Genomic DNA, 55,837 nt, shown 5'->3' on the forward strand with positions numbered 1-55,837 from the left:
TTCCACCATCAGCACCGCCGCCAGCGCGCCGATGAAGCCGCACACCGAGCCCACCGAAAGATCGATGTGCCCCGCCACGATCACCAGCAGCATGCCCAGCGCCATGATGACAACGTAGCTGTTCTGCAGCAGCAGGTTGGTGAGGTTGAGCGGCCGCAGCAGCGTGCCGTCGGTCAGCACCTGGAACAGCACCATGATCGCGACCAGCGAGATCAGCATGCCGTATTCGCGCAGGTTGTTCTTCAGGAAGCCGGCATGCAGCCTGGCCGCCCCTTCCTGCACCGGCACCGCCGGCTTCATCGCGTTGACTTCAGGCTGCGACATGAACGGAACTCCCTGAACTCACGATGGCATGCATGATGCGTTCCTGCGAAGCCTCGGCCGCGGTGAACTCGGCCACGAAGCGGCCCTCGTTCATCACGTAGATGCGGTCGCACATGCCGAGCAGTTCCGGCAGTTCAGAAGAAATCATGAGAATGCCTTTGCCCTCGCTCGCGAGCTGGTCGATGATGGTGTAGATCTCGTACTTGGCGCCCACGTCGATGCCGCGCGTGGGTTCGTCCAGAATCAGCAACTCGGGTTTGGTGAAGAGCCACTTGCTCAAAACTACCTTCTGCTGGTTGCCGCCCGACAGGTTGACCACCAGTTGCTCCACGCCCGAGCAGCGGATGTTGAGTGCCTTGCGGTATTCGTTGGCCACCTTGAATTCGCGGCCGGTGTCTATCACCGACGAATCGGCCACCGCCTCCAGGTTGGCCAGGGTGATGTTCCTGCGGATGTCTTCCTCCAGAACCAGCCCCAGTCCCTTGCGGTCTTCGGTGACGTAGGCGATGCCGTGGTCGATGGCCTTGCGCACCGTGCTCACGTCCACCGGCTTGCCGTGCATGAACACGGAGCCGCTGATGCGCTGGCCGTAGGACTTGCCGAACACGCTCATGGCCAGCTCGGTGCGGCCCGCGCCCATGAGGCCCGCAATGCCGACGATCTCGCCCTGGCGCACGTTCAGGCTCACGCCCTTGATCTGTTCGCGGTCGGCGTGCAGCGCATGGTGCACGCGCCAGTCGCGCACCTCGAACACGGTCTTGCCGATCTTCGGCGCGCGCTGCGGATAGCGGTGCGCCATGTCGCGCCCGACCATGCCGCGGATGATGCGGTCTTCGCTGATAGGCTGCGCGCGGCAGTCCATGGTCTCGACGGTCGCGCCGTCCCGCAGCACGGTGATCGAGTCCGCCACCTTGGCGATCTCGTTGAGCTTGTGCGAGATCAGGATCGACGCAATGCCCTGGCGCTTGAGCTCCAGCAGCAGCATCAGCAGCGCGTCGCTGTCCCGCTCGTTGAGGCTGGCGGTGGGCTCGTCGAGGATCAGCAGCTTCACTTCCTTGGCCAGCGCCTTGGCAATTTCCACCAGCTGCTGCTTGCCCACGCCCAGGTCGGTGACCAGCGTGGTCGGCGGCTCCTGCAAGCCCACCTTGGCGAGCAGCTCGCGCGTCTTCGCATAGGCGGCGAACCAGTCGATCACGCCGCCGCGCGTGATCTCGTTGCCCAGGAAGATGTTCTCGGCAATCGACAGCAGGGGCACCAGCGCCAGCTCCTGGTGGATGATGATGATGCCGAGCTTTTCGCTGTCGGCAATGCCCCGGAAGCGGCGCACCTCGCCCTCGAAGCGGATCTCGCCCTCGTAGGAGTCGCACGGGTAGACGCCGCTCAGCACCTTCATGAGCGTCGACTTGCCCGCGCCGTTCTCTCCCACCACGGCGTGGATCTCCCCGGCGCGCACGCCGAGGTTGACATTGCTCAGCGCCTTCACGCCGGGAAACGTCTTGGTGATGCCGCGCATCTCGAGGATGGCGCCGGCATCGGCGAGGCTGCCTTCGATGCTCACTTGATCTGGCTTTCCTTGTAGTAGCCGCTGTCGACCAGCACCTGCTTCCAGTTCGACGCATCCACGCTTACCGGCTTGAGCAGGTAGGAGGGCACGACCTTGATGCCGTTGTTGTAGGTCTTGGTGTCGTTCACCTCGGGCGTCTTGCCCGAGAGCATCGCGTCCACCATCGACACCGTCACCTTGGCCAACTCGCGCGTGTCCTTGAAAACGGTCGAGGTCTGCTCCTTGCGCAGGATCGACTTGATGGAAGGCACCTCGGCGTCCTGCCCCGACACGATGGGCATCGGCTGCGAGCCAGAGCCGTAGCCCACGCCCTTGAGCGACGACAGGATGCCGATGGAGAGGCCGTCGTAAGGCGACAGCACCGCATCCACCCGGTCCTTGGTGTAGTAGGCCGACAGCAGGTTGTCCATGCGCGCCTGCGCCACCGCGCCGTCCCAGCGCAGCGTGCCGACCTTGTCCATGCCCATCTGCTTGCTGCGCACCACCAGCTTGCCGCTCTTGATGTACGGGTCGAGCACCGACATCGCGCCGTTGTAGAAGAAGAAGGCGTTGTTGTCGTCGGGCGAACCGCCGAACAGCTCGATGTTGAACGGCCCCTTGCCGCTCTTCAGGCCCAGCGCCGCCTCGATCGACTGCGCCTGCAGCACGCCGACCTGGAAGTTGTCGAAGGTGGCGTAGTAGTCGACGTTCTTCGAGCCCTTGATGAGCCGGTCGTACGCGATCACCTTCACGCCCTTGTCGGCGGCCTTCTGCAGCACGTCGGACAGCGTGGTGCCGTCGATGGCCGCGATGACCAGCACCTTCGAGCCCTTGGTCACCATGTTCTCGATCTGCGCGAGCTGGTTGGGAATGTCGTCGTCGGCGTACTGCAGGTCGGTCTTGTAGCCCTTGTCCTTGAAGTACTTGACCATGTTGGCGCCGTCGGCGATCCAGCGCGCCGACGACTTGGTGGGCATCGAGATCGCGATCAGGCCCTTGTCCTGCGCGCTGGCCAGCGGCGAGAAGCCGACGATGGCGAACGCGATGCCCGCGAGCGTGGCCTTGAGGAAGTTGCGTTTCATGTCGGGGCTTCCTCAGTACTTGCGGTTGGGAAACTCTTTGGCGGCAACTTCCATGGGGAAGATGCTCTCCACGGTCACGATGCGCTTGGGCAGCGTCTTGCCGTCCTTGATGTCCTTCACCGCCTGCATGAGCTGCGGGCCGAGCAGCGGGCTGCACTCCACCGACACGTTGAGCTTGCCGGCGATCATGGCCTCGAAGGCGCCCTTCACCCCGTCGATGGAGATGATGACGATGTCCTTCGCGGGCTTCAGGCCTGCCTCTTCGATGGCCTGGATGGCACCGATGGCCATGTCGTCGTTGTGCGCGAACAGCACATTGATCTTCTTGCCGTCGGCCTTCAGGAAGGCTTCCATCACCTCCTTGCCCTTGGCGCGTGTGAAGTCGCCGGTCTGCGAGCGGATGATCTTGAACTTCGGGTCGGCCTTGATGATTTCCTCGAAGCCCTTCTTGCGGTCGATGGCCGGGGCCGAGCCCACGGTGCCCTGCAGCTCGACGATGTTCACGTCGCCCTTCTGGTCCTTCATCTTCTCGACCAGCCAGCGGCCGGCCTTGCGGCCTTCCTCGACGAAGTCGGAACCCATGAAGGTCACGTAGAGCGAGTCGTCCTTGGTGTTGACGGAGCGGTCGGTCAGCACCACCGGAATCTTCGCGGCCTTGGCCTCGCGCAGCACGGTTTCCCAGCCCGACTCCACCACCGGCGAGAAGGCGATCACGTCGACCTTCTGCGCAATGTAGGAGCGGATGGCCTTGATCTGGTTCTCCTGCTTCTGCTGCGCATCGGAGAACTTCAGCTCGATGCCGGCGTCCTTGGCGGACGACTTGATCGACTCGGTGTTGGCGGTACGCCATTCGCTTTCGGCGCCCACCTGCGCGAAGCCCAGCACGAGCTTCTTCTGTGCGAAGACGGACACGGGCAGCATGCTGCCCAGGGCTGCGGCGGCGAGCGCGGTGTTGAGGGTGCGGCGATTCATGGTCATGGGATGTCTCCTTCTTGATGTCGCGAGGACTTGCAGTTGGCTGTTGGTAGTGATGAACGAAACCCCGTCAGGTCAGGCCAGCATGTAGCCGGTCTTCACCGTCGTGTAGAACTCCGCGGCGTGGCGCCCTTGTTCGCGCGGCCCGTAGCCCGACCCCTTGCGGCCGCCGAAGGGCACGTGGAAGTCCACCCCCGCGGTCGGCAGATTGACCATCGTCATGCCGACCACGGCATGGCGCCTGAAATGCATGGCGTGCTTCAGCGAATTGGTGCAGATGCCCGCGCACAGGCCGAAGGGCGTGTCGTTGCACAGCGCCAGGGCCTCGTCGTAGTCGTCGGCGCGCAGCACGCAGGCCAGCGGGCCGAAGACTTCCTCGCGCGCGATGCGGTGCGAAGGCTTCGCCAGGAACAGCGCGGGGCTCATGTAGTGGCCGCGGGTGGCGCGCTCCAGCGCCTCGCCGCCCCAGACGTGCTCGGCGCCTTCTTCGCGCGCGATGCCGACCCACGCGAGGTTCTGCGCCAGGCGCTCCTCGTCGGCCACCGGGCCGATGTCGATGCCGCGTTCCAGCGCATGGCCGATCTTCAGCGCCTTGAGCCGCTGCCGCAGCTTTGCCACGAAGGCGTCGTGTACTGCCGCTTCGACGATGAGCCGGCTAGACGCGGTGCAGCGCTGGCCGGCGGAAAAATACGCCCCCTGCACCGCGCAGTCGACGGCGCGGTCCAGGTCGGCGTCGGCCAGCACCACCAGCGCGTTCTTGCCGCCGGTCTCCAGCTGCACCTTCGCGCGCCTCGCGGCGGCGGCCTGCAGAATGCGTTCGCCGTTGGCCGCCGAGCCCGTGAAGCTCAGCGCATCGACCAGCGCGCTGTCGACCAGCGCCTGCCCCACTTCGCGGCCGCTGCCCATCACAAGGTTGAAGGCGCCGGCCGGCAGGGCGGCGCGGCTGATGATCTCGGCCAGCACCCAGCCGCAGGCCGGCACCAGCTCAGCCGGCTTGAACACCACGCTGTTGCCGTGGGCCAGGGCGGGCGCGATCTTCCACGCGGGAATGACGAAGGGCGAGTTCCACGGCGTGATGAGCCCGACCACGCCCACCGGCTCGCGCGTGACGTCGACCTGCACGCCCGCGCGCACCGAGGCCACGTTCTCCCCGCCACCGCCGCCTGCGCCGCTACGGATGGCCTCACCCGCGAAGAACTTGAAGATCTGGCCGGCGCGGGCCACTTCGGCCACGGCCTCGGGCAGCGTCTTGCCTTCCTCGCGCGCCAGCAGCAGGCCCAGGTCGTCCTTGCGCGCCAGCAGCTCGGCGCCGATACGGTCGAGCACATCGGCGCGCCGCTGCGGCGTGCTGTGGCTCCAGTGCGGAAAGGCTTCGGTGGCAGCGCGGATGGCGGCTTCGGCCTGGCGACGGTCGGCGCGTGCGTACTCGGCCACCACTTCGCTGGTGTCCGAGGGATTGGCGCTCACACCGGTGGTCGCGCTGGTTTCCCAACGGCCATTGATGTACTGCCGCACGTTCAGATGAATCTCGCCGTGAATCACCGTGGCGTCGACCTTGTCTCTGTTGTTCTTGAAGTGAGGGCAGTCTAAGAACAGAATCGATATCGATCCAATCGTTTTTTACGCAAAATGCATATCAATCGCTGGATTCTGGAAAACCCGATCAGTCCTTGGTCTTAAGAAAAATGACGAACTACAACCACTGGTTCATCCGCGCCCGGCTCAAGACGCGGCAACTGCTGCTGCTCGTGGCCCTGGCCGAGGAAGGCAACATCCACCGCGCGGCGCAGGTGCTCAACATGACACAGCCGGCCGCCTCCAAGCTGCTGAAAGACCTGGAAGACGTGCTGGAGGTGCCGCTGTTCGACCGCCTGCCGCGCGGCATGCGCCCGACCTGGTACGGCGAGACCATGATCCGCCACGCCCGCGTCGCGCTCGCGAGCCTGAACCAGGCGCACGACGAACTCACCGCACTCAAGGCCGGGCGATTCGGCCAGGTGAGCGTGGGCGCCATCACCGCGCCGGGGCTCACGCTGCTGCCGCCGGCCGTGGCCATGGTCAAGCGCGAGCAGCCCGACCTGCGCGTGTCGCTGGAGATAGAGACCAGCCCGGTGCTGATCGAGCGGCTCGAGCAGGGCAAGCTCGACATCCTGGTGGCGCGCCTGTTTGCCGAGCACGACAAGTCGCAGCTGCGCTACGAGGCTTTGAGCGAAGAGCCGGTGTGTGCGCTGGTGCGGCCGGGCCATCCGCTGCTGGGCGTGAGCAGTCTCACGCTGCGCGACGTGGTGAGCGCCGGCTGGATCGTGCCGCCCGCTGGCAGCGTGCTGCGCCACCGCTTCGAGCTGATGTTCCAGGAAGAAGGCCTGGCACCGCCGACCAACACCATCGAGAGCCCTGCCCTGCTCTTCATCACGCGCATGCTGCAGCAGAGCGACATGGTGGCCGTGCTGGCCACCGACGTGGCACGCTACTACGCATCGCACGGCATCGTGTCGCTGCTGCCGCTGAATATGCCCTGCCACATGGACGCCTTCGGCATCATCACGCGCACCGACCGGCTGCTGTCGCCGGCGGCCAGGGTGATGATGAAGGCGCTGAAGACGGCCAGCGCCAGCGTCTACGGGCGCAAGCTGGAGATGGAGATCGACTGACCGGATTCATTCGAGGAATGCCGCGGAACCGGCTTTGCCGGGCCGCAGGCATTGCCCCTGGGCGAGGGGGTTGGCGAAGCGACACGAAGTGCGCAAAGCCTGGGGGAGTACCTGATTAGGTCCAGCCGGCGTCCACTGTGAATTCCTGAGCCGTACACATCTTCGCGTCGTCGGATGCCAGGAACAGCACCATGCGCGCGATGTCTTCCGGCATCAGCTTGTCGGGCAGGCACTGGTTGCGGTGCAAGGCCTTCTCGCCTTCTTCGTCGAGCCACAGTTTCACCTGCCGCTCGGTCATCACCCAGCCGGGCGACACCGTGTTGATGCGGATGCGGTCGCGGCCCAGATCCACCGCCAGCCCGCGCGTCAGGCCGTTCACCGACGACTTGGCAATCGCATAGCAGGGGTAGCCCGAGCCCTTGGTCTGCCAGCCCGTGGAGCCCAGGTTCACCACCGAGCCGAAGCCCAGCCGCTTCATGCCCGGTACCACCGACTGGATGGCGAACAGCGCCGGCCGCTCGTTGATGGCCATGCGGTTGTCGTAGTAGTCGGGCGTGACCGACTCGAGCGTGTGGCGGTCGTCGCTCGCCACGTTGTTGACCAGCACCGCGAAGTCGCCGAGTTCGCCCGCCGCATCGGCAATGGCCTGCTGCAGCGCGGCGATGTCGCGCACGTCGCACGTGCGCCACCACGGCGCCGCATGGCCGGCCGCCACGATCTGCCGCGCGAGTTCCGCGCTGGCGCTCTCGGCGATGTCGACGAAAGCCACGCGCGCGCCCTGCGCCGCGAATGCCGAGACGATGGCCGCGCCGATGCCGCTGCCGCCGCCGGTGACGAACACCGTGCGGTCCTTCAGGCTCGGATGAATGGAAAGCTGTGGGGAATTCAAGAAAAGGTCTCCAGAAGCCCGGCAAGTGACATTGCAATATGCATATCAATCGATGCCAGTATTTTTAATTTCAGTTATCAATATGCCTTGATACGATCCGCCGCGTCAAGAAGACATGACACCGAGCAACGGAAACAACAAATGAACAAGCACGAGACAAACACCTCTTCTTCTTCCCCCGCACCGGTCGTCGAAGGCGCGCCCGAATGCATCTGGCCCGCCGGCGCCAACCTCGGCGAAGGCACGCTGTGGTCGCAGCGCGAGCAGGCGCTCTACTGGATCGACATCCTCACGCCGCGGCTGTTTCGCCTGGACCCCGCCACCGGCGCGCAACGCACCTGGAGCTTCGACGAGGAGATCACCGCCATCGCCGAGCGCGCCTCGGCGCCGGGCCTCTTCATCACGCTGCGGCGTGGTTTCGCGTTGTTCGACACCACCGTGCCCGGCGACGAGGCGAAGCCGCGCTACCTGCACCAGCCCGAGACCGAGCGCACCGGCAACCGCTTCAACGACGGCAAGTGCGACGCCCGCGGCCGCTTCTGGGCCGGCAGCATGGACTTCGACTGCAAGGCCCCCACCGGCGCGCTCTACCGCTACGACGCCGACGGCCGCTGCACCCGCCACGACGACGGCTTCGAAGTGACCAACGGACCGACCTGGTCGGGCGACGGCCGCACCATGTACTTCAACAACACGGTGCTCAACAAGCTCTACGCCTACGACTTCGACATGGAAGCCGGCACCGTGTCGAACCGCCGCGAATGGCACCGCTTCCCCAAGCCCGACGGCCTGCCGGACGGCATGACCACCGACGCCGCCGGGCGCCTGTGGATCGCGCACTGGGGCGGCTCCTGCGTCACCTGCCACGACCCGGTGAGCGCGGCGGAGCTGTGCCGCATCGCCATACCCGCGAGCCACGTGACCGACTGCGCCTTCGGCGACGCCGACCTGCGCACGCTCTACATCACGACCGCGCGCAACAGCCTCACGCCCGAGCAGCAGGCCGCCGAACCGCTGGCCGGAGGCCTCTTCAAGGTGCGCATCGGCAGCCCCGGCGTGCCGGCGGCGCTGTTCGCGGGCTGAACTTCGCTGCTTCAGCCGATGCCGAACCGGTGCTCGGTCGCACTGCGGAACACCTCGGAAGGTCGCAGCACTGTTGAGGGAAAGTCCGGCCGGTTCGGCGAATCGGGAAAGTGCTGCGTTTCCAGGCACAGGCCGTCGCCCTGCCGCAGGCTCGCGCCGCCGCTGCCCAGCAGGCTGCCGTCGAGGAAGTTGCCCGAATAGAACTGCACGCCGGGTTCGCTGGTGTGCACTTCCATCACGCGGCCCGACGCCTCGTGCGCGAGCCGCGCCGCCAGGGCCAGCCCCTGGTGCGCGGGGCCCCGGTCGAGCACCCAGTTGTGGTCGTAGCCGTGCGCGAGCAGCAGCTGCTCGTGGCCCTGGCGGATGCGCTCGCCGATGAGCGTGCCATCGCGAAAGTCGAAGGGCGTGCCGGCCACGTCGGCCAGGCCGGTCGGGATCAGCGTGGCGTCGACCGGGCAAAAGCGGCTCGCGGGCAGCATCAGCCGGTGGTCCATGACCGAGCCTTCACCCGAAAGATTGAAGTAGTCGTGATGGCTCAGGTTCAGCACCGTGGGCCGGTCGGCCAGCGCGCTGTAGTCGATGCGCCAGGTGTTCGCCGTCGTGCTCAGGGTGTAGCGCACCGTGGCGCGCAGTTCGCCGGGGTAGCCTTCTTCGCCGTCGGGGCTGGTGTAGCGCAGCTCGATGGCGATGTCGCCGCCGGCTTCTTGCGCCGTCAGCGGCACGATGTCCCAGAAGCGCGTGCCGAAGCCCTTCGCGCCGCCATGCAGCGAATTGGGGCCGTCGTTCAGCACGAGTTGGTGAGCCACGCCGTCGAGCGTGAAGCGCCCCGCCGCGATGCGGTTCGCGAAGCGGCCGACGATGGTGCCGAAGTGCGGATGCGGCTTCAGGTATTCCTCCAGCGACGGCAGCCCCAGCACGATGTTCGCGGCCTGCCCGTGCCGGTCGGGCACGCGCAGCGCGGTGACGATGCCGCCGAGGTTGATGGCGCTCAGGCTCAGGCCCCGGCCGTTGTCGAGCGTGTACTCGGTCACGGCGCGGCCGTCGGGCATGCGGCCGTAGGCGCGCGAGGTGATGGATTGGCTCATGGGTGTGCGTTCTGCAGGCTAGGGAAACAGCGCCTCGCGCGCGCACAGCGAGGCGGTGCGCAGGCCGATGCGGTCCGTGAGGTCGTGATATTCGGGCGGCTCGGCCGCGTGCGTGCGGATCTCCACGCGGTGCCCGGCCTTGCCCACCGCGTCGGCAAAGCGCTGCTGCAGCGCGAAGGGTGTGTTGTGGTCGTCGCGGTTGCCGATCAGCACGATGCGCCGCGACGGGTCGCGCGCGATGCCGCCCACGTAGTCGAGCGGGTCGTAGAACTGCGCGCTGCCGGTGGTGTCGGTGCGCCCGCCGTTCGAGCGGCCCAGCAGCGTCGCGCGCTCCAGCAGCCCGTAGGCGCCCGATGTCAGCACCGCGCAGGCCACGCGCGTGCGCCCCAGCGTGAGCAGCGCTGCTCCCGCGGTAGCCCCGCCGCTGTGGCCGAGGATGACGATGCGCTGCAGCTTGTGGCGCTGCATGAGCGCATCGAGCGCGGCGTCCAGCACATGGAACTCCACCAGCTCGCGGCGCTTGCGGTGATCGCCCGACGAGCCGTAGGTGCCCGGCCGCGCGACGAAGACCCATGGCACGCCGGCGCGGTCGCGGCTGCGCTGTGCGTCGAGCGTGCGCAGCGGCTCGGTGTTGCCGGGAATGCGCGTGGGCGCCTGGTCCATCACGCTGTCGCGGTCGCCCGAGAACTGCACGATGGCGATGCGCGCGCCGTCGATGTCGTCGCTCGCGAAGTAGCGGATGCAGGCCGGCCCCTCGGCCGGTTGCACCCACAGGTAGCCGGCACGGTCGGGGCAGCTCGCGCGATCGGCGGGCTGGTTCCAGTGCAGCACCTCGTCGTTGCTGGCGGCAAAGGGGCGCGGCACGTCCGGGCCGGTGCGCTGCGCGCAGGCGGCCTGCGCCAGCGCGCAAAGCACAAGGGCGCAACGGGCATGCCGCCGCAGGAAGCCGAGCATGCTCATAGCTTGCGCAGCAGCACGGGCACCTCGCCGAAGTCGGAGCCGACGCGGTCGCCTTTCACCAGCACCAGGTCGCCATCGCGCAGGAAACCGCCGAGGTAGCCCGCGAGCTGCGCCGCGTCGTCGAAGTGCGGGCCGAGCAGTTCGGCCGGCACTTCCTCGCGCAGCCAGCGCATCTCGTCGCCGTGCGTCACCACATGCGCGATGCCCGACTGCAGCAGCGGCGCGGCCAGGCTGCGGTGCATGGCCTCGGCGTCCTTGTCGAGGTTGATGATGCGGCCCAGCACGCCGATCTTGCGCACGACAGGGCCCTGCGCCGCGCGCTGGAAGCCGCGCACGAACTCCATGGCGTTGCGCATCGACATGACCTCGGCGTTCCAGCTGTCGTCGATCAGCGTGGCCTGCACGCCGGCCTGCGTGCGCAGCGGATGCACCTGCATCACCGAGGCCGGCAGGCGCACATGCGGCATGCGCGCGCAGGCGGCTTCGGCGTCGAAGCCCATGGCCACCAGGGCCGCGAAGGCCAGCGCCGAATTGCGCACCAGCCCCGCGCTGTGCAGCGGGAACGAATACGCCACCGTGCGCCCCGCCATCGCGATGCGCACGCGGCAGCCGCCGCCGGGCTCGGGCTGCGTGTCGACGATGCGGATGTTGGCGTCGGGCCCCGGGCCCACCACCCAGATCGCGCCGGCCGTTCGCGCCGCCGCCTGCACAACCTGCTGCAGGCAGGCGATGTGGTCGGGCACGATGGCCACGCCGCCGGGTTCCAGCCCCAGGAAGATGCGCGACTTGTATTCGGCCGTGAGTTCCAGCGTGGAGGCCTGCCGGGTCTGCGACAAGCCGATCTCGGTGATGACGGCCACGTGCGGCCGCGCCACCAGCGATATGGGGCCGCGCTCCATCCAAAGGCTGCTCTGCGCCATTTCGAGGATGCACACGTCTGCGTCGGCCGCGAGGTTGGCCAGCATGGCCGGCACGCCGACGCGCGAGTTGTAGTTGTCGATGGTGGTGTGCACGCGCGCGCGTTCCGGCAGCAGGTCGCGCAGCATGGCGATGGTGGAGGACTTGCCCACCGTGCCGGTCACGCCCACCAGCAGGCCCTTGTAGCGCGCCCGCGCGGCGGCGCCCAGCGCGAGCATCGCGGCAATCGGGTCGTCCACCCGCAGCAGCGGAAAGGCCGCGTCGAGCCCCTTGACTTCGTGCGCGACCACGGCGCCGGCCAGCGCTTGCTGCAGGCCGGGCAGTTCGAGGTGGCGGTCCCAGTTGTCGGCGCGCGGCTTGCTGTAGCTCTCGTGCACTGCGAGCGTGCGGTAGTCGGAAGCCACGAAGAGCGACGGCCCCGGCAGCATCGACATGTGGATGGGCCCGCGCACCACCGAGTTCACGAACCAGCCCGGCGGCGGCTCGACCAGCCAGCGGCCCCCGGTGATCTGCTGCAGTTGCGCGGCGGTCCACACCGGCGCGGGCTCGTTGCCCTCGCCCGGGCGGTCGACAGCAAGCACGGGTGCGGGGCGCTCGGGCAGCGGCGCCGGGAGTTCCGGCACGCGCAGGCCGCACCACACAGGCAGGCGCCGTGCACGCGAGAGTTCTGGCGGCAGATCGGGCAGGCTGCCGCGTATGCGCACCTCGATTTGCAGCACGTCGCTTTCGAGCAGGCCGGGGCGCGGCGGGCGCAGACCGTAGCGGTCGCGGTAGATGCGCCCGGGCTCCCAGCGGCTGGTGGGCCACATCCAGTCGCAGGGATCGTGGTCCATGCCCTCGCCCCACGGCGGCATCGTGCGGCTGCGCATCGGCAGCGCGCGGAACTGCAGCCGCAGGTCGGCCGCCACGGGCTCGTCGGCGCACCAGAAAGATTCGACCCACAGCATGCGCCGCCCGGCGATCTGCCGGGGCGCGATGCGCAGCCCCAGCAGGCGCAGCGGGCCGAACTGCAGCGGCGTGATGCGCGCATCGAAGGGCACCGCGTCGACCATCCACTCGGGGCGCGGCGTGCGTACCGGGCCGACGACCGGCGTGGGCCGCGAAGGCGGCGCCTTGGCTGCGGCCGGGTCGGCCTGGAACACCGGGCGCTCCGGCGGCGACAGCCGCAAGGCGCAACGCCCGCCCTGCACCACCGCCACCTCCGTGCCGAGCGCGCGGCATTGCGCGGCGAAGCGCGCGCCGAGCGCTTCGGCCTCCTCGCCCGCCAGCTGCCGCGAGAAGCCGTAGCCGACGCCGACCGGCGTGAACACCACCGCCTCCACGCCGCGCAGGCCCAGCGCCAGCGTGAACACGCCGGAGTCGCCGAAGTCGTTGCGGATGGAGTCGAACAGCAGGTCGCCCGCGTCATGCAGGATCGGCCGGCCGCGATAGACCTCGATGCCCTGCAACACATGCGCCGAGGTGCCGAGCACCGCATCCGCACCCGCATCGACGATGGCATGGCCGACGGCGATCTCGGCCGCCGAAGGCTCGGTCTCCAGGTTGGCGCCCCAGTGCACCGCCACCAGCACCACGTCGGCCTCGCGGCGCGCGGCTTCGATGCGCGGTGCGAGTTCGGCGCTCCATGCGGCGGGGTCGTCGAGCGGCAGCCAGGCCGCGCCCGCGCGCTCGGCGGTGGCCGCAAAGCGCGGCTGCGTGGCGTCGAGCGAGAACAGCGCCACGCGCACGCCGCCCGCGCGGCGGAAGGCGGGGCGCAACGCGGCCTCCAGCGTGCGCCCGGTACCGGCGTAGGCGATGCCGGCGGCATCGAGGTGCGCCTGCTGCTCCAGCAGCGCCTCGGCGCCGTAGTCGCCGCTGTGGTTGTTGGCGGTGGCGACCATGCCGATGCCGGCCTCGGTCAGCACGGCGAGCATCTCGGGCCGTGCGCGGTAGTAGTACGGCCCCGCTTCGCCCTTGTCCACGCCCTGCTCGCCGGTGGTCGCGACCACGCATTCGAGGTTGACGATGCGCAGGTCGGCATCGCGCAGCGCGGCGATGTCGCCGAGCATCCTGCGCGCGCCGCCCAGTTCCTGCATGCGGAAGTGCTGGCGCCGCCCCAGGTTCACGTCGCCGCCCCATGCGACGGTGCCGGTGCCTGCGCGCCGCCCTTGCTGTTGGCCCTCGCTCGCCTTCAGCATGCGGTGGTAGGCCACGTAGCCCGACAGGTAGTGCTCCACGTCGTCGATGCGCACGCGGAAGCTGTGGTGCTTGATGAAGAACGAACCCGCGATGCGCTCGGGGTTGCGGAAGAACATCGCCAGCTCGGGCCAGAAGTGGCCGTTGGCAAGGTAGCGCGCGCGCCAGGCCAGCGCGCGGTCGAACTTGTCGCGGTCGAGCTCGGCCAGCAGGGGCCGCAGCGCGGGGTCGGCTTCCAGCCGCAGCACCATGTCGCGCGCGGCCATCATCAGCTCGAGCAGCGTGGGGAAGGTGGTGATGCGCTCGAGCACGAAGTCCAGGTAGCCCGCCACGTTGCGCAGGCCGAACTGGTAGTAGCGCGTCTCGGGCCTGTAGCGGGTGAGTTCGTTGACGCAGTAGCTCAACCAGTGGTCGTGCGCGCGCCAGTGCTCGGCCGTAATGAAGTGCTCGAAGGCTTTCTCGACCACCGCGAGCCAGCGCGCGTCGCGCGTGAGGCCGTACAGCCGCATCAGGCCGAAGGCGGCTTCGCCGTCGTAGTAGATGACTCGGAACTTGTCTTTCACGTCGAGCGCGGGCGCATTCAGCACGTGCACGAAGCTGCCGGTCTCCGCGTCCTGCATGTGGCGGATGCCGAGCGCAAGCTGCTCCAGCAGCGGCAGGAACTGCCGGTCGCCCATGAGCTCGGTGTACTTGACCAGCGCGAGCAGGCACACGGCGCTGCCGCCGAGCTTGATCTCGTTGCCGATGTCCAGCAGGTAGGCGGCGCGCGTGCCGTCGGGCAGCACGGCGGGGCGGATCAGCGTGCCCGCGAGGAAGCCGATCGAGCGGTCGATGGATGCCTTGAGCACGTCGCTGCGCGTGAGCTCCCAGGCCTCGAGCATGGCGTAGGTCGAGCTTGCGTGGCGCAGCGTGTTGTAGGTGGGAATGAGGCGGTCGAAGCAGGGAAACCAGCCGTAGTCGAACTCGCCCGTGGGCTTGACCTGGGCGGCGAGGTAGGTGCTGGCGTCTTCAATGAGGGTGCGTATCTGCGGCGCGTTCCAGTCGGAGAGGGTGCGAAAGCCTGCTGCCTGCCCTTCGGCGGTGATGGGCCATGCGCCCTTGGCGTCGACGTACACGGCGCGGGTGGTGAAGCACCAGACGGGCGCCTCGTCGTCTGACGGAAAGTCGATCTCGCGGCCGAAGCGGCGTTTGCTGAGCAGGTGCAGGTTGCCGGGGTTGGGCTCGGCGTGGTCGACGTCGCCGTTGTAGAGCACCGCGCCGCCGTGCATTTCCTGCGCGAGCAGGGCCAGCTCGAAGCGTGCGTCGAAGGCGATGCCTTCGTTGAAGTAGTTGCGCTTGGTTTGCGCCAACTTCGCCTTGAGCTCGCGCCAGCGCATGGGGGTGACTTTGTCGACGAGTTCGGCGCGCAGGCGTTGCGGCGGCTGTTCGCCGCGGCCGGCCTGCACTGCGATGGCTTCGGCGGCGGCTTGCCATGCGGCCTCGACGTCGGCGCCACGGCCGGATGCCACGCGGGCGCGGCTGCTGCCTTCGCCTGTGGCGAAGAACACGACGCATCCGGCCTCGGGGGTGGCGGGGTTCGTTACGGGCAGCATGCCCGCCGGGTCCGCCAGGGCTCGCCTGGCTCGGGTCAACAAATCGACTAGGGGGTTCGGATCGATGGTCATGCAGCGGCGAATGATGACAGGGCGTCGAGCGGCTTGCCATCCCGTCAATCCATGGGATTGCTTGTTGGTTGCCGGAGTCGCACTTCGTTCAGGGCATGTGCACAGGCCACCGGGTGCGCCGCTGAGCTTTTTACGAACGGCGAGCGTCGATGAACCAAAAATAGTCGGCAACATGGACATTGAAATGGCGCAGACTGCTCTGCCCTATGCGACCAGGATCGGTCGCGTTCTTTGAAAGAAAGGAAGCATGTCATGGTCACAGTCGCGTTGTTCGTTCGCCTGGAAGCGAAGCCCGGGAAAGAGAAAGACGTCGAGAGTTTTCTCAAGGGTGGTCTTCCTCTCGTCATGGAAGAGCCAGCCACTACCGCCTGGTTCGGCATTCGCCTTGGGCCGTCGACCTTTGGAATCTTCGATGCCTTTCCGGATGACGCAGGCCGCCAGGCGCATCTGTCGGGCAAGGTTGCGGCGGCCTTGATGGCACAGGCGGGGGAGTTGTTCTCCGAGCCGCCGTCCATTCAAAGTGTCGACGTGCTTGCGGCAAAGCTACCCGGCTAGGCAACCCATCAGGGCGCGCCAGCCGCTAGCCGCCGGTCTCAGGCGCCGCGCGTCGCGCCTTCTCGTTCAGCTGAAACAGTTGCCCCGCCTTGCGAGCCATATCAGCCGCGAGCCAAAGCAGGTTGTCCAGTTGCCGAGGCCCTTCGCCGCTGCGCCAGTCGATGCCTTCGCCGTGGCATACCCACAGGAGCGCTTCGAGTTGAGAGAGTGTGTTTTCGAGAAGCTCCGCCGGGCCCTGGGCGTTGTCTTCGGAAGCTACCGGCGTGCGAGGCCGGGCTATAGTCTTGGTAGCCATTTTTGTGCGGTTCCTTCCAAGGTGGTTGCACGAACCTGGTTAGACGGTCGGGGTGCTCGATACACCCCGGCCGTCGCCTTTTGATACCTCGCATCTGCATCGCTGCTTTCGCACCGACGACCTGCCGCGAGGCAAGCAGCCTTCGAACATCTGGGTGGTGGGTGTGTTGCGCCTTCCTTCCCCCTTGGTGGGGTCTCGAGTGACAGGGGCATTCACTCTAGAGAAGAACCCGCCAAAATAGCCGCGCCATGCGGCACGAAGTCCCGACTACCGCCAACAAATGCAGCTTCCGCAGCAGCACTGAACGCTCACGCTGGCGGGGTGCCTTGCGCAGCGAAATAGAGGAGGAGGCCGAAGGCCGGGGGACATTCGCGGAGCAAGGTACCCCGTCGGCGTGAGCACGCCCTGAAGACATCCCACACACAAGCCTTCGATACCGCATCGAGCAGCAAGGCTTCTGCCTCGTCGGCCGTGCGAATCGCCCTCGAGCCGCAGAATTGCCGCTCCTGTGGAGCCGCACCGTCATGAGTCAACCAACATTCCCGCCCCGCCTGTTCGAGCCCCTGAAGCTCGGCCAACTCGACATAGACAACCGCATCGTCATCGCGCCGATGTGCCAGTACTCCGCCACGGAAGGCACGCCGGGCGACTGGCACCTTATCCACCTCGGCCACCTGGCGCTCTCTGGCGCGGGGCTGCTGATCATCGAGGCGACGGCTGTGGAGGTCCAAGGGCGCATCTCGCCCGGTGACCTCGGCCTTTATTCCGATGCCAATGAAGAAGGCCTGGCGCGGGTGCTGCATGCCACGCGCGCGTATTCGCCCATCAAGATCGCCATGCAACTGGGGCACGCGGGGCGCAAGGCGTCGAGCCGCGCGCCGTGGGAAGGCGGCAAGCAGATCCGCCCCGGCGAGCCCGGCGGATGGAAGGCTTATGCGCCCTCGCCCGTGCCGCATTCGCCCACCGAAGACCCGCCCATCGCGCTCGACGCTGCCGGCCTGCGGCGCGTGCGCGACGCCTTCGTGGCGGCGGCACGGCGCGCGGCGCGGCTGGGCATCGACGGCATCGAGATCCACGCGGCGCACGGCTACCTGCTGCACCAGTTCCTGTCGCCCATTGCCAACCATCGCGACGACGAATACGGCGGCAGCCTCGAGAACCGCATGCGCTTTCCGCTCGAGGTGTTCGACGCGGTGCGCGAAGCCTTTCCGGCCGAGCGGCCGGTGTGGGTGCGCGTGTCGGCCAGCGACTGGGTGCCCGGCGGCTGGGACCTCGACGGCACGGTCGCGTTCTCGCAGGCGCTGAAGGCACGCAGCTGCGCGGCCATCCATGTGTCGAGCGGCGGCGTGTCGCCGCAGCAGGCCATCACGCTGGGCGCGGGCTACCAGGTGCCGTTCGCGGCACGCATCAAGGCCGAGGTCGGGCTGCCGACCATCGCCGTCGGGCTCATCACCGAGCCGGCCCATGCCGAGGCCATCATTGCCGACGGGCAGGCCGATGCGGTGTCGCTGGCCCGCGCGATGCTGTACGACCCGCGCTGGCCGTGGCACGCGGCGGCCGAACTGGGCGCGCAGGTGAAGGCGCCGCACCAGTACTGGCGCTCGCAGCCGCGCGAGTTCAAGGACCTGTTCGAGAACGCGGCTTTCGGCGCGCGCTAGACGCCGGCCAGTTCCAAGTAGAAGAAGGTGGTGGCGCACGGCTCGCCCTGCGGCAGCAGCGCGAAGCCGGGAACGCTGCCCACCCTCGTCCACCCGGTGCGGGCGTAGAGGCGTTCGGCCTCGGGGCTGGAGGTGTCGAGCACCAGCAGCGTCTTGCCGCGCTCGCGTGCCTGCTGCTCGGCCGCCCGCATCAGCAGCTCGCCGATGCCCCGGCACCGCGCCCTGCGGTGCACCAGCATCTTGGAAACCTCTCCGCGATGCGGCTGGTTCTCGGGCTGCGCCAGCACCACCTGCACGGTGCCGACGATGCCTTCGGCGTCCTCGGCGACCAGCAAGTCGCGCTCGCCGGCGGCCACGCCCGCGGCCACGTTGCGCCAGAAAGCCTGCGCGCGCCCGGGCGTGAGCGGATGCATGAAGCTGACCGACGCGCCGCCGTCGACGCAATCGATCAGCAGGTCGGCCAGCGCCTGCAGCTGGCCATCGCCCACCGTCGAAAGAAGTCGGATGCGGGGCGCTTCGAAATTCGTCATGTCGTTCATCTCCACGAAAAAGGCAGGGTTGCGATCACCACGGCGTAGCGGGTGGTCTCGCGCGAGGGGTTGTAGTAGCTCATGGGGCGGTCGAGCACCATCGCCAGGCAGTCGCCGGTGGCGAGCCGGTGGTTTTCATCGCCCAGCGTGAGTTCGATGACGCCGTCGAGCACCCACACCTGCTGGTGGATGAGCGGCTCGCGCGCCGCGGTTTCGTAGGCCACGCGCGCCTTGGGCGGAAACAGCACCTCGACGATCTGTATGGGCGAGGCGAAGCCGCTGGGCGACACATTGCGCCGCACGTAGCCGGAGTGCGGGTCGCGCCACTGCAACTGGCCAGCCAGCCGCGATACCGGGTCGGCGGCGGGCGCGGGCGCCTCGAACAACGAGGCCAGCGACACGCCGAGACCGGTCGCGAGTTTTTCGAGCAGCACGGCGGTGGGACTGCTTTCGCCGCGCTCGATCAGCGAGATCATGGAACGGCTGACGCCGCAGTGCGTGGCCAGCGCGTCGAGCGACAGGCCGCGCTGCGCGCGCAGGTCGCGCACGCGCTGCGCGATGCGGTCGTTCAGCCCGGAGAGGGTTTCTTCTTTTTCCTTCATATTGGATGAAATATCCATCATGAGGGAATTTACGTCAAGCCTCCCGGCAGTTCGCCCTCACCGGGAAGGGCCGATCAATGCGGCGCGCGCGGCCTCCGAGGGAAAGACGCAGGCCACGTCGTGCGCGCAGCCCGGCACGACCACAACTTGGCGCTGCTTGCCGGGCGCGAGCACCGCGCGGTCGTACTGCGCATAGGCGAGGCCACGCTGCAGGCGGAACGAGCCTTGCGCGAGCGCCGCGCAGGACCGGTCGAGAACGCGATAGGCCGTGCCCTTGGCGTCGTTGCTGTCGAGCGCGCCTTCAAGGTAGCTGATGTCGGCTTCCGCATACTGCCGGCGCGCCTGCTCCGCGCTGCGCCCAAGGTGCGCGGGCAGGTCGTCGGTGCCGTACTTCCAGCGGTTCATCTCGGGGCATGCGGTGGCATCGGGCACCGCGAATCCCGCGACCGACGTGCCGTCGGTTGCGAACTGCGGGCGCACCGGGTCGAAATAGAGCCACGTGCTCGGGTCGGCAACCACGTAGCGGACGGCCACCTTGCCCAACGTGCCCGCTGTGCCGCCGATCTGCGCGAAGGCGGCATAGCGCTGCACGAACTGCCCGCCCGCCGAGAAGCCGGCGATGGTGATGGTGCGCAAGCCCGGCCAGCGCTGCACCAACTCGGCCACGAGAGCGTCCATGACCGCGAACGAGCCGATGCGGCTGCCCGATGCCGAACGACCGCCTTCGAGCCAGGAGCCGCAGGTCCACAACAGGTCGCCGGACTGCGGTGCGGGCAGGCCCGGCGTGTTGCAGCGGCCTGCCGCGGCTTTGTCGGCGGGCACCTGGAAGAGCGGCGCGATCACCAGCGTGTCGCCCAGCGTGCCGGCGTTGCGGACGGTGCGCAGCGTTGCCTCGAAGGTCTTGTTGGCATCGCGCGAATGGCCGTGCATGGCGATGAGCGCCTTCGTCGGCCCGGCTGCGGTGGCAGTTGCGGCCGTCGCGGCCGGGGCATCGGGATCGAGCGAGGCGTAGTAGTGCAGTGCACCTGCGGCACCGGCCGGCGTGAAGCTGCGCAGGCAGTCCGCAGCCGCCGAAAACGTGCAGACGGAGAAGTCGGCTGCTGCCGCATATGCCGGCCAGCACGCCGGCAGGCACACGGCCGCGAGGAAAAGAAAGAGCCTTCTGTAGCTGGGCATGTTCGCGAGACTGCAAGGATGGAGCGCGGATTCTCTGCCTGCCGCCATCTGCGAACCTGACTGCCTCTGGCCGACCCAACCTAGCGATTTACTCTGCCAAAGCACAATTCTTCGAACACAAATTCGGCAATGAGGCGCAGATCATCCAACATATCTCCAGCATGAGCCGCACATGAGCACCACCACCGACTCCGACCCCCTGCCCTCCTCGTTCGCGGCATTCGCCGACGCGCTGCCGCCCGGGCCTTCGCCGCTGCGCGAGCAGATCACCGCGGCATGGCGCCGCGCCGAACCCGAGGCGCTGCCGCCGCTCCTCGAACAGGCCCGACTGCCGCGCGGGCAGGCCGAAGAGGCGCATGCGCTGGCGCATCGCATCGCGCAGCAACTGCGCTCGCGCAAGAACGCGAGCGGCCGCGCCGGCCTCGTGCAGGGGCTGCTGCAGGAATACGCGCTGTCGTCCCAGGAAGGCGTGGCGCTCATGTGCCTGGCCGAAGCGCTGCTGCGCATTCCCGATGCCGAAACGCGCAACGCGCTGATCCGCGACAAGATCGCCCACGGCCAGTGGCAGACGCATGCGGGCCGCAGCCCGTCGGTGTTCGTCAACGCCGCCACCTGGGGCCTGCTGCTGACCGGCAAGCTGGTGGCCACGCACAGCGAGACCGGCCTGTCGGCCGTGCTCACGCGCCTGATCGGCAAGGGCGGCGAGCCGTTGATCCGCAAGGGCGTGGACATGGCGATGCGCATGATGGGCGAGCAGTTCGTCACCGGAGAAACCATCGGGCAGGCGCTGGGCAATGCGCGCGAGCTGGAGGCGCAGGGCTTTCGCTATTCGTACGACATGCTCGGCGAGGCCGCGCTCACCATGGAAGACGCCAGGCGCTACAAGCTGGCGTATGAAGAGGCGATTCACGCGATCGGCAAGGCCTCGAATGCGCGCGGCGTGTATGAAGGCCCGGGCATCTCGATCAAGCTGTCGGCGCTGCACCCGCGCTACAGCCGCGCGCAGCACGCGCGCGTGATGGCCGAGCTGTACCCGGTGCTGCGCGAACTGACGCTGCTGGCGCAGCGCTACGACATCGGCCTGAACATCGACGCCGAGGAAGCCGACCGGCTGGAGCTGTCGCTCGACCTGCTGGAGCGCCTGTGCTTCGAGCCGGCGCTCGCGGGCTGGAACGGCATCGGCTTCGTGATCCAGGCGTACCAGAAGCGCTGCCCCTTCGTGATCGACTACGTGATCGACCTCGCGCGCCGCAGCCGCCACCGGCTGATGGTGCGGCTGGTGAAGGGCGCCTACTGGGACAGCGAGATCAAGCGCGCGCAGATCGACGGGCTCGACGGCTACCCGGTCTACACGCGCAAGGCCTACACCGATGTGTCTTACCTCGCCTGCGCGCGCAGGCTGCTCGCCGCGCCGGAGGCGGTGTACCCGCAGTTCGCCACGCACAACGCCCACACGCTGGCCGCCATCTACACGATGGCCGATCCGTCGCGCTACCAGCCGGGGCAGTACGAGTTCCAGTGCCTGCACGGCATGGGCGAGCCGCTGTACGAGCAGGTAGTCGGCCCGCTCGGACGGCCATGCCGCATCTATGCGCCCGTGGGCACGCACGAGACGCTGCTGGCCTACCTGGTGCGCCGCCTGCTGGAGAACGGCGCGAACACCTCGTTCGTGAACCGCATCGCCGACCCGACGATTTCGCTCGAAGCTCTGGTGGAAGACCCGGTGGCAACGGTGGAACACATGGCCGCGCAGGAAGGCACCGTGGGGCTGCCGCATCCAGCCATCGCGCTGCCTGCGGCGCTGTACGGCACGCAGCGCCGCAACTCGCGCGGGCTCGATCTTGCGAACGACGACAGCCTGCGCCTGCTGGGCCAGACCCTGCGGGCCACCGCGCATGAAGGCTGGCATGCCGAGCCGATGCTGGCGGTGGGCGCCGACACGCAAAGCGAACCGGCCGATGTGCTGAACCCGGCCGACCATCGCGATGTGGTCGGGCAGGTGCGGGAGGCCACATCGGCCGATGTCGAATCGGCCGTCTCGCAAGCCGCCGGCATTGCCGCAGCATGGGCCGCCACGCCGCCCGCCGAACGCGCCGCCATGCTCGATCGCGCCGCCGACCTGCTCGAAGAACAAATGCCGCGCCTGCTCGGCCTGCTGGCGCGCGAGGCTGGAAAGACCTATGCCAACGCCATCGCCGAAGTGCGCGAGGCGGTGGACTTCTTGCGCTTCTACGCGGCGCAGGCCAGGAGCGATTTTTCGAACGACACCCACCGCGCGCTCGGCCCGATGGTCTGCATCAGCCCATGGAATTTTCCGCTCGCGATCTTCACCGGCCAGGTGGCCGCCGCGCTCGCGGCGGGCAACCCGGTGCTCGCCAAGCCGGCCGAGCAAACGCCGCTGGTCGCCGCCGAGGCGGTGCGCGCGCTGTGGCAGGCCGGCGTGCCGCGCGCCGCGGTGCAACTGCTGCCAGGACGCGGCGAGACGGTGGGCGCCAGCCTGGTCGCCGATGCGCGCGTGCAGGGCGTGATGTTCACCGGCTCGACCGAGGTCGCGCGCATCCTGCAGAAGACGCTGTCGCAGCGCCTCGGTGCCCACGGCGCGCCGGTGCCGCTGATCGCCGAGACGGGCGGGCAGAACGCGATGATCGTGGACTCCTCCGCGCTGGTGGAGCAGGTCGTCACCGACGTGATGGCCTCCGCCTTCGACAGCGCCGGCCAGCGCTGCTCCGCGCTGCGCGTGCTGTGCGTGCAGGAAGAGGCGGCCGACCGGCTCGTCGAGATGCTCGAAGGCGCCATGGCCGAGGCCTGCATCGGCAACCCCGCATGGCTGGCAGTGGACGTGGGCCCGGTGATCGACGCGGAGGCGCGCGACGGCATCGAGCGCCACATCGCGGCCATGCGCTCGCGCGGCCACAAGGTCTACCGCCAGGGCCGCGAGCATGGGCAGGACACGCGCCAAGGCACCTTCGTGATGCCCACGCTGATCGAGCTCGACAGCATTTCGGAACTGCAGCGCGAAGTGTTCGGCCCGGTGCTGCACCTGGTGCGCTACCGCCGGCGCGACCTTGGCGCGCTGGTCGGGCAGATCAACGGCACGGGCTACGGCCTGACGCTGGGGGTGCACACGCGCATCGACGAGACCATCGCGCAGATCGTGCAGGACGCCAAGGCGGGCAACGTGTACGTCAACCGCAACATCGTGGGCGCTGTGGTGGGCGTGCAGCCCTTCGGCGGCGAAGGGCTGTCGGGCACGGGGCCGAAGGCGGGCGGGCCGCTGTACATGCTGCGCATGCTGTCGAAGCGGCCCGACGATGCGATGGCGCGGGCGATGGATGGCGACGGCGCTTCCGAGGCGGTGCCGAACGCAGGGCTGTCGGCGCTGGCCCGCTGGGCGCGGGACAACGGACGCGACGCGCTGGCCGTGCAGTGCGCACGCTTTGCATCGCTGTCGCGCGCCGGCGATTCACGCACGCTGGCCGGCCCGACCGGCGAGCGCAACGTCTACACGCTGCTGCCCCGCGAGGCGGTGCTTTGCCTGGCCGGCACGGAGGCCGACCGGCTGGCGCAACTGGCGGCCGTGCTGTCGGTGGGCAGCACCGCCATCTGGCCGGCCGATGCCGACACGCAGGCCTTGCGTGCGTCGCTGCCCGCCGAAGTGCGGCAAAGCGTGGCCATCGCCAGCGACTGGTCTTCACCGACCGTGGCCTTCGACGCCGCGCTGCACCACGGCGACGAAAGCGGCCTGGCCGATGCGATGCAGCGCATTGCCGCGCGCCCCGGCCCCATCGTCGGCGTGCGCGCCTTCGCGCCGGGCGATGCGGACATTCCGCTCGAAAGCCTGGTGGTGGAGCGCGCGCTCAGCGTCAACACCGCGGCAGCGGGCGGGAACGCGAGCCTGATGACCATCGGCTGAGTGCCGCCGGCCGGCCGACCGATCGCTACTTGTCGAACGCCGGATCGATCGGCACGCGGTAGCCGTTGACCAGCCGGTTGGTCTCGTTGGCCATGCCGACCACGGCCATCAGCTCGGCGAACATCTGCGGCGTCATGCCGGCCTTGGCCGCGCCTGCATGATGGCTGGCGATGCAATAGCCGCAGTTGTTGGTGACGCTCACCGCGAGGTAGACCATTTCCTTGACCACCGGGTCGAGCGCGCCGGGCGCCATCACCTCCTTGAGGCTGCCCCAGGTGCGCTTGAGCGTGGCGGGGTCGTTGGCGAGGTACTTCCAGAAGTTGTTGACGTCGGGCACATTGCGCGATGTCTTGATGTCGTCGAACACGGCCTTGACGTCGTCGGAGGCGGCGGCGTACTCGATGGGTTGTGGCTTCACTATTCAATCTCCTGGGACGAAGGCCGCATTGTGGAGCGGCCATCGCCATCAGGCATCCGGCTCCGGCCGCCGCCACAGCCATGCGAGCACGACGGCCATCGAGCCGATGCCGAGCCCCGCCAGCCACGGCTTGTGCGCGGTGAGCGCGATGACGACGGCACAGAACGCCATCGCCGCGGTGGCGCTCCACTTGGCGCGGCGGCTCACGGTGCGGCCGTTTTCCCAGTTGCGCAGGATGGGGCCGAACAGCCGATGCTCCAGCAGCCAGCGATGCAGGCGGGGCGAGCTGCGCGCGGCGGCCCATGCGGCCATCAGCACGAACACCGTCGTCGGCATGCCCGGCACGATCACGCCGATGACGGCCAGCACGAGGCACAGCGCGGCAAACGCCAGCAACAGCCAGCGGGCGGCCAATGGCAACGGGCGCGGCACGGCGACGGTGGCATCCGCGGAGGGCAGGTTCTTTTCTTCGGCGGGCATCACGAGCCGATTGTCTTTCAACGCACCACGCGCAGCGCCACCGGCTCGTTGCAGTTGCCGACCAAGTTGTCTTGATAACAGGAATTCACAAATGAGATTCATTATCATCACGGCCTTCGCGGCGTGGTTTCGACGTCGCGACCCGGGCATCTTCCGTCGCCCGGCCATCGGCCCTCTTACAGCGCAACTTTTCTCGTGATTTTTCCAACCTCTTCTTCTCCTCTTCCTTTCGCGCGCGCTTTTGCCGCCCTGCTCGCGCTGGCCCCTGCCACCGACCTGCTCGCGCAGCAGGCGCCGGATGCCGGCTCCGCCAACACGCTCAAGACGACCGAGATCCACGACCAGTCGGAGGGCGCGGCTTCCGGCTATGCAGGCCCTCGCGGCGGCACCGCCGCGACGCGCACCGAGACCCCGCTGATCGAAGTGCCGCAGGCGGTGCGGGTCGTGCCGCGCCAGTTGATCGATGACCTGGGCGCGACGCGGCTGGGCGACACCATCGACTACGTCAGCGGCATCGCGCGGCTCAACGACTTCGGCGGCACCTGGGACAACTTCGCAATCCGGGGCTTCAGCAACACGGAAGGCGGCTCGCTGCTCAACGGCTTTCCCTCGGGCCGGGGCTACGGACCGCAGCGCGACGTGGCGAGCGTCGAACGCGTCGAATTCCTCAAAGGCCCGGCCGCGGCGCTCTACGGCAGCAGCGAACCCGGCGGAACCATCAACGTCGTGACAAAGAAGCCACAATTCACCGCCGCGCACACCGTCGGCGTGGAGGTCGGCACGCTGGGCTTCCGGCGCACGACGCTGGACACCACCGGCCCGCTGGGCAGCAGCTTTGCCTATCGGCTCAACGCGGTGGCGGAGGACGGCGCCAGCCGCAGCGGGTTGATCGACAGCCGCAAGCAGGTACTGGCACCGGCGCTGACCTGGACACCCGACAGCCGCACGGTGGTGCAGTACGAGGCCGAACTCGTGCGCATCCGCGCGCCGCTCGACCGCGGCCTGATCCAGATCAACGGCAATGTCGGCGTCCTTCCGCGCGACCGCTTCCTGGGCGAGCCCGACCGGGACAACATGCACATCGAGGGCGACACCCATCAACTGACGGTTGACCGCGAACTGGGCCAGGGCTGGCGGGCCCGGGTCGGCACGTCCTACCGCGAGACCCGTTACTTCGGCGACGCGGTCGACCTCAACAGCACGCTGAGGGCCGACGGCCGCACCCTCAACCGGCGGGACAGCTGGCGCAGCCTGCCGTCGCGCGACACGTCGGTGCAGGCCGAAGTCGAGGGCAAGTTCAGTACCGGCGGCATCGGCCACACGCTGCTGGCGGGGGTGGAGTCCTGGCGGCTCTTCATGGGTCAGTACGGCGACTATTCGAGCGTGGCCACGGCGCCATATGCGATCGATATCTACCAGCCGCTCTACGGCCAGGCCCGCACGGCACCGCTCTCGCCCCTGTTCAACACACGCGACGACCAGCGCGCCACCGGCGTCTTCGTGCAAGACCAGATCGACCTGTCGGCGCAATGGAAGCTGCTGGCCGGCGTGCGCTTCGACCGCTTCCACCAGAACTACGACGACCTGCTGGCACGCAAGTCCGCCGCCCAGAGCCATTCGGCCACTTCGCCGCGCGTGGGCATCACCTATCTCGTGAGCGACCGGCTGTCCTTCTATGCCAGCGCCGGCAAGTCCTTCAGGCCCAACTCTGGCGGAGACGAGAACGGCAACGCGTTCGCGCCGCAATCGGGCCGCGCGCTGGAAGCCGGCGCCAAATGGCTGTCGGCCGACGAGCGGCTGACCGCAACGATGGCGGTGTTCGACATCCGCAAGAGCAACGTGCTCACCCGCAGCCCGACCAACCCCAACTTCAACGTAGCCGCCGGCCAGGCGCGCAGCCGCGGCATCGAGGCCGACGTTGCCGGCCAGCTGGACGCGCACTGGCGCCTTACCGGGAACCTGGCCTATACCGACACCGAAGTCACCCGCGACAACAACCCGGCCATGCTCGGGCGCAGGCTGGCCAACATCCCGCGCGTCAGCGGCGGCCTGTTCGCCATCCGCGAGGACAGGCTGCTCGACGGCCGCTACGGCATCGGCGGCGGCCTGGTGCATGTGGGCGAGCGCACCGGCAACGCCACCGACACCTACCGGCTGCCTGCCTACACCACCGTGCGCCTGACTGCCTACTGGCAGATCAATCCGCGCGTTCGGGTCACCCTCGATGTCAACAACCTGTTCGACAAGACCTTCTACGTCGCTTCGTGGAACAACCTGACGGTGCTGCCCGGCCTGGGCCGGCAAGTTGTGGCGGGACTGCAGGCGAAGTTCTGACGGCCCGCCGCGACGGCACCGCAGCCGCTGGCCTCACTCCACCGTCACGCTCTTCGCGAGGTTGCGCGGCTTGTCCACGTCGGTGCCCCGCGCACCCGCCGTGTGATACGCCAGCAGCTGCAGCGGCACCACGTGCAGGATCGGCGAGAGCGCGCCGTAGTGCTCGGGCATGCGGATCACGTGCAGCCCTTCGCTGCTGGTGATCTTCGTGTCGCCGTCGGCCAGCACGTAGAGCACGCCGCCGCGTGCGCGCACTTCCTGCAGGTTGCTCTTGAGCTTTTCGAGCAGCGCGTCGTTGGGCGCCACGGCCACCACGGGCATTTCGCTCGTCACCAGCGCGAGCGGGCCGTGCTTGAGCTCGCCGGCGGCATAGGCCTCGGCGTGGATGTAGGTCACTTCCTTGAGCTTGAGCGCGCCTTCGAGCGCGATCGGATAGTGCAGCCCGCGGCCCAGGAACAGCGCGTGGTCCTTGCGCGCGAAGTCTTCGGCCCAGCCGATGATCTGCGGCTCCAGCGCCAGCACCGACTGCAGCGCGACGGGCAGGTGCCGCATTTCCTTCAGGTAGCGTGCCTCGTCGGCTTCGCTCAGGCGGCCCTTGCTCTGCGCGATGGCGAGCGTCAGCAGGAACAGGCCCGCCAGCTGCGTGGTGAAGGCCTTGGTCGACGCCACGCCGATTTCCACGCCGGCGCGCGTGATGTACGCCAGCTTGCACTCGCGCACCATCGCGCTGGTGGCGACGTTGCAGATGGTCAGCGTCTGCTCCATGCCCAGCGAGCGCGCATGCTTCAGCGCGGCCAGGGTGTCGGCGGTCTCGCCCGACTGGCTGATGGTGACGACCAGCGTCTTCGGGTCGGGCACGGAGTCGCGGTAGCGGTACTCGCTCGCGATCTCGACCTGCGTGGAGATCTTCGCGATGCTCTCCAGCCAGTACTTGGCGGTGCAGCCGCTGTAGTAGCTGGTGCCGCAGGCGAGGATGAGGATCTTGTCGATGTCCTGGAACACGCGGTGCGCGCTGGCGCCCGTGGCGCCGTCCTGCCCGATGCCGTCGAACAGCTCGGGCACGATGCCTTCCACGCCCTCGAGCGTGTCGCCGATGGCGCGCGGCTGCTCGAAGATTTCCTTCTGCATGTAGTGGCGGTACGGGCCCAGTTCGGCCGCGCCGCTGTGGGCGTGCACGGTGCGCACCTGGCGGGTCACCGGCTTGTGGTTCCTGTCGACGATCCAGTACTTGCCCGGCTGCACGTCGACCACGTCGCCTTCTTCCAGGTACACGATCTGGTCGGTCACGCCGGCCAGGGCCATGGCGTCGCTCGCGAGGAAGTTCTCCGCGCCGTCCTTGCCGGCGCCCAGGATCAGCGGCGAGCCCGCGCGCGCGCCGACCACGCGGTGCGGCTCGTCGCGGCAGATCACGGCGATGGCGTAGGCGCCGTGCAGCTGCAGCACCGTGGCCTTGACGGCTTCGAACAGGTCGCCGTCGTAGAGGCTGTCGACCAGGTGGGCGATGACCTCGGTGTCGGTCTGGCTCTCGAACACATAGCCCTTGGCTTCGAGCGCGGCGCGCAGCGGCTCGTGGTTCTCGATGATGCCGTTGTGCACCAGCGCGATGCGGCCCGGGCGTGCGCCCTGCGCACCGGCGCCGGGGCCGTGGCTGAAGTGCGGATGGGCGTTGTGCACGACCGGCGCGCCGTGGGTGGCCCAGCGCGTGTGGGCGATGCCGGTGAGGCCTTCGACCTTCTCGTCGCGCACCTGCGCCACGAGGTCGGCCACGCGCGAGGTGGTGCGCGCCCGCGTCAGGCCGCCGGCATGCACCGCCACGCCGCACGAGTCATAGCCGCGGTACTCGAGCCGCTGAAGGCCCTGGACCAGGACCGGAACGATGTTGCGATGGGACGCTGCCCCGACGATGCCGCACATGGTGATCTGCCTTTGAATGAAGAAGAGGCTCGATGGTAGGAAGGCATTGAAGAAATATGCATTCGAAATTCATTTCATTTCGGACTTTTATTTCTTGTTTTTCCATATTTGGATATTTATTCCATAATTCACTTGAATATGGAATCAATCACCCTGGATTCAACCGACCTGCGCCTGCTGGACGCCCTCCAGCGCGACGCCTCGCAGACCAACCAGCGGCTGGCCGCCGACGTCGGCATTTCCCCGCCCACCTGCCTGCGACGCGTGCAGCGGCTTCGTGAAGAAGGCCTCATCGAGCGCCAGGTCGCGCTGCTGTCGCCCGACCGGCTGGCCACGGTGCTGGGGCACGGGCTGCAGGCGGTGGTGGAAATTTCGCTGGACCGGCAGGACGCCGGCTCGCTGGACGCTTTCGAGACGCGCGTGATCGCCGACGACGCCGTGCAGCAGTGCTGGCGCGTGTCGCCCGGCCCCGACTTCGTGCTGATCGTCGCGGCGCGCGACATGCCGGACTACGGCGCGCTCGCGCAGCGCCTGTTCACGGCCGATGCGAACGTGCGCAACGTCAAGGCCTTCTTCAGCCTCAAGCGCGCCAAGTTCGAGCCCCGTTTGCCGCTGGCGTGACGCCCGGTCCCTTCGCGAAACACCGCGGAACCGGCTTTGCCGGGCCGCAGGTGTTGCCCCCGGTAGGGGGTTGGCGAAGCGACACGAAGTGCGCGCAGCCTGGGGGCGAGCCTATTTTTTGGGGCGCTTCCAGTTCGCAAAGCTGACCTGCTTGGCGCGCGAGACGGTCAGCGCCCCAGGCTCGGTCGACTTGTTGATGGTCGAGCCGCCGCCGATGGTGCCGCCCGCTCCCAGGGTGATGGGCGCGACCAGCACGCAGTTGCTGCCCACGTGCACGTCGTCGCCGATCACGGTGCGGTGCTTGTTGGCGCCGTCGTAGTTGGCGGTGATGGAGCCCGCCCCGTAATTGACGCGCTCGCCCACGGTGGCGTCGCCCAGGTAGGCCAGGTGGTTGGCCTTGGCGCCGGCGGCCAGCGTCGAGTTCTTGACCTCGACGAAGTTGCCGATGTGCACCTCCGCGCCCAGTTGCGCGCCCGGCCGCAGCCGCGCGAACGGGCCGATGAGCGCGCCCGCGCCCACGGTCACGCCGGCCTTCTCGCCTTCGATATGCGTGAATGGATGGATCACTGCGCCGGCCTCGATGCGCGCATTGGCAATGACGCAGTTGGCACCGATGCGCACGCCCTCGCCCAGCGACACCGCGCCTTCGAACACGCAGTTGACGTCGATCTCCACGTCGCCGGCGCAGTCGAGCGTGCCGCGCAGGTCGAAGCGCGCGGGGTCGGCCAGGCGCACGCCCTGCTCCATCAGCGCATTGGCCTGGCGCAGCTGCCAGGCGCGCTCCAGCGCCGCGAGTTGGGCCGGGCTGTTGATGCCGGCCACCTGCAGCGCGTCGGTGGTGATGTGCGCGACCACGGGCACGCCGTCGGCGGCCGCGAGCTTCACCACGTCGGTCAGGTAGTACTCGCCCTGGGCGTTCTTGTTGTCCAGCCGCGCGAGCCAGCCCTTGAGCAGGCGTGCCGGCACGGCCATCACGCCGCTGTAGATCTCGCGCACGGCGCGCTGGGCCTCGGTGGCGTCCTTGTGCTCGACCACGGCGGTCACGTCGCCGGCGGCGGCCGAACGGATCACGCGGCCGTAGCCGGTGGGGTCATCGAATTCGATCGTCAGCAGCGCCAGCTTGCCGCCTGCGCTGGCCGCGACCAGCGCGCGCAGCGTGTCCTCGCCGATGAGCGGCACGTCGCCCGAAAGCACGACCACCGTGCCGTCGTCGGGCAGCAGCGGCGCCGCCTGCAGCACCGCGTGGCCCGTGCCCAGCTGCGGCTCCTGGCGCGCGAAGCGCAGCGTGGCGCCGGCAATGCCGCCGGCCATGGCCGCCTCGACCTCGGCGGCGCCATGGCCCGTGACCACCACCACGTCGCGCGCGCCGATGCGCCCGGCGGTGTCCGTCACATGCGCCAGCAGTGCGTGGCCGGCCAATCGATGCAACACTTTGGGCAGCTTGCTCTTCATGCGCGTGCCCTTGCCGGCGGCCATGATGACGATGTCCACCGGTCCCGGCGTGTGCTGTTGCGGAGTCTGATTCATGCGTTTTTCTTCCCGATTTCGTTGCGCGGCAATGGCGCGGATTATCGGCGTGCTGCTCCTGGCCGCCGCGCTGGGGGCCTGCAGCGCCATCCGGCTGGCCTACAACAACCTGCCCACCGTGAGCTACTGGTGGCTGGACGGCTACCTGGATTTCGACAACGAGCAGGCCCCGAAGGTGCGCGACGAACTCGCCCAGTTGCTGGACTGGCACCGCCAGAACGAGCTGCCGCGCATCGCCTCGCTGCTGCAGGAAGCACAGGCACTGGCGCCCGGCGAGGTGACGCCGGCGCAGGTCTGCGCCATGGCCGATCGCATCCGCGAGCGCCTGCTGGCCGTGGCCGACCGGGCGGAAACCGCCGGCGCCCAGCTTGCGCTGAGCCTGACCGCCGCCCAGCTGCAGCAGCTGGAACGCAAATACGCCAAGAACAACGCCACCTATCGCAAGGAATGGCTCGACCGCACGCCGGCCCAGGTGCAGGAAAAGCGCTACGACCAGTTCCTCGACCGCACCGAGGACTTCTACGGCCGCCTGAGCACCGAGCAGCGCGAGCTGCTGAGACAGCAGGTCGCGCAGTCGGTGTTCGACCCGCGGCTGGCGGACGCCGAGCGCCGCCAGCGCCAGCAGGAAGCGCTGTTGCTGCTGCGCGGCTTTGTCGCCGACAAGCCTTCTGCGGCCGAGGCGCGCGCCGCGCTGCATGCCTATATCCAGCGCGTCGCCGCGCCGCCGCCCGGCCCCTGGCGCGACCAGCAGCAGGCGCTGCTGGAGGAAGGCTGCCGCAACACAGCCGCGCTGCACAACGGCACTACCGCCAGCCAGCGCGCGCAGGCGGTGCGCCGGCTGCAGGCCTACCAGGACGATCTGCGGCAGCTGGTGGCGGCGCGCTGAAGCACCCGGTCCAGTTCAGATCAGCGGCGTAGGCCGCATCGGCCGCTCGAAATAGTCGCCCAGCGTCTCCAGCGCGTGCGGCTCCATGATGCGCAGCCAGCCGGTGTCGATCTTGTAGAACCCGAGCCGCTGCAGCCGCCGCATCGTCTTGTTGGTGTGCACGAGCGACAGCCCCAGCGCATCTGCGATGTGCTGCTGGTTGAACGGAAACTCGACCCAGCCGTCGCGCACCATGCCCACCCGCTCGGCGCGGCGGTACAGGTGCATCAGCAGCATCGCCACGCGCTCGCCGGCGTTGCGCCGGCCGGAGGTGACGAGGTTGTCGTCCACCATCTTTTCCTCGCGCGCGGCGAGCCAGGTGATGTCGTAGCCGAGCTTGGGCTGGGCGTGGAACAGGCCCCAGAGCCGGTCGCGCGAGAAGGCGCACAGCGTGACGTCGGTGACGGCCTCGACGCCGTGCGTCTGGCCGTCGGCAAACTCGTCCTGCAGGCCGATGAAGTCACCGGGCAGGAGAAAGCTCAGGATCTGCCGCCGGCCGTCGCTCAGCGTCTTGTAGCGAAAGGCCCAGCCCGAATAGAGAGTGAAGAGCTGCGAGCTGGGCCGGTGCTCCTCGATGATCGAGTTGCCGGCCTCCACGCGCCGGGCGCCGACGCGGAACGACTGGATGGTCTTGAGTTCTTCCTCGGAGGCCGGAAGAAAGGCGTCGAGCTGGCGCAACGCGCACTGGTCGCATGGATTGATGCCTTGAGGGGGCGCTGCGGCGGCGGGGTAGTCCTCGAATTTCACGCTTTACTATAGGCCGTCCGGCTGTGTCTTTTGACATTTCGGAGCGTCTTTCGCGTCACTAGACTCCGCAGCGCTTTCTCCTGAAGACGCATGACGCAAGACCAGCCACTCTACGAAATCCTCTACTGCAGCACTCTCGTGCAGGAATTTGCGCCCCCGCCGGTGGGCGCCATCGTGGCCCAGGCGCGCGCACGCAACGCCGAGCGGGGCATCACCGGACTGCTGGTTTTCGACGGCTTGCGGTTCTGCCAGCACCTGGAGGGGCCGCGCGAGGCGGTCGAGGCGCTGATGCGGCGGATCGAACGCGACCCGCGCCACATCGACGTCCGCATCGCCTACGAGGGCGCCCTGCGCAACCGGCGCTACACCGGCTTCGGGCTGGGCCTGGCGGAAAGCGAGGGGCCGCACCTGATGTCGGGTGTGCACGCCCTGGAGGGCGAAACCGCCCTGCTGCATTTCCTGGCACTGCGGCCCAGCTTCGACATCAACGGCTGAGGCGCCAAAGAAAAAGGCGGCCGAAGCCGCCTCTCGCCAGCGCAGGGTTGGCCGAGGATCAGGCGTTGTCCCAGCTGTAGGTCGCGCCGTAGCCGTCCCACGCTTCCATGACGATGCGCTGGCCCGCCGCCACCGTGAGTGACTCACCGGGTGCGAGCACCAGGTCTTCGCTGGGGTTGGCGAGCGTGGCGTCGGGGGTGATCCACACGCGGCCCTGCTTGACCCGCAGCACGCTGGTCGAACGCGCCTTCAGGCTCATCGCCTCGCCGGGGGCGATCTGCCAGGCGCCACGGCGCACGGCTGGCGGCACTGCGGCAGCGGCGGTGCGGGCGGGAACGGACAGGGACGAGAGCGATTCGGTGGTGCAGACGGCGGTGGACATGATGAGGACTCCTGGGCTTTGCCGAAGCGCTTGACAGACAGAAGGCAATTGCGCAGTTCGGGAATGAATGATCGTTCCTGGGCCGTTGGCAGTCCAATGAAAAGGAGGTAGCCTACTGATGCCCGTTTCGCATCAATGCATCTGCCCGCCAGATTGCCGCTCGAAGTCATACCCATGCAACATTCGCAAACCCACTTGCGCTCCCGGCCGATCTCGGCCGGGCATCTGCGCGCCTTCGAGGCCGTCGCCCGCCACCTGAATTTCCGCGCCGCCGCCGAGGAAATGGCGCTCACCCAGTCGGCCGTCAGCCGGCAGATCCAGTCGCTGGAAGAAGAAGTGGGCGTGGCGCTGTTCCTGCGCCACACCCGGGCGGTGGAGCTCACCAGCGCCGGCGCGCAGCTGCTGCTGGCGGTGCAGCAGTCGCTGCCGCGCATCGACATGGCTGTGCGTCAAATAAGGCAGAGCGCGGGGCGCAAGAGCGTGTCGCTGACCACCTTTGCCTCGTTCGCGTCGATGTGGCTGATTCCCCGGCTGGAAGCCTTCCAGCGCGACAACCCCGAAATCGACATCCGCATCGACGCCAGCGACGTGGCGGTCGACCTCGAAGTGGCAGACGTCGACATCGCGCTGCGCTACGGCCCGCGCGAGGTCATGCCGGCCGGCGCGGTGCGCCTGTTCGGCGAAACGCTGACGCCGGTGGCCAGCCCCTGGCTGCTGAAGAGCAGCCCGCCCATCAAGACGCCCGCCGACATCACCCGCTTCACGCTGATCGAGGCCGGCGACGCCCACCGCACCCACCTCGAGTGGCTGACCTGGCGCCGCTGGTTCGAGGTGAACGGCCAGGAACGCGCCCAGCCCAAGCGCTGGCTCTATTTCAATTACGCCTACCAGATGGTGCAGGCCGCGCTCACCGGCCAGGGCGTGACGCTGGCGCGCAGCTCGCTGATCGCGGAAAGCCTGGCCAACGGCGACCTGGTCGAGGTGCTGCCGCAGCACCGCATGGACTCGCCGATGGCCTACTGGCTCATCGCCGGCCCGCGCAACGCGCTGCGGCCCGAGATCAAGGCCTTCTGGGACTGGCTGCAGTTGCAGGCCATCACCACGCGCGAAACCATCGGCGAGGTGCCCGACCCGGACACGGTGGACAACCTCGACTGAGCCGGGGGCTCAGCTGGTCGGCCAGACCACGCCGTTGTCGTTCAGGATGGCGTCCAGCGGCAGGTCGTGCGCCTCGGGCTCGAAGTCGTCCAGGAAGCCGTGAGTGAAGCCCAGCCCCACAGTGAACGGCCGCGGCTCCAGCGCCGCCAGCGTGCGGTCGTAGAAGCCGCCGCCGTAGCCCAGCCGGTAGCCGCCGGCGCTGTAGCCCACGCAGGGCACGAATAGCAGGGTCGGCACGATCAGCTCGGTGTCCTTGGGCTTGGGGATGCCGTAGGCGTCTTCTTCCATCTGGCAGCCCGGGTACCAGGCATGGAAGGTCAGGGTCTTGTGAACTTTGTCGATCACCGGCAGTCCGATGCGGCGGCGCTGCGGCTCTTCCATGAGCTCACCGTCCTCCTTCCAGCGGTGCAGAGCGGGCAGCGGATCGAATTCGCCCTTGATCGGCCAGTAGGCGCCGATCACGGTGTCGGGCCGGCCGACCAGCCAGATCCGCATCACGCGCTGCAGGAGATCGGCGCGCGCCAAGCGGTCGGGCATTGCCAGTCGCTGCTCGATCAGTGCTTTTCGCAGCTGATCCTTAAGAAAACTCGCGGTCGCCGAGGTGTCGGCATCCTTTGACTTGTCCATAATCCCCCGATGCAGTTCCCAAGCATTTTGGCATCCAAGCGCCGCCGCCCGCGCGGCGCAACTCCCGCACTCGTTTTTTCCGCTGTCCTGGCCCTCGCCGCGTTGCTCTCGCAGCAACCCGCCGCCGCCCAGAACAACACCAACGACGACGTGCTCATCCAGATGAAGCAGGCCTTCCAGCGCGGCGACAAGGCCCGCCTGTCGGCCCTGCTGCCGCAGGCCCGCGGGCATGCACTGGAACCTTGGGCCGCCTACTGGGAACTCAAGGCGCGCCTGCAGGAAGCCTCGCCCAACGAAGTGCAGGACTTCTTCGCGCGCTACGCCGGCACCTACCAGGAAGACCGCCTGCGCAACGACTGGCTGCTTCTCACCGGCCAGCGCCGCGACTGGGACAACTTCTCCGCCGCCATCGCCGGCTTCCGCATGGGCGACGACGCGCAGGTGCGCTGCTACGCCACGCTGGTCGACACGCTGCGCAGCGGCACCGCCACGCAGGCGCAGGCCGACGAGGTGCGCCGCAACTGGTTCGCACAGAAAGACGCCGACGACGGCTGCCTCACCGCCGCCGACCGCATGGTCGCCGCCCGCCTGATGACGCCGGCCGACGCCTGGAAGAAGGCGCGCCTGGCCATCGAGGCCAATCGCCCGCAGGCCGCGCGCGGCGCGGTCACCATCGCCGCGCCCGACGCGCTGCCGCTGTTCGAGGAGCTGAACGCCAGCTCCGCCAAGTTCCTGGCCGGGCGTGCCTTCGTGGCCGCGAAGTCGCGCAAGGAGCTGGTGGTGCTCGCGCTCATCAAGGTGGCCATCGCCGATCCCGACATGGCCGCATCGCAGCTCGACGGCAAGTGGGGCCCGATGCTCTCTGCCGAAGAGCGCAACTGGCTCTGGGGCACCATCGGCCGCCAGGCAGCGACCAAGCTATCGCCACAGGCCGGCGCCTACTTCGCCAACGTCACGAAGAACAGCGACCTGTCCGACGACATGCTGGGCTGGCGGGTGCGCTCCGCCTTGCGCGCCGGCCAGTGGAAAGACGTGGCGCCCGCCATCAACGCCATGAGCGAAACCGCCCAGCTCGACCCGACCTGGGTCTACTGGAAGGCCCGCGCGCTGGCCAACAGCGGCAGCGAAGAGCGCCGCGCCCAGGCCCGCGAGCTCTACCAGAGCATTGCCGGTTCGCGCGGCTTCTACGAAATGCTGGCGCTCGAGGAACTGGGCCAGCGCACCATGGTGCCCACCCGCCCCGCCCCGCTCACGCCTGAAGAAAAAGCCGCCGCGCGTGCCAACCCGTCGCTGGCCCGCGGCCTCTATGCCATCGCGATCGGCCTGCGCCCCGAAGGCACGCGCGAGTGGAACTACGCCACCAACCTGCACGACAAGGGCGGCATGGACGACCGCGCCCTGCTGGCCGCGGCCGACTTCGCCTGCCAGCGCGAGGTGTGGGACCGCTGCATCAACACCAGCGAGCGCACCAAGGGCGTGGTCGACGTCGATCAGCGCTTTCCCATGCCTTTCCACGACACGGTGCTGCGCAAGAGCCAGGACATCGGCCTCGACCCGGCCTACGTCTACGGCCTGATCCGCCAGGAAAGCCGCTTCATCATGGATGCGCGCTCAGGCGTCGGCGCTTCGGGCCTGATGCAGGTCATGCCCGCCACCGCGCGCTGGACCGCCCGCAAGATCGGCCTGACCGACTTCTCGCCCAACCAGATCAACGACCGCGAGACCAACATCACCATCGGCACCAACTACCTGAAGCTGGCGCTCGACGACTTCGACGGTTCCATGGCCCTGGCCGCCGCTGCCTACAACGCCGGCCCGGGCCGCCCGCGCAACTGGCGCAACGGCCCGGTGCTCGACGCCGCCATCTGGGCCGAGAACGTGCCCTTCAGCGAAACGCGCGACTACGTGAAGAAGGTGCTGGCCAACACCACCAACTACGCCGCCATCATCAGCGGCCGGCCGCAGTCGCTGAAGGAGCGCCTGGGCCGTGTCGGCCCGCGCGACGCCGCCGAGCCCGAACCGAACAAGGACCTGCCTTGAGGCGCTCGGCATGAGCTGGCGCGACGAGGTCCTTGACACCATCGTGTCCGAATTCTCGGACGTGACCGATGTGGCGCAGCTCACGCGCATCGTGCTGCGCCTCACGCTGGCCGCCGCGCTGGGCTTCCTGCTCGGCTTCGAGCGCGAGCAGGCGGGCAAGGCGGCCGGCGTTCGCACGCACATGCTGGTGGCCATCGGCTCGGCGATGTTCGTGCTGATACCGCAGCAGACCGGCATCGTGCCGGCCGACATGAGCCGGGTGATCCAGGGGCTGGTGGCGGGCGTGGGCTTCCTGTGCGCTGGCACCATCCTCAAGCAAGGCAAGGACGAGAGCCACGTGCAGGGCCTGACCACCGCCGCCGGGCTGTGGATGACGGCCGCCATCGGCATGGCCTGCGGCCTCGGGCGCGAAGCCACCGCGCTGCTGAGCGCGCTGCTGGCGCTGGCGGTGCTGTCGCTGGTGCCGCGCCTCGTGGGGCTCATCGAGCGTGCAGTCGGCCCGAAGGACAGCACCGCGCCACGCGTGATTGCCTCGGTCGACGACACGCCCGGCCGCTGAAGGCGCCGGCGCATCAATTCGCGCCGCGTTCGTCATCAATCGCGCCGCGACGCGCGGCTAGCATTTAAAACTTTGCACTCAACGCCCGGGAGGCTCTCATGCGCAAGCTCTACATCGGCAACAAGAACTACTCGTCCTGGTCCATGCGGCCCTGGGTGCTGATGAAGCAGGCCGGCATTCCCTTCGAGGAAGTGATGGTGCGCTTCGACTCCTTCGAAGCCGATTCGAAGTTCAAGAGCGTCATCGCCGCCATCAACCCGGTGGCCAAGGTGCCCGTGCTGGTCGACGGCGACCTGGCGATCTGGGACACGCTGGCCATCGCCGAGTACCTGGCCGAGACCTTCCCTGAAAAGCAGCTGTGGCCCCGCGACGCGGCCGACCGGGCACGCGCCCGCAGCGTCTGCGCCGAAATGCACTCGGGCTTCGGCGGCTTGCGCGGCCATTGCGGAATGAATCTGGAAGCCTCGCTGCCCGAAGTGGGCGCGCGGCTGATGAAGGAAGAGCCCACGGTCGCCAGCGACCTCGCGCGCATCGTGCAGATGTGGAGCGGCCTGCTCGATGCACATGGCGGCCCCATGCTGTTCGGCGAGTTCGGCATCGCCGACGCCTACTTCGCGCCCGTCGGCACGCGCATCAAGACCTACGGGTTGCCGGTGCCACCGCACATCACGGCCTACATCGAGCGTGTGCAGGCATTGCCGGGCGTCAAGGCCTGGATCGACGGCGGACTGGCGGAGAAGGATTTCCTGCAGTTCGAGGAGCCTTACCGCACGGGGCGGTAAGGTCCTCGCAGAGGATGGCGGTCAGAACCGGTAGGTGGCCGCTAAATAAGTGACGATCGGGTTCAGCTTCAGGCTGGCCTGGCTCGTGGCCACCGGCAGGCCGGTGATCGAGGTGGTCGTCAGCTTGGCCGTGGTCTTCAGCGGGATGTACGACACCGAGAACGAGACGCCCCAGTGCTTGTCGAACTGGTAAGCCACGCCGGCGTTCAGCACGGGCGCGAACTTGCTGTCGAGCTTGGCCGTGGTGTTCACGCCGAAGGGCGACACGCCGAACTGCTGGGCCAGAGCGCCCTGCAGGTTCGACGTGAGATTCACGTCGCTGTACCAGACGTAGGTCGCGCCCAGGCCCACGAACGGACGGAACGCCGAGTTGGCGTCATTGAAGAAATACTTGCCCAGGATGGTCGGGCTCCACTGGCGGGCCTCGCCCAGCTGGCCGACGCGGGCCAGGGTGCCGGTGCCGTTCAGCTTGAACTTCGGCGGTATGCCGAAAACGCCTTCCACGGCCCAGTTGCTGTCGAGGAAATAGGTGGCATTGAAACCCAGGGTGTCGGAGTCGCTCACGCTGGCACCCGAGCCGGGCAGCACCGCCGGGATCGGGGAGGTCACGGTCAGCGGCTTGCTCGAATCCTGCGGCGACAGGTGAAACCAGCCCGTGCCGATGACCCAGTCGCCCGCCTGCTGCGCCATCGCGCTGCCGGACGCCAGGGCGCCCAGAGCCGCCAACGCAAACACTGTTTTCTTCATGATGTGAAAGCTCCTTTGATTGAGAAATCCCTCTGCGAAGCGCAGCCTCGGCTTGTAGCCGCCGCTGACATTTGCCCGCCGGACGAATGGTGGCCCGCTCCGCGCCGGAAATTATCGAACGACCGTTCTATTTTTGAGGTACGGAGTATCCCTACACTGCATTCATGAAAATTTTTCTCGTTGGCGGTGCGGTGCGCGACCGGCTGCTAGGCCGGCCGGTGTCCGACCACGACTGGCTGGTGGTCGGCGCCACGCCCGAAGCCATGGTGGCCCGCGGCTACCTGCCCGTGGGGCGCGACTTTCCGGTGTTCCTGCACCCTGAAACGCGCGAGGAATACGCGCTGGCCCGCACCGAGCGCAAGAGCGCGCCCGGCTACCGCGGCTTCACCGTGCATGCCGCGCCCGACGTCACGCTGGAACAAGACCTCGCGCGCCGCGACCTGACGGTCAACGCCATCGCGCTGCCCGCCGAACTGGTGAATGCCGACGGCAGCTTCGACCCCACGTCCGATACGCTGGCCGACCCCTTCCACGGCCAGCGCGACCTGCGCGACAAGGTGCTGCGCCACGTGACCGACGCCTTCCGCGAAGACCCGGTGCGCATCCTGCGCGTGGCGCGTTTCGCAGCGCGCTTCCACGACTTCGGCGTCGCCCCCCAGACCATGGCGCTGATGCGCGAGATGGTGGCGGCCGGCGAGGTCGATGCGCTGGTGCCCGAGCGCGTGTGGCAGGAGCTGTCTCGCGGCCTCGCGGAAACACGGCCTTCACGCATGTTCGAGGTGCTGCGCGACTGCGGCGCGCTGGCCGTGCTGCTGCCCGAGGTCGACCGGCTCTGGGGCGTGCCGCAGCGTGCCGAGCACCACCCCGAGGTCGACACCGGCGTGCACCTGATGATGGTGCTCGACACCGCCGCGCGGCTGCAGGCTTCTCTGCCGGTGCGCTTCGCCTGCCTGATGCACGACCTGGGCAAGGGCACCACGCCGGCCGACGTATTGCCGCGCCACACCGGCCACGAGAAGCGCAGCGTCGAGTTGCTGCAGCAGGTGTGCGAACGCTGGCGCGTGCCAGTGGACATCCGCGAACTGGCCGAGGTGGTGGCGCGCGAGCACGGCCACATCCACGGCAGCGGCTCGCTCGATGCGGCGGAGCTGGTGCGCCTGCTGGAGCGCTGCGACGCCTTCCGCAAGCCCGCGCGCTTTGCCGAGGCGCTGCTGGCCTGCGAGTGCGACGCGCGCGGCCGGCTCGGCTTCGAGGACACGGCCTATCCGCAACGCCCAAGGCTGCTGGCGGTGCTGGCCATCGCGGCGGCCGTGCCCACCGACGTGGTGGCGCGCGCCGCCCAGCAGGCGGGCGCCACCGGCCCGAAGATCGGCGAGGCGATCCACCAGGCCCGGGTGGAGGCTGTGGCGGCCGCGGCGGCATCGCCGGGCTGAAAGCGCCCAAGGCCCTGCTGCACAGCCGGCTTTGGCCGACACGGGAGGCGGGTCGCCCGTGCTATGGTTTTTCCCAATGCCAAAGTCCTCCAGCAACTTGCAGTTGCCTCCTCCGCTGGGCCGGGATGCAGCCCTCTTTCTCGACTTCGACGGAACGCTGGTCGGGCTTGCGCCCACGCCTGAAGCCATCGAGATCCCGCCGGCCCTCGTTCCTCTCCTGAGCGACCTGCGCGACCAGCTCGACGGCGCGCTTGCCGTCGTGTCGGGCCGCCAGATCGACTCCATCGACCGCTTCCTGGCGCCGCTGCGCCTGCCGGCGGCCGGCGAGCACGGCGTGCAGCGCCGCGACGCCAAGGGCCACATGCAGGAGCAGCGCCCGCCCGACCTTGCGTCCATCCTCGACATCGCCAACGAACTCGCGCGCGTGCATGAAGGCCTGCTGGTGGAGCGCAAGCATGCCGCCATCGCCCTGCATTACCGGCTAGCGCCGCAACTCGAGGCGGTGTGCCGCGACGCCATGTCGCGCGCCATCGCGCACGACCCGCAGCTCGAACTCATGCACGGCAAGTTCGTGTTCGAAGTGAAGCCCGCTGGCGTCAACAAGGGCATTGCCATCAATGCCTTCATGGAAGAGGCGCCGTTCGCCGGGCGTACGCCCGTGTTCCTTGGCGACGACACCACCGACGAGAGCGGCTTCGCGGTGGTGCAGCCGCGCGGCGGCATCGGCGTGAAGGTGGGCTCGGGCCCCAGCCTGGCGCTGCACCGGCTCGAATCGCCGCGCGCAGTGTACGAATGGCTGGTGCGGGCACGCGACATGCTGGTAGCGCCCGCGGCAGGCAAGACAACAGACACTGAATCCCCGAGGAACCCCGGATGAGCGAACAGCAACTATCGACGGCCCCCGAAGCGCACGCCGGCGCAGCCCTGGCAGGCTCGGCCGGACCCGACGACCGCGCACCGGTCGACATCAAGGCCGCCGCCGCCCCCGGACCGCGCAGCTTCGCGCCGCCGGCCGAGCCCTCGCTCGATGTCGGCGTGATCGGCAACTGCGCCTACAGCGCGCTCATCGATGCGCGCGGACGCGCCGTGTGGTGCTGCCTGCCGCGATTCGACGGCGACCCGGTCTTCAATGCGCTGCTGCACCCGGGCGAAGAAGCCGGCGCCTGGAGCATCGACATCGAGGACTTCGCCGAAGCCAGGCAGTGGTACGAGCCGAACACCGCCGTGCTGCGCACGCAGCTCTTCGACAGCGCGGGCCAGGGCATCGAGATCACCGACTTCGCGCCGCGCTTCTACAGCCGCTCGCGCTACTTCCGCCCGCTGATGCTGGTGCGCCGCGTGCGGCCCATTGCCGGTGCGCCGCGCATCCGCGTGTCGCTCGATCCGCGTTTCCAGTGGGGTGCATCGGCGCCGGTGGAGGTCACGCGCGGCAGCAACCACATCCGCTACGTGGGACCCGACCTCACGCTGCGGCTGAACACCGACGCCTCGATCTCGCACATCCTCTCGCGCCAGCCCTTCGTGATCTCGCGCGAATACAACTTCATGTTCGGCGTGGACGAGACGCTGCTCGACGGCATTGCCGACACCGCGCGCAAGTTCGAGCAGGAGACCATCGCCTACTGGCGCACCTGGACCAAGCGCCTGGCGATTCCCTTCGAGTACCAGGACGCGGTGATCCGCGCGGCCATCACGCTCAAGCTCTCGCTGTATGAAGACACCGGCGCCATCGTCGCCGCCATGACCACCAGCATTCCCGAGGCGCCGGGCAGCCAGCGCAACTGGGACTACCGCTACTGCTGGCTGCGCGACGCCTTCTTCGTGGTGCGCGCGCTCAATTCGCTGAGCGAAGTGGGCACCATGGAAGACTACCTGCGCTGGCTGGGCAACGTGGTTATCGGCTCGCACGGCGAGCACATCCAGCCGCTGTACGGCATCGGGCTGGAGCGCGAACTGCCCGAATCCTTCGTCGACGGCCTGCCGGGCTATCGCGGCATGGGCCCGGTGCGCGTGGGCAACCAGGCGCAAGAACACTTTCAGCACGACGTGTACGGCAACATCGTGCTCGGCGCGGCGCAGGCCTTCCACGACCACCGGCTGCTCAGCCGCGCGGGGCTGGCGGAGTTTCCGCACCTCGAGGCGGTGGGCGAACAGGCGGTGCGCGTGTACGGCACGCCAGATGCCGGCATGTGGGAGCTGCGCACGCGCGCACGCGTGCACACCAGCTCGGCGCTGATGAGCTGGGCCGCCTGCGACCGGCTCAGCAAGATCGCCCGCGCGCTGAATCTGCCCGAGCGCGCCGCCTACTGGCACGGCCACGCCGCGCGCATGAAGGAAGAGATCCTCACCAAGTCGTGGTGCGAGGAACGCCAGGCCTTTGCCGAGAGCTTCGGCGGGCACGAGCTGGACGCGAGCATCCTGCTGATGGTGGAGGTGGGCCTGATCGACGCGCGCGACCCGCGCTTCATATCCACCGTCGACGCCATGGAAAAGTCATTGTGCGACGGCCCCTACATGCGCCGCTACGAGGCCGCCGACGACTTCGGCAAGCCCGAGACCGCCTTCAACATCTGCACTTTCTGGCGCATCGATGCGCTCGCCAAGATCGGCCGCAAGGCCGAGGCGCGGCAGATCTTCGAGACCATGCTCGCCGCGCGCAACCCGCTGGGCCTGCTGTCGGAAGACACGCATCCGGTCACCGGCGAGATGTGGGGCAACTTTCCGCAGACCTATTCGATGGTCGGGATCATCAATGCGGCCGTGCGCCTGTCCGCGCCGTGGGACTCCGCCATATGAACGCCCCCCGGCTTTTCACTTGCTGCGCTCGTGTAACTCCACCCCCCGAGGGGGCGGCGCCATGAGCCGCCTCGTCGTCATATCGAACCGCGTGGCTGACCCACGCAAGCCGGCGGCCGGCGGCCTGGCCGTGGCGCTGGGCGAGAGCCTGCAGCAAAGCGGCGGCCTGTGGTTCGGCTGGAGCGGGCAGATCATCGAAGGCGGGCCGACCGGCGAAGGCGAACTGCACCGGCAGCAGGCCGGCAAGGTCACGCTAGCCACCATCGACCTGAGCCGCGAGGACCACGACAGCTACTACCTCGGCTACAGCAACGACGTGCTCTGGCCGGTGTTCCACAACCGGCTCGACCTGGCGCACTTCGACGCCGGCTTCATCGGCGGCTACCGGCGCGTGAACCAGCTGTTCGCGCGCAAGCTGCTGCCGCTGCTGAAGGAAGACGACATCATCTGGGTGCACGACTACCACCTGATACCGCTGGCGGCCGAACTGCGCGCGATGGGCTGCAAGCAGCGCATCGGTTTCTTCCTGCACATTCCGCTGCCGCCGCAGATCATCATCGCGGCCATTCCGCAGCACGAGTGGCTGATGCGCTCGCTGTTCGCCTACGACCTGATCGGCTTCCAGGCCCAGCAGGACGTGCAGCACTTCGAGCACTACGTGCGCAACGAGGCGCGCGGCCAGTACCTGGGCGACGACATGTACCGCGCCTACGGGCAGACGGTGCGCTGCAGCGCGTTCCCTATCGGCATCGACGTGGACGAGTTCGCCGCGCTCACGCATGCGAAGGAATCGCGCGACATGTACGACACCATGAAGCGCGAGTATTCGCAGCGCCGGCTGCTGCTGGGCATCGACCGGCTCGACTACTCCAAGGGCATTCCGCAGCGCGTGCGCGCGTTCCGCGAGCTGCTGGCCCACTACCCGGAGAACCGGCGCAGCGCGACGCTGATACAGATCGCCTCGCCCACGCGCGAGACGGTCGACGCCTACGGCGACATCCGCCGCGAGCTCGAGTCGCTGTGCGGCGCCATCAACGGCGACTACGGCGAACTCGACTGGATGCCGGTGCGCTACATCCACCGCATGGTGGCGCGCAAGCGCGTGCCGGGGCTGTGCCGCGCGGCCGCCGTGGGGCTGGTGACGCCGCTGCGCGACGGCATGAACCTGGTGGCCAAGGAATACATCGCCGCGCAAGACCCGGCCGACCCCGGCGTGCTGGTGCTGTCGCGCTTTGCCGGCGCGGCCGAGCAGCTGAAAGAGGCGCTGCTGGTGAACCCGTACGACACGCACGGCACGGCGGAAACCGTGCAGCAGGCGCTGCACATGCCGCTGGAAGAACGGCGCGAGCGGCACCAGAAGCTGCTGTCGCGCATCCGCGACCAGGACATCCACTGGTGGCGCCGCACCTTCCTGGATGCGCTGCGCGAGGTGGACAGCGAACGCTAGCCGGCGGGCGCTTCAGCCCGTCAGCAGGCGCATGAGCCGCATCACCGGGCGCAGCTCGGGATCGGCCGGCGCCGGCACATGGGGCAGGTACGGCGCGTGGATGCGCAGCGACACCGGCGCATGCAGCGCCGTCACCTCGATCCAGCCGCCGCGCTCCAGCCGATGGACATCGCCTTCGGCCAGCATCGCCTCGGTCATGAACAGCGTCTCGCCGAACCAGCTCGGCGGCGACAGCATGCGGGCACGGCCCTCTACCACTTGCAGCCATGCGCCGGCGTCGACGGCGGTGCGCAAGGATTGGCCCGGCTCCATGGTGACGGTGTCGGGTGCGGGATTGACTGTGAGGGTCATTGGCGTGCCTTCGGAAAGAGCGGTGGTCGGGCATCGATCGTAGGAATTCGGCTGCCCGAAAAACAGGCACACGCCCTGGCTATTGCAGCCATAACAGCCGCCGTGCCAGCGCATCTGTTATGGTGGTTTTCCCGAGCAACTGCATCTGTTTTCCTATGCCCGATCGGGGGAACATCAGCCCCATGGACTCGCTACCGCTCTACCGCCAGCTTGCCGCGCACTACGTGGATGCGATCCACACCGGCTCGCTCAAGCAGGGCGACAAGCTGCCGTCGCTGCGCAGCCTGATGCGGCTGCACGACATCAGCCTGTCGACCGCGCTTCAGCTCTGCCGCGCGATGGAGAGCGACGGCTGGGTCGAGGCGCGCGACCGCTCCGGCTACTTCGTGCGGCGGCCGCAGCGCCTGGCCATCGCGCCGATGGAGGAACCGGTGGCCGACGTGCCGCCCGACCCCGCGCAGTTCGTCAGCATGCGCGAGCGCATGGCCAACTTCATGGCGCGCGGGCGGCATACGGGCGTCAAGCTCAACTTCGCCATCGCCCGCGCGGCACCGGAGCTGTACCCGGCCGAGGCGCTGCGCAATTCGATGACGCGCGCACTGCGCCAGCGGCCAGAGCTGCTGACCACAGCCTCGTCGCAAAAGGGCCACCTGCAGTTCCGCGAAGCCGTGGCGCAGCGCAACCTGCGCATCGGCATGACGGTGGCGCCAGACGAGGTGCTCGTCACCAACGGCTGCATCGAGGCGCTGAACCTCGCGCTGCGTGCCATCGCCAAGCCGGGCGACACGGTGGCCGTGGAGTCGCCCACCTTCTACGGCCTGCTGCAGGTGCTCGAAAGCCTGGGCATGCGCGCGCTCGAGATCCCGACCAGCCCGCAGACCGGCATCTCCATCGAGGCGCTGGAGCTGGCCATCCAGACCTACGACGACATCAAGGCCGTGGTGGTGGTGCCGCACCTGCAGAACCCCATCGGCAGCGTGATGCCCGACGCCCACAAGCAGCGGCTGGTGCACCTGTGCGAAGGCCACGGCATCGCGCTGGTCGAGGACGACACCTACAGCGACCTGGTCGAGAGCGACACGCCGCTGCGCGCGCTGAAGTCATGGGACCGCACGGGCAACGTGATCTATTGCGCCTCGCTGCACAAGGTGCTGGCGCCGGGGCTGCGGCTGGGCTGGATCACCGCCGGGCGCTGGCATGCGCAGGTGGAAATGCTCAAGTACGCGCAGACCCGCAACAACGAGGCGCTGGCGCAAATAGCGGCGGGCGAGTTCATCGCGGGCGGCGCCTACGACCGCCACCTGCGCCGGCTGCGCGAGCGGCTGCACGTGCAGCGCGACCAGACGGCGGACGCCATCGCCCGGTATTTTCCGCAGGGCACGCGGCTGAACCTGCCGCGCGGCGGGCTGCAGCTGTGGGTGGAGCTGCCGCAGCGGCTGTCATCGGTCTCGGTGTTCGACGCGGCGCTGCGCGAGCACATGCTGGTGGCGCCGGGCGCGCAGTTCTCGAACTCGCCGCGCTTCGACCACTACCTGCGCATCAACTGCGGCTGGCCGTATTCAGACGCGGTCGATGCCGGGCTGCGCCGGCTGGGTGCCATCGTGGCCGAGGGCTGCGGCATGGCGCCGCCGGCCACGCCCGAGCGGCGCAAGGCGCCTTCTTCTTCCTCAGCTCAGTCGAGCAGCGCCAGGGCCGCGTAGTCGCCGACCTTGTCGCCGAGACCGGCGGGCACCAGCAGCACGCCGCGCGTCAGCGGCAGCAGCCTGCCGTCGATCTGCGCCTGCAGGCGCGGCAGCACGAAGTCGCTGTTGTGCGAGAACACACTGCCGCCCAGGCTGATGCGCTGCAGGTCGAGCGTGATGACCATGTTGTAGAGCATCCGGCCGACGATGCGGCACAGCGCCTCGGCCGTCTCGAGGGCCTTCGGCTCTCCCGCCGCGGCGGCGCTGAAAAGTTCGGCCGCCGATTGGCCGAAGCGGTGCTCGATCGAGCTGCCGCTCACCAGCGCCTCGACGTCTCCGTAGTTGCCGCAGCCGCAGAGTGCGCCGCTGGCATCGTCGACCACGAAGCTGTGGCCCGCGTGGCCGGCGTTGCCGTTCTTGCCGCGCAGCGCCCGGCCATCGACGCACAGGCCCACGCCCACGCCGGTGCTCCAGGTGGCGTAGGCGCAGTTGTCCAGGCCCTTCAGCGCGCCCCAGTGGCGCTCGGCTTCGAGCGCGGCGACGGCGTCGTTCTCGACGCGCACGCTGCCGAAGCGCTTGACCAGCGGCGCTTCGATGATGGCGGTCATCCAGGAATTGGGCAGCCCGCGCGAGGGGCCGGCGATGCCGCCGCAGATGTTGGGCGTGGCAAGTTCGACCAGGCCGTCGCGCAATTCGAACGGACCGGTGGACGACACCCCCACCCGGTCGACCGTGGCCGGATCGACGCCCTGCTCCGCGCACACATCTTCGATCATGCGGATGATCTGCAGCGCCACCGCGTCGTTGTCGCCCGTCTTGGCGGTCGGCTCGCTGCGGCGGCCGACCAGCGGCGTGTCGCTCGAGGGGGAAAGGCTCACGGCCACCTTGGTGCCACCGATGTCTACGCAGGCTCTCATTGCGGGGGTCTTCTCTCTCAGGTCAGGGGCGCCGCTACAGCAGCCGCGCGACCAGCGCCGCGATCATGCTGAGCACCACGGTGCTCGCTATCGGCAGCTGCCACTCGCGGCCGAAGGCGCGAAACTCGAAATCGCCGGGCAGCCGCCCGAACCCGAAGCGGCGCAGCCAGGCGGTCAGCCCGCTCATGAGCACCAGGGCAAGGACGACGACGATCAGCCAGCGGAACATGCCCAGGAGTCTAGGCCGAGAGCAGGGCCATCGCTTGTCGGTGAAGTTCGGGCGTTGCAGCGGCAATGACCCTTCCGTCTGACTTCAGGCCCAGCGGCTGGCCCTGCCAGTCGGTGATGACGCCGCCCGCCGCCTCGATCAGCCCGGCCGGGCCGAGGTAGTCGTAGGGCTGCAGGCCGGTCTCGACCACCAGGTCGATGGTGCCGCCCGCCAGCTGGGCGTAGCCGTAGCAGTCGCCGCCGAAGCGGCGCATCGCGCACTGGCGGCTGAGCTTGTCGAAGGCGGCCCAGTCGGCCGGCGCGAAGATGTCGGGCGAGGTGGTGACGATGCGGGCCTTGGCCACTTCGGTGCAATTGCTGGCGCGCACCGGCTGGCCATCGCGCGTGGCGCCCTTGCCAGCTTCGCCGATCCAGCGTTCCTTGAGCACCGGCATGTCGACCATGCCGAACACCACCCGCCCGCCCTGCAGCACGCCGATGAGCGTGCCCCACAGCGGCGAGCCGGTGATGAAGCTGCGGGTGCCGTCGATCGGGTCGAGCACCCAGACGCGTTCGGCCTCGAGCCGCTCGGGGCCGTGCTCTTCGCCATAGATGCCGTCGGCCGGCACGCGGGCACCGAGGATCTGGCGCATCGCCGTCTCGGCGGCGCGGTCGGCCAGCGTGACGGGGCTTTCGTCGGCCTTGGTGATGATGTCCAGCGGGGTGCGGAAGTAATGCATCGACTGGGCGGCGGCGGCATCGGCCAGCGCTTCGGCGATCGGCGAGAGGTCGGAAGAGGAAGAACTCATGGGAGAGAAGGAAACGCGTGCCAAAACCTGCGATTAGACCCGAGCCGGGGCCGCTTTGGCACGCCGGGGGCCGGCGCCTGAATCCGCCGGCTGCTAGCGCTGCTGGCCCCAGCGGCGCACCGTCAGCCGCTCCAGCGTCTTGAAGCCGAGGCTTTCGACCATCAGGCCGATCAGCACCACCATCGCCAGGCCCGCGAACACGCGGTCGGTGTAGAGCTCGTTGCGGTTCTGGAAGATGTACCACCCCAGGCCGCCCTTGCCCGACGAGGCGCCGAACACCAACTCGGCCGCGATCAGCGTGCGCCATGCAAAGGCCCAGCCGATCTTCAGCCCCGACAGGATCGACGGCAGCGCGGCCGGCACCAGTATCTGCAGCACGTAGCGCAGGCCCTTCAGCCCGTAGTTGCGCCCGGCCATGCGCAGGGTTTCGGGCACGCCCTGGAAGCCCGCGTAGGTATTGAGCGCCAGCGGCCACAGCACCGAATGGATCAGCACGAACACCAGGCTGCCCCGGCCCAGCCCGAACCACAGCAGCGCCAGCGGCAGCAGCGCGATGGCGGGCAGCGGGTTGAACATGGACGTGAGCGTGTCCAGCAGGTCGCGGCCGATCTGCGTCGACACGGCGAGCGTGGTGAGCGCAAAGGCCAGCAGCACGCCGGCCAGGTAACCCTGCAGCAGCACCGCGAGCGAGATGCGCACCTTCTCGATCAGCTCGCCGCTGGCCAGGCCCTCGAACAGCGCGCGCGCCGTGGCGGTGAAGGTGGGCAGCAGCAGATCGTTGTCCTGCCAGCGGGCGGCCAGCTCCCACAGCACGGCAATGACGACGAGGATCAGCCCCTTGCGCAGCCAGGCCTGCGACCAGATGCGCGTGCCCAGCGGCAGCGTGCGTTCGACCGGCAGTTCGGTGAAAGGCTCGAGCGTGCGCTCGTACTCGGGGCGGATGGGAGGCGTGAGGGTGCTCATGGAGCAACGGCCACTTCAGGCTCTTCCTCGAACAACATGTCGTGAATGCGCTGCGCCGTGCCTTGGAATTCAACGCTGCCCAGGCTGTCGAGCGAGAAGCCGTGGCTGTTGATCTCCGCGCGCATGCGCCCCGGATGCGGCGACAGCAGCGCGATGCGGTTGCCCACCACCAGCGCTTCCTCGATCGAATGGGTGACGAACAGCAGCGTGAAGCGCACCTCGTCCCACAGTTCGAGCAGCTCCTGCTGCATCTTGCGGCGCGTGAGCGCGTCGAGCGCGGCGAAGGGCTCGTCCATCAGCAGCACGCGCGGCTGCATCGCCAGCGCGCGGGCAATCGCCACGCGCTGCTTCATGCCGCCTGAGAGCTGGTGCGGATGCACGTCGGCGAATTTCGACAGCCCCACCTTGTCGAGGTAGTGCAGCGCGCGCTCGGCCGCTTCCTTCTTGCCGAGGGTGCGGGAGGCGAGCAGCGGGAACATCACGTTCTGCTTGACCGTCTTCCACGGCGGCAGCTGGTCGAACTCCTGGAACACGACGATGCGGTCGGGGCCGGGCTGCGTCACCCGCAGGTCTTCGAGGCGGATCTCGCCTTCGACCGGCGCAATGAAGCCGGCCACGGCCTTCAGCAGCGTGGACTTGCCGCAGCCCGATGGGCCGAGCAGCACGAAGCGGTCGGCGGCGTGGACGTCGAAGCTCACGCGGTGCGTGGCGCGCACGACGCGCTCGGGGGTGCGGTATTCGAGGCTGACGTTGTCGACCTGGAGCAGCGGTGCGTTGGCGTCTTGCTCCTTCCCTCGCTGGGGCAGGGCTGGGGTGGGGGCAGACGGCGCCTGCTTCGCCACCGCTGCGCCCGCCCCCATCCCGGCCTTCCCCCAGAGGGGGAAGGAGTCAAACCCCGAACGCACCTTCGCCGTGCTCATCAGTTCCCCGAAACATTCTGCGCATCGTCGAAGAAATAATCCTTCACCGAAGCCGGCTTGTTCCTGATCGCGCCCACCCGGTGCATGAACTCCGCCAGCGGATAGGTGTTCTGCGGCGTGGTCTTGAACTGCACTTCGGGGTTCTTGATGATCTTCAGCAGCAGCTCGCGGTCGAGCTTGGCGTTGCTCACCTTCAGATAGATGTCCGCCGCCTTCTCCGGATTGGCGGTGACGAACTTCGCCGCCTCGTCGAGTGCGTCGACAAAGGCCTTGTAGGTCTTCGGGTTCTCGCTGCGGAATTTCTCGGTCGCATAGAGCACCGTGGCCGACGAAGGCCCGCCCAGCACCTGGTACGAGTTGAGCACGATGCGCGCATTCGGATTGCCCGCGAGCTCCTGCTCCTGGAACGGCGGATTGCCGAAGTGGCCGGTGATCTCGGTGCCGCCCTTGATGATGGCCGCCGCCGCGTCGGGGTGCGGCACCGCCACGCTGATCTTGTCGAGCCGGTTGAACTCCTTGTCGCCCCACAGCTTGGCCGAAGCGAACTGCAGCACGCGTGATTGCACCGACACGCCCACGGCGGGCAGCGCGATGCGGTCCTTGTCGGTGAAGTCGGCAATGGACTTCACGTTCGGGTTGTTGGTCACCAGGTAGTACGGGAAGTTGCCCAGCGAGGCCACGCCCTTCACGTTCTGCTTGCCCTTGGTGCGGTCCCACAGCGTGAGCAGCGGCCCCACGCCGGCGCCGGCGATCTCGATGTTGCCGGACAGCAGCGCGTCGTTCACCGCCGAGCCGCCCGAGAGCTTGACCCATTCGACCTTGGCATCCACGCCCGCGGCCTTGGCGTGCTTCTCGATGAGCTTCTGCTCCTGCGCCACGTTGAGCAGCAGGTAGACGATGCCGAACTGCTCGGCGATGCGGATCTGGCCCTCGGCATGCGCGGCCAGGCTGCCGGCCAGCAGACTGAGGCCGGCGGCGAGCGCGGCGGCTTTGCGGGTGAAGCGGTTCATTGACTGTGGTCCCGGAAAAATCAGAAAGGCGTGTCGCCGACGATGGTGGTGCGGTTGAGACGGCGGCGCAGGTGGTCGGGCGTGCCTGCCGCCAGATGCATCAGCGAGCGGTTGTCCCAGAACACCAGGTCGTGTGGTGCCCACTGGTGTCGGAACACGAACTCGGGCTTCACGCTGTGCGCGAAGAGCTCGGCCAGCAGTGCGTCGCTCTCGTCCTGCGGCAGGCCGACGATGCGCGTCGTGAAATGCTCGCTGACGAACAGCGCCTTGCGGCCGGTTTCAGGGTGCGTGCGCACCACGGGCTGCACGGCGGGAGCGACCTGGTCGATCTGCGCTTGCGAGAGCTTCGGCCGCCACGGGTTCTTCGCGCGCAGCTCTTCGTACTTGGCCAGGTAGCTGTGCTCTGCCTTCATCGGCAGGATGCGCTGCTGCAGCTCGGGGCTCAGCGCCTCCCAGGCCAGATGCTGGTCGGCGAACAGCGTGTCGCCGCCCTCGCCGGGCAACTCCTGCGCATGCAGCAGCGAACCGAGGCTGGGCTTGGGCTTGTACGAAATGTCCGAATGCCAGTAGACCCCCGCGTCGCCCAGGCCGATGGGTTCGCCGTTCTCCTTGATGTTGGAGACGATCAGGATCTCCGGGTGGTTCTTCAGCTGGAACTGGTGCAGCACATGAATTTCGAGCGGGCCGAAGCGGCGGCTGAAATCGATGTGCTGCTGCGGGGTGATCTGCTGGTTGCGGAACACCAATACATGGTGGTCGAGGTGCGTGCGGTGAATGCGCGCGAAGTCTTCGGCGTTGATCGGCTTTGCGATGTCGAGGCCGATGATTTCGGCGCCTACGGGGGCGTCGAAGGGGCGCACTTCGAAGTGCTGGGCGGCGGCTTCGGGCACGCTGCTGGAAAGGACGGCAGTCATGCCTGCCAATGTAGGTTGCGGGGTGCTATTCCCAAACGAACTCTTCGTTGATAGCTTATGACTTTGGATTTTTGAGGGTGGGGGCCGGGTCTCGGCCCGGCGGCCGACCTACTTTTCTTTGCTTCGCCAAAGAAACGTAGGCAAAAGAAAGGCGACCCTGCTGTCTGCGCCGAGGAGCGGAGGGTCGCAGACAGCGGGGTCGCCTTTTCTTTGCTTACTTTCTTTTGGCGAAGCAAAAGAAAGTGAGTCGCCCGCCGGGGCGAGTCCCGGCCCCGGACAGCAATCAACACTCAAAGCGTATGACCGCGATCCCCCTCAACAAACCCCATCGCCTCCCAAGCCTCCCCCACGGCAAACCCGACAACCTTGAACAGCTCCCCCATCTCATGCTCATGGATCAGCCGCGCGGCCATCGCCCGTTCAGCAGTCGTGCCTTGCTCCATCTTCGCCAACAGCCCGCAGTTCAGCAGAAACCGCGCCTGGCTCGTATAGCCCAGCACCTCGAGCCCCGCATCCTGACCAGCAAGCGCAATCCCGGTGAAGTCCACATGCGCCGTGATGTCCTTGTAGCCCACGTCGGACAGCGGATCGCCATCGGCCTGGTGCGCGCGGTGGCACATCACCGTGCCCATGTGGCGTTGCGGGTGGTAGTACTCGGCCTCGGGAAAGCCGTAGTCGATGAGGAACGCCGCGCCTTTCTGCAGGCGGTCCGCCAGCGTCGCAATGAAAGCCTTGGCCTGCGGATGGATCTCGGTGAGGTAGTCGTGCTCGCCGGGCACTTCGACCGGCGGCCGCAGCTCGGTCGGGCGGTCCGCCCAGGCCCAGCCGTCGTCCTGCGCGTTGCGCACCACGCCGCGCTCGAACCACTGGCCGCCCACGCGCGCCAGCAACTGCACCGGCATCGCGTCGAGCACCTCGTTGCCGACGACCACGCCTTCCATGGCTTCGGGCAACTCGTTGAGCCACTCGACCCGGTCCGCATAGCGCACCAGCGCCTGCTGCTGCCGCTCACGCAGGGTGCCGGACAGGTCGACGATGCGGTAGCGCACGTCGGTGCGCCCCATTTCGTCGAGCGCATGCAGCAGTTGCACGGCCAGCGCGCCGGAGCCCGCGCCGAATTCCCACACCGTGGAGGTGCCGGTCTTCTCCAGCGCCTCGGCAACCTGCGCGGCCAGCGTCTGGCCGAACATCGGCGTGAGTTCGGGCGCGGTCACGAAGTCGCTGCCCGAAGACGGCATGTGGCCGAACTTTGCGGAGCTGTTGGCGTAGTAGCCGAGGCCGGGCGCATACAGGGCCAGCGCCATGAAGCGGTCGAACCCGATCCAGCCGCCCGCGCGCTCGACGGAACGCGCGATGAGGTGATCGAGGGCGGTGGGTAAACTGCTGGAGGTTGTCTTTGTCGTCACGGCGCCATTGTCTCTCTCCTCTCATTTCCCCTCCGCATGAGCACCGCATCCTCCTCCCCCGCCCGCCGAACCGTTCTCGTCACGGGTGCCGGCCGCAGGCTGGGCCGCGACATCGCACTGGCGCTCGCCGCCGGCGGCTGGCAGGTGGCGGTGCACTACCGCAACTCGCGCGCCGAGGCAGAGCAGACGGTGGCCGACTGCGCCGCGCTCTCGGGCGACTCGGCTCTCTTCGCCGCCGACCTCGAGGACGAGGCCGCCACGCGCGCCCTGCTGCCCCGCGTGGTCGCGCGCTTTCGCAGCGTCGACGCCGTGGTGCACAGCGCCGCGCTGTTCGAGCACGACGAGGCCGCCACATTCAGCTACGCGCTCATGGAGCGCCATGCGCGCAGCAACACCGGGGCGGCCATCCTGCTGGCGCAGGCACTGAACGAGCACGTGAGCGCGCGCGATGCGCAAGGCGCCGTCGTGCACCTGCTCGACCAGAAACTCTGGAACCCGAACCCCGACTTCCTGAGCTACACGCTCTCGAAGGCCGCGCTGGAAGCCGCCACGCCGATGCTGGCGCTGGCACTGGCGCCGCGCGTGCGCGTGGTGGGCGTGGCGCCCGGCCTCACGCTGGCGAGCCACATGCTCGACGACGACAAGTTCGCGCAGTTGCACAAGCTGTCGCCGCTGGGCCGCTCCTCCACCCCGGCCGACGTGTGCGCCACGGTGAAGTTCGCGCTGGAAAACAGCTCCATCACCGGCACCACGCTGCTGGTGGACGGCGGCCAGCACCTGATGAAATTCGAGCGCGATTTCTCGCTCATGTGAGCACCACCACCATGTCCACCCCATCTTCCCAGCCCGCGGCCACGCCCACGCAGGGCCGCCAGACACTCACCCTCCAGGGCCTGCGTTTCGACGCCAACCTGGGCATCCTCGACCACGAGAAGACGGCACCGCAACCGATCCTGGTCGACGCCGAGCTCAGCCTGGGCCCGCAGCCGCTGCTGCCGCAGGACGACGACATCTTCCACGTGCTCGACTACCGCAAGGTGCGCCGCATCATCATCGACGAGTGCACCGCCGAGCACGTCAACCTGCTCGAAAGCCTGATCGGCAAGCTGGTGCAGCGGCTGCTGCAGTTGCCCGGCGTGGTGGGCGTG

At 68.3% G+C, this 55,837-nt stretch carries 50 protein-coding genes (2 of these 50 cut by a window edge); 20 read left to right on the top strand and 30 right to left on the bottom strand.

What is annotated here, in order from left to right; all coding sequences use genetic code 11:
• From mmsB to ACQY8B_RS19305, 5 genes are all read right to left on the bottom strand, one after another.
• Positions 1-324, bottom strand: the start of a protein-coding gene (gene mmsB, locus ACQY8B_RS19285) for a multiple monosaccharide ABC transporter permease (protein ID WP_428744979.1). Its footprint begins 891 nt before the window's first position; only the first 324 of its 1,215 coding nucleotides appear in the window; its start codon is at positions 322-324; its stop codon lies beyond the left edge, outside the window.
• Positions 311-1,837, bottom strand: a complete 1,527-nt coding sequence (mmsA, locus tag ACQY8B_RS19290; protein ID WP_422089079.1) for a multiple monosaccharide ABC transporter ATP-binding protein — start codon at positions 1,835-1,837, stop codon at positions 311-313. The genes mmsB and mmsA overlap by 14 nt, the downstream gene beginning before the upstream one ends.
• 41 nt (positions 1,838-1,878) lie before the next feature.
• The gene (chvE, locus tag ACQY8B_RS19295) at positions 1,879-2,949 is read right to left on the bottom strand and encodes a multiple monosaccharide ABC transporter substrate-binding protein (protein ID WP_422088178.1); all 1,071 of its coding nucleotides are present in this window, start codon (positions 2,947-2,949) and stop codon (positions 1,879-1,881) included.
• A 12-nt stretch (positions 2,950-2,961) separates the two neighbouring features.
• Positions 2,962-3,927 carry an ABC transporter substrate-binding protein gene (locus ACQY8B_RS19300; protein WP_081268556.1) on the bottom strand — a complete coding sequence of 322 codons (966 nt, stop codon included), beginning with the start codon at positions 3,925-3,927 and terminating at the stop codon, positions 2,962-2,964.
• A gap of 72 nt (positions 3,928-3,999) precedes the next feature.
• Positions 4,000-5,466: an aldehyde dehydrogenase family protein gene (locus tag ACQY8B_RS19305; protein WP_422088179.1), complete on the bottom strand. Its 1,467-nt coding sequence runs from the start codon at positions 5,464-5,466 to the stop codon at positions 4,000-4,002.
• Positions 5,467-5,609: 143 nt separating this feature from the next.
• On the opposite strand from ACQY8B_RS19305, the gene ACQY8B_RS19310 reads away from it, so the two are divergent.
• Positions 5,610-6,575 carry a LysR family transcriptional regulator gene (locus ACQY8B_RS19310; RefSeq protein WP_422088180.1) on the top strand — a complete coding sequence of 322 codons (966 nt, stop codon included), beginning with the start codon at positions 5,610-5,612 and terminating at the stop codon, positions 6,573-6,575.
• A gap of 115 nt (positions 6,576-6,690) precedes the next feature.
• Here the strand turns inward: ACQY8B_RS19310 and ACQY8B_RS19315 are convergent, their stop codons facing one another.
• On the bottom strand, positions 6,691-7,464 hold the full coding sequence (locus ACQY8B_RS19315; protein WP_081268559.1) for an SDR family NAD(P)-dependent oxidoreductase: 774 nt from the start codon (positions 7,462-7,464) through the stop codon (positions 6,691-6,693).
• Between the two features lie 141 nt (positions 7,465-7,605).
• On the opposite strand from ACQY8B_RS19315, the gene ACQY8B_RS19320 reads away from it, so the two are divergent.
• Positions 7,606-8,547, top strand: a complete 942-nt coding sequence (locus ACQY8B_RS19320; protein ID WP_422088181.1) for an SMP-30/gluconolactonase/LRE family protein — start codon at positions 7,606-7,608, stop codon at positions 8,545-8,547.
• A gap of 11 nt (positions 8,548-8,558) precedes the next feature.
• Here ACQY8B_RS19320 and ACQY8B_RS19325 read toward each other — a convergent pair whose 3' ends face one another.
• From ACQY8B_RS19325 to ACQY8B_RS19335, 3 genes are read right to left on the bottom strand one after another with little or no spacing between them, the layout of a single operon-like run.
• Positions 8,559-9,632 (bottom strand): aldose epimerase family protein, encoded by a 1,074-nt coding sequence (locus ACQY8B_RS19325; protein ID WP_422088182.1) that lies wholly within the window; start codon positions 9,630-9,632, stop codon positions 8,559-8,561.
• A gap of 18 nt (positions 9,633-9,650) precedes the next feature.
• On the bottom strand, positions 9,651-10,592 hold the full coding sequence (locus tag ACQY8B_RS19330) for an alpha/beta hydrolase family protein (protein WP_422088183.1): 942 nt from the start codon (positions 10,590-10,592) through the stop codon (positions 9,651-9,653).
• Positions 10,589-15,277 carry a CapA family protein gene (locus ACQY8B_RS19335; protein ID WP_422088184.1) on the bottom strand — a complete coding sequence of 1,563 codons (4,689 nt, stop codon included), beginning with the start codon at positions 15,275-15,277 and terminating at the stop codon, positions 10,589-10,591. Before ACQY8B_RS19335 ends, ACQY8B_RS19330 begins: the two co-directional genes overlap by 4 nt.
• Positions 15,278-15,601: 324 nt before the next feature.
• Between ACQY8B_RS19335 and ACQY8B_RS19340 the strand changes: the two genes are divergently transcribed.
• A complete protein-coding gene (locus ACQY8B_RS19340; protein WP_422088185.1) occupies positions 15,602-15,904 on the top strand; it encodes a putative quinol monooxygenase in 303 nt (100 codons plus the stop codon).
• Between the two features lie 25 nt (positions 15,905-15,929).
• Here the strand turns inward: ACQY8B_RS19340 and ACQY8B_RS19345 are convergent, their stop codons facing one another.
• Positions 15,930-16,199 carry a hypothetical protein gene (locus tag ACQY8B_RS19345; protein WP_422088186.1) on the bottom strand — a complete coding sequence of 90 codons (270 nt, stop codon included), beginning with the start codon at positions 16,197-16,199 and terminating at the stop codon, positions 15,930-15,932.
• 524 nt (positions 16,200-16,723) lie between these two features.
• Here ACQY8B_RS19345 and ACQY8B_RS19350 point away from each other — a divergent pair.
• Positions 16,724-17,857 carry an NADH:flavin oxidoreductase/NADH oxidase gene (locus tag ACQY8B_RS19350; RefSeq protein WP_422088187.1) on the top strand — a complete coding sequence of 378 codons (1,134 nt, stop codon included), beginning with the start codon at positions 16,724-16,726 and terminating at the stop codon, positions 17,855-17,857.
• Here the strand turns inward: ACQY8B_RS19350 and ACQY8B_RS19355 are convergent.
• The 3 genes from ACQY8B_RS19355 to ACQY8B_RS19365 are packed head-to-tail and all read right to left on the bottom strand — an operon-like array spanning position 17,854 to position 20,165.
• Positions 17,854-18,387, bottom strand: a complete 534-nt coding sequence (locus ACQY8B_RS19355; protein WP_422088188.1) for a GNAT family N-acetyltransferase — start codon at positions 18,385-18,387, stop codon at positions 17,854-17,856. The genes ACQY8B_RS19350 and ACQY8B_RS19355 overlap by 4 nt on opposite strands.
• A 5-nt stretch (positions 18,388-18,392) precedes the next feature.
• The gene (locus ACQY8B_RS19360; protein WP_422088189.1) at positions 18,393-18,989 is read right to left on the bottom strand and encodes a helix-turn-helix domain-containing protein; all 597 of its coding nucleotides are present in this window, start codon (positions 18,987-18,989) and stop codon (positions 18,393-18,395) included.
• Positions 18,990-19,046: 57 nt separating this feature from the next.
• On the bottom strand, positions 19,047-20,165 hold the full coding sequence (locus ACQY8B_RS19365; RefSeq protein ID WP_422088190.1) for a hypothetical protein: 1,119 nt from the start codon (positions 20,163-20,165) through the stop codon (positions 19,047-19,049).
• Positions 20,166-20,337: 172 nt separating this feature from the next.
• Here ACQY8B_RS19365 and putA point away from each other — a divergent pair, with 172 nt between their 5' ends.
• A complete protein-coding gene (gene putA, locus ACQY8B_RS19370) occupies positions 20,338-24,078 on the top strand; it encodes a trifunctional transcriptional regulator/proline dehydrogenase/L-glutamate gamma-semialdehyde dehydrogenase (RefSeq protein ID WP_422088191.1) in 3,741 nt (1,246 codons plus the stop codon).
• Positions 24,079-24,103: 25 nt separating this feature from the next.
• Here the strand turns inward: putA and ACQY8B_RS19375 are convergent, their stop codons facing one another.
• Both ACQY8B_RS19375 and ACQY8B_RS19380 read right to left on the bottom strand, forming a co-directional pair.
• Positions 24,104-24,496, bottom strand: a complete 393-nt coding sequence (locus tag ACQY8B_RS19375; protein WP_422088192.1) for a carboxymuconolactone decarboxylase family protein — start codon at positions 24,494-24,496, stop codon at positions 24,104-24,106.
• Positions 24,497-24,544: 48 nt separating this feature from the next.
• On the bottom strand, positions 24,545-24,976 hold the full coding sequence (locus ACQY8B_RS19380) for a YbaN family protein (protein WP_422088193.1): 432 nt from the start codon (positions 24,974-24,976) through the stop codon (positions 24,545-24,547).
• A gap of 195 nt (positions 24,977-25,171) precedes the next feature.
• On the opposite strand from ACQY8B_RS19380, the gene ACQY8B_RS19385 reads away from it, so the two are divergent.
• Positions 25,172-27,310: a TonB-dependent siderophore receptor gene (locus ACQY8B_RS19385; protein ID WP_422088194.1), complete on the top strand. Its 2,139-nt coding sequence runs from the start codon at positions 25,172-25,174 to the stop codon at positions 27,308-27,310.
• A 33-nt stretch (positions 27,311-27,343) separates the two neighbouring features.
• Here ACQY8B_RS19385 and glmS read toward each other — a convergent pair whose 3' ends face one another.
• Positions 27,344-29,224 carry a glutamine--fructose-6-phosphate transaminase (isomerizing) gene (gene glmS / locus ACQY8B_RS19390; RefSeq protein WP_422088195.1) on the bottom strand — a complete coding sequence of 627 codons (1,881 nt, stop codon included), beginning with the start codon at positions 29,222-29,224 and terminating at the stop codon, positions 27,344-27,346.
• Positions 29,225-29,362: 138 nt separating this feature from the next.
• Between glmS and ACQY8B_RS19395 the strand changes: the two genes are divergently transcribed.
• The gene (locus ACQY8B_RS19395) at positions 29,363-29,845 is read left to right on the top strand and encodes an Lrp/AsnC family transcriptional regulator (protein WP_422088196.1); all 483 of its coding nucleotides are present in this window, start codon (positions 29,363-29,365) and stop codon (positions 29,843-29,845) included.
• A gap of 111 nt (positions 29,846-29,956) precedes the next feature.
• On the opposite strand, the gene glmU is transcribed toward ACQY8B_RS19395, so the two are convergent.
• Positions 29,957-31,372 (bottom strand): bifunctional UDP-N-acetylglucosamine diphosphorylase/glucosamine-1-phosphate N-acetyltransferase GlmU, encoded by a 1,416-nt coding sequence (gene glmU / locus ACQY8B_RS19400; protein WP_422088197.1) that lies wholly within the window; start codon positions 31,370-31,372, stop codon positions 29,957-29,959.
• 31 nt (positions 31,373-31,403) lie between these two features.
• On the opposite strand from glmU, the gene ACQY8B_RS19405 reads away from it, so the two are divergent.
• Positions 31,404-32,258: a DUF6279 family lipoprotein gene (locus ACQY8B_RS19405; RefSeq protein WP_428744980.1), complete on the top strand. Its 855-nt coding sequence runs from the start codon at positions 31,404-31,406 to the stop codon at positions 32,256-32,258.
• Between the two features lie 15 nt (positions 32,259-32,273).
• On the opposite strand, the gene ACQY8B_RS19410 is transcribed toward ACQY8B_RS19405, so the two are convergent.
• Entirely contained in the window at positions 32,274-33,044 is a 771-nt protein-coding gene (locus tag ACQY8B_RS19410; RefSeq protein WP_422088199.1) for a Crp/Fnr family transcriptional regulator, read from the bottom strand.
• Between the two features lie 90 nt (positions 33,045-33,134).
• Here ACQY8B_RS19410 and ACQY8B_RS19415 point away from each other — a divergent pair, with 90 nt between their 5' ends.
• Positions 33,135-33,539: a BLUF domain-containing protein gene (locus ACQY8B_RS19415; protein ID WP_422088200.1), complete on the top strand. Its 405-nt coding sequence runs from the start codon at positions 33,135-33,137 to the stop codon at positions 33,537-33,539.
• 58 nt (positions 33,540-33,597) lie between these two features.
• Here the strand turns inward: ACQY8B_RS19415 and ACQY8B_RS19420 are convergent, their stop codons facing one another.
• Positions 33,598-33,921: a DUF2917 domain-containing protein gene (locus tag ACQY8B_RS19420; RefSeq protein WP_422088201.1), complete on the bottom strand. Its 324-nt coding sequence runs from the start codon at positions 33,919-33,921 to the stop codon at positions 33,598-33,600.
• 174 nt (positions 33,922-34,095) lie between these two features.
• Here ACQY8B_RS19420 and ACQY8B_RS19425 point away from each other — a divergent pair, with 174 nt between their 5' ends.
• Complete coding sequence (locus ACQY8B_RS19425) at positions 34,096-35,079, top strand: LysR substrate-binding domain-containing protein (protein ID WP_422088202.1); 984 nt, start codon at positions 34,096-34,098, stop codon at positions 35,077-35,079.
• Between the two features lie 9 nt (positions 35,080-35,088).
• On the opposite strand, the gene ACQY8B_RS19430 is transcribed toward ACQY8B_RS19425, so the two are convergent.
• A complete protein-coding gene (locus tag ACQY8B_RS19430; RefSeq protein WP_081265672.1) occupies positions 35,089-35,706 on the bottom strand; it encodes a 5-formyltetrahydrofolate cyclo-ligase in 618 nt (205 codons plus the stop codon).
• 9 nt (positions 35,707-35,715) lie between these two features.
• Here ACQY8B_RS19430 and ACQY8B_RS19435 point away from each other — a divergent pair, with 9 nt between their 5' ends.
• From ACQY8B_RS19435 to ACQY8B_RS19445, 3 genes are all read left to right on the top strand, one after another.
• Positions 35,716-37,746, top strand: a complete 2,031-nt coding sequence (locus ACQY8B_RS19435) for a transglycosylase SLT domain-containing protein (protein ID WP_422088203.1) — start codon at positions 35,716-35,718, stop codon at positions 37,744-37,746.
• Positions 37,747-37,756: 10 nt separating this feature from the next.
• Complete coding sequence (locus ACQY8B_RS19440; protein WP_422088204.1) at positions 37,757-38,305, top strand: MgtC/SapB family protein; 549 nt, start codon at positions 37,757-37,759, stop codon at positions 38,303-38,305.
• A gap of 98 nt (positions 38,306-38,403) precedes the next feature.
• Complete coding sequence (locus ACQY8B_RS19445; RefSeq protein WP_422088205.1) at positions 38,404-39,087, top strand: glutathione S-transferase family protein; 684 nt, start codon at positions 38,404-38,406, stop codon at positions 39,085-39,087.
• A 21-nt stretch (positions 39,088-39,108) separates the two neighbouring features.
• On the opposite strand, the gene ACQY8B_RS19450 is transcribed toward ACQY8B_RS19445, so the two are convergent.
• Positions 39,109-39,834, bottom strand: a complete 726-nt coding sequence (locus ACQY8B_RS19450) for an OmpW/AlkL family protein (protein WP_422088206.1) — start codon at positions 39,832-39,834, stop codon at positions 39,109-39,111.
• 164 nt (positions 39,835-39,998) lie between these two features.
• On the opposite strand from ACQY8B_RS19450, the gene ACQY8B_RS19455 reads away from it, so the two are divergent.
• The 4 genes from ACQY8B_RS19455 (at position 39,999) to otsA (ending at position 45,510) form a co-directional block, all read left to right on the top strand.
• Positions 39,999-41,267 (top strand): multifunctional CCA addition/repair protein, encoded by a 1,269-nt coding sequence (locus ACQY8B_RS19455; protein ID WP_422088207.1) that lies wholly within the window; start codon positions 39,999-40,001, stop codon positions 41,265-41,267.
• A gap of 76 nt (positions 41,268-41,343) precedes the next feature.
• The gene (otsB, locus tag ACQY8B_RS19460; RefSeq protein WP_422088208.1) at positions 41,344-42,144 is read left to right on the top strand and encodes a trehalose-phosphatase; all 801 of its coding nucleotides are present in this window, start codon (positions 41,344-41,346) and stop codon (positions 42,142-42,144) included.
• Positions 42,141-44,063 carry a glycoside hydrolase family 15 protein gene (locus tag ACQY8B_RS19465; protein ID WP_422088209.1) on the top strand — a complete coding sequence of 641 codons (1,923 nt, stop codon included), beginning with the start codon at positions 42,141-42,143 and terminating at the stop codon, positions 44,061-44,063. The genes otsB and ACQY8B_RS19465 overlap by 4 nt, the downstream gene beginning before the upstream one ends.
• 61 nt (positions 44,064-44,124) lie before the next feature.
• A complete protein-coding gene (otsA, locus tag ACQY8B_RS19470) occupies positions 44,125-45,510 on the top strand; it encodes an alpha,alpha-trehalose-phosphate synthase (UDP-forming) (RefSeq protein ID WP_422088210.1) in 1,386 nt (461 codons plus the stop codon).
• Between the two features lie 12 nt (positions 45,511-45,522).
• Here otsA and ACQY8B_RS19475 read toward each other — a convergent pair whose 3' ends face one another.
• Positions 45,523-45,861 carry a hypothetical protein gene (locus ACQY8B_RS19475; RefSeq protein ID WP_422088211.1) on the bottom strand — a complete coding sequence of 113 codons (339 nt, stop codon included), beginning with the start codon at positions 45,859-45,861 and terminating at the stop codon, positions 45,523-45,525.
• A gap of 182 nt (positions 45,862-46,043) precedes the next feature.
• Between ACQY8B_RS19475 and ACQY8B_RS19480 the strand changes: the two genes are divergently transcribed.
• The gene (locus ACQY8B_RS19480) at positions 46,044-47,561 is read left to right on the top strand and encodes a PLP-dependent aminotransferase family protein (RefSeq protein ID WP_422088212.1); all 1,518 of its coding nucleotides are present in this window, start codon (positions 46,044-46,046) and stop codon (positions 47,559-47,561) included.
• Here the strand turns inward: ACQY8B_RS19480 and ACQY8B_RS19485 are convergent.
• From ACQY8B_RS19485 to ACQY8B_RS19520, 8 genes are all read right to left on the bottom strand, one after another.
• Positions 47,534-48,460: an ROK family protein gene (locus ACQY8B_RS19485; protein WP_422088213.1), complete on the bottom strand. Its 927-nt coding sequence runs from the start codon at positions 48,458-48,460 to the stop codon at positions 47,534-47,536. The two genes, ACQY8B_RS19480 and ACQY8B_RS19485, sit on opposite strands and share 28 nt — an antisense overlap.
• Before the next feature lie 34 nt (positions 48,461-48,494).
• Positions 48,495-48,689 carry a DUF2905 domain-containing protein gene (locus ACQY8B_RS19490; RefSeq protein ID WP_056509065.1) on the bottom strand — a complete coding sequence of 65 codons (195 nt, stop codon included), beginning with the start codon at positions 48,687-48,689 and terminating at the stop codon, positions 48,495-48,497.
• Between the two features lie 10 nt (positions 48,690-48,699).
• Positions 48,700-49,476 (bottom strand): histidinol-phosphatase, encoded by a 777-nt coding sequence (gene hisN, locus ACQY8B_RS19495; protein ID WP_422088214.1) that lies wholly within the window; start codon positions 49,474-49,476, stop codon positions 48,700-48,702.
• A gap of 93 nt (positions 49,477-49,569) precedes the next feature.
• Positions 49,570-50,439 (bottom strand): ABC transporter permease, encoded by an 870-nt coding sequence (locus ACQY8B_RS19500; RefSeq protein WP_422088215.1) that lies wholly within the window; start codon positions 50,437-50,439, stop codon positions 49,570-49,572.
• Positions 50,436-51,299, bottom strand: coding sequence for an ABC transporter ATP-binding protein (locus ACQY8B_RS19505; RefSeq protein ID WP_422088216.1), 864 nt, complete (start codon positions 51,297-51,299; stop codon positions 50,436-50,438). Before ACQY8B_RS19505 ends, ACQY8B_RS19500 begins: the two co-directional genes overlap by 4 nt.
• Positions 51,300-51,358: 59 nt before the next feature.
• The gene (locus ACQY8B_RS19510; RefSeq protein ID WP_409194915.1) at positions 51,359-52,369 is read right to left on the bottom strand and encodes an ABC transporter substrate-binding protein; all 1,011 of its coding nucleotides are present in this window, start codon (positions 52,367-52,369) and stop codon (positions 51,359-51,361) included.
• Positions 52,370-52,389: 20 nt separating this feature from the next.
• On the bottom strand, positions 52,390-53,283 hold the full coding sequence (locus ACQY8B_RS19515) for a TauD/TfdA dioxygenase family protein (protein WP_422088217.1): 894 nt from the start codon (positions 53,281-53,283) through the stop codon (positions 52,390-52,392).
• A gap of 290 nt (positions 53,284-53,573) precedes the next feature.
• Positions 53,574-54,689 (bottom strand): class I SAM-dependent methyltransferase, encoded by a 1,116-nt coding sequence (locus tag ACQY8B_RS19520; RefSeq protein ID WP_422088218.1) that lies wholly within the window; start codon positions 54,687-54,689, stop codon positions 53,574-53,576.
• Between the two features lie 36 nt (positions 54,690-54,725).
• Between ACQY8B_RS19520 and ACQY8B_RS19525 the strand changes: the two genes are divergently transcribed.
• Together ACQY8B_RS19525 and ACQY8B_RS19530 are read left to right on the top strand one after the other, a co-directional pair.
• Positions 54,726-55,502: an SDR family oxidoreductase gene (locus ACQY8B_RS19525; RefSeq protein ID WP_422088219.1), complete on the top strand. Its 777-nt coding sequence runs from the start codon at positions 54,726-54,728 to the stop codon at positions 55,500-55,502.
• An 11-nt stretch (positions 55,503-55,513) separates the two neighbouring features.
• Positions 55,514-55,837, top strand: partial view of a dihydroneopterin aldolase gene (locus tag ACQY8B_RS19530; RefSeq protein WP_422088220.1) — the 5' portion only. It continues 75 nt past the right edge of the window; only the first 324 of its 399 coding nucleotides appear in the window; it begins with the start codon at positions 55,514-55,516; its stop codon lies beyond the right edge, outside the window.

Origin of the sequence: Variovorax sp., from assembly GCF_965279555.1 — a bacterium.
Classification (GTDB): domain Bacteria; phylum Pseudomonadota; class Gammaproteobacteria; order Burkholderiales; family Burkholderiaceae_C; genus Variovorax.

Coding starts and splice junctions, on each gene's coding strand:
- mmsA (WP_422089079.1), bottom strand. CDS start 1,837: ATGCGCGGCATCACCAAGACGTTTCCCGGCGTGAAGGCGCTGAGCAAT.
- chvE (WP_422088178.1), bottom strand. CDS start 2,949: ATGAAACGCAACTTCCTCAAGGCCACGCTCGCGGGCATCGCGTTCGCC.
- ACQY8B_RS19300 (WP_081268556.1), bottom strand. CDS start 3,927: ATGACCATGAATCGCCGCACCCTCAACACCGCGCTCGCCGCCGCAGCC.
- ACQY8B_RS19310 (WP_422088180.1), top strand. CDS start 5,610: ATGACGAACTACAACCACTGGTTCATCCGCGCCCGGCTCAAGACGCGG.
- ACQY8B_RS19320 (WP_422088181.1), top strand. CDS start 7,606: ATGAACAAGCACGAGACAAACACCTCTTCTTCTTCCCCCGCACCGGTC.
- ACQY8B_RS19325 (WP_422088182.1), bottom strand. CDS start 9,632: ATGAGCCAATCCATCACCTCGCGCGCCTACGGCCGCATGCCCGACGGC.
- ACQY8B_RS19330 (WP_422088183.1), bottom strand. CDS start 10,592: ATGAGCATGCTCGGCTTCCTGCGGCGGCATGCCCGTTGCGCCCTTGTG.
- ACQY8B_RS19335 (WP_422088184.1), bottom strand. CDS start 15,277: ATGCTGCCCGTAACGAACCCCGCCACCCCCGAGGCCGGATGCGTCGTG.
- ACQY8B_RS19340 (WP_422088185.1), top strand. CDS start 15,602: ATGGTCACAGTCGCGTTGTTCGTTCGCCTGGAAGCGAAGCCCGGGAAA.
- ACQY8B_RS19345 (WP_422088186.1), bottom strand. CDS start 16,199: ATGGCTACCAAGACTATAGCCCGGCCTCGCACGCCGGTAGCTTCCGAA.
- ACQY8B_RS19350 (WP_422088187.1), top strand. CDS start 16,724: ATGAGTCAACCAACATTCCCGCCCCGCCTGTTCGAGCCCCTGAAGCTC.
- ACQY8B_RS19355 (WP_422088188.1), bottom strand. CDS start 18,387: ATGACGAATTTCGAAGCGCCCCGCATCCGACTTCTTTCGACGGTGGGC.
- ACQY8B_RS19360 (WP_422088189.1), bottom strand. CDS start 18,989: ATGAAGGAAAAAGAAGAAACCCTCTCCGGGCTGAACGACCGCATCGCG.
- ACQY8B_RS19365 (WP_422088190.1), bottom strand. CDS start 20,165: ATGCCCAGCTACAGAAGGCTCTTTCTTTTCCTCGCGGCCGTGTGCCTG.
- putA (WP_422088191.1), top strand. CDS start 20,338: ATGAGCACCACCACCGACTCCGACCCCCTGCCCTCCTCGTTCGCGGCA.
- ACQY8B_RS19380 (WP_422088193.1), bottom strand. CDS start 24,976: ATGCCCGCCGAAGAAAAGAACCTGCCCTCCGCGGATGCCACCGTCGCC.
- glmS (WP_422088195.1), bottom strand. CDS start 29,224: ATGTGCGGCATCGTCGGGGCAGCGTCCCATCGCAACATCGTTCCGGTC.
- ACQY8B_RS19395 (WP_422088196.1), top strand. CDS start 29,363: ATGGAATCAATCACCCTGGATTCAACCGACCTGCGCCTGCTGGACGCC.
- glmU (WP_422088197.1), bottom strand. CDS start 31,372: ATGAATCAGACTCCGCAACAGCACACGCCGGGACCGGTGGACATCGTC.
- ACQY8B_RS19405 (WP_428744980.1), top strand. CDS start 31,404: ATGGCGCGGATTATCGGCGTGCTGCTCCTGGCCGCCGCGCTGGGGGCC.
- ACQY8B_RS19415 (WP_422088200.1), top strand. CDS start 33,135: ATGACGCAAGACCAGCCACTCTACGAAATCCTCTACTGCAGCACTCTC.
- ACQY8B_RS19420 (WP_422088201.1), bottom strand. CDS start 33,921: ATGTCCACCGCCGTCTGCACCACCGAATCGCTCTCGTCCCTGTCCGTT.
- ACQY8B_RS19425 (WP_422088202.1), top strand. CDS start 34,096: ATGCAACATTCGCAAACCCACTTGCGCTCCCGGCCGATCTCGGCCGGG.
- ACQY8B_RS19430 (WP_081265672.1), bottom strand. CDS start 35,706: ATGGACAAGTCAAAGGATGCCGACACCTCGGCGACCGCGAGTTTTCTT.
- ACQY8B_RS19435 (WP_422088203.1), top strand. CDS start 35,716: ATGCAGTTCCCAAGCATTTTGGCATCCAAGCGCCGCCGCCCGCGCGGC.
- ACQY8B_RS19440 (WP_422088204.1), top strand. CDS start 37,757: ATGAGCTGGCGCGACGAGGTCCTTGACACCATCGTGTCCGAATTCTCG.
- ACQY8B_RS19445 (WP_422088205.1), top strand. CDS start 38,404: ATGCGCAAGCTCTACATCGGCAACAAGAACTACTCGTCCTGGTCCATG.
- ACQY8B_RS19450 (WP_422088206.1), bottom strand. CDS start 39,834: ATGAAGAAAACAGTGTTTGCGTTGGCGGCTCTGGGCGCCCTGGCGTCC.
- ACQY8B_RS19455 (WP_422088207.1), top strand. CDS start 39,999: ATGAAAATTTTTCTCGTTGGCGGTGCGGTGCGCGACCGGCTGCTAGGC.
- otsB (WP_422088208.1), top strand. CDS start 41,344: ATGCCAAAGTCCTCCAGCAACTTGCAGTTGCCTCCTCCGCTGGGCCGG.
- ACQY8B_RS19465 (WP_422088209.1), top strand. CDS start 42,141: ATGAGCGAACAGCAACTATCGACGGCCCCCGAAGCGCACGCCGGCGCA.
- otsA (WP_422088210.1), top strand. CDS start 44,125: ATGAGCCGCCTCGTCGTCATATCGAACCGCGTGGCTGACCCACGCAAG.
- ACQY8B_RS19475 (WP_422088211.1), bottom strand. CDS start 45,861: ATGACCCTCACAGTCAATCCCGCACCCGACACCGTCACCATGGAGCCG.
- ACQY8B_RS19480 (WP_422088212.1), top strand. CDS start 46,044: ATGGACTCGCTACCGCTCTACCGCCAGCTTGCCGCGCACTACGTGGAT.
- ACQY8B_RS19485 (WP_422088213.1), bottom strand. CDS start 48,460: ATGAGAGCCTGCGTAGACATCGGTGGCACCAAGGTGGCCGTGAGCCTT.
- ACQY8B_RS19490 (WP_056509065.1), bottom strand. CDS start 48,689: ATGTTCCGCTGGCTGATCGTCGTCGTCCTTGCCCTGGTGCTCATGAGC.
- hisN (WP_422088214.1), bottom strand. CDS start 49,476: ATGAGTTCTTCCTCTTCCGACCTCTCGCCGATCGCCGAAGCGCTGGCC.
- ACQY8B_RS19500 (WP_422088215.1), bottom strand. CDS start 50,439: ATGAGCACCCTCACGCCTCCCATCCGCCCCGAGTACGAGCGCACGCTC.
- ACQY8B_RS19505 (WP_422088216.1), bottom strand. CDS start 51,299: ATGGGGGCGGGCGCAGCGGTGGCGAAGCAGGCGCCGTCTGCCCCCACC.
- ACQY8B_RS19510 (WP_409194915.1), bottom strand. CDS start 52,369: ATGAACCGCTTCACCCGCAAAGCCGCCGCGCTCGCCGCCGGCCTCAGT.
- ACQY8B_RS19515 (WP_422088217.1), bottom strand. CDS start 53,283: ATGACTGCCGTCCTTTCCAGCAGCGTGCCCGAAGCCGCCGCCCAGCAC.
- ACQY8B_RS19525 (WP_422088219.1), top strand. CDS start 54,726: ATGAGCACCGCATCCTCCTCCCCCGCCCGCCGAACCGTTCTCGTCACG.